General features: G+C 65.9%; 52 protein-coding genes, 5 tRNA genes, 1 other RNA gene and 1 pseudogene (1 of these 59 running past the window's edge). 23 read left to right on the top strand and 36 right to left on the bottom strand.

The window, feature by feature from the left end:
• A protein-coding gene (ileS, locus tag U7114_RS07905) for an isoleucine--tRNA ligase (RefSeq protein ID WP_323057038.1) crosses the window boundary here: on the bottom strand, positions 1-1,792 show its 5' portion. The gene continues 1,541 nt to the left of window position 1, outside the view; 1,792 of the gene's 3,333 nt are visible here — the first part of the coding sequence; the start codon lies at positions 1,790-1,792; its stop codon lies beyond the left edge, outside the window.
• Between the two features lie 382 nt (positions 1,793-2,174).
• Here ileS and U7114_RS07900 point away from each other — a divergent pair, with 382 nt between their 5' ends.
• Entirely contained in the window at positions 2,175-3,179 is a 1,005-nt protein-coding gene (locus U7114_RS07900) for an endonuclease/exonuclease/phosphatase family protein (protein ID WP_157241965.1), read from the top strand.
• A 48-nt stretch (positions 3,180-3,227) separates the two neighbouring features.
• Here the strand turns inward: U7114_RS07900 and U7114_RS07895 are convergent, their stop codons facing one another.
• On the bottom strand, positions 3,228-3,986 hold the full coding sequence (locus U7114_RS07895) for an SDR family oxidoreductase (RefSeq protein ID WP_323057037.1): 759 nt from the start codon (positions 3,984-3,986) through the stop codon (positions 3,228-3,230).
• Between the two features lie 125 nt (positions 3,987-4,111).
• On the opposite strand from U7114_RS07895, the gene valS reads away from it, so the two are divergent.
• A complete protein-coding gene (gene valS / locus U7114_RS07890) occupies positions 4,112-6,733 on the top strand; it encodes a valine--tRNA ligase (protein ID WP_323057036.1) in 2,622 nt (873 codons plus the stop codon).
• A gap of 350 nt (positions 6,734-7,083) precedes the next feature.
• On the opposite strand, the gene U7114_RS07885 is transcribed toward valS, so the two are convergent.
• The 6 genes from U7114_RS07885 to U7114_RS07860 all read right to left on the bottom strand — a co-directional run bounded on the left by U7114_RS07885 (position 7,084) and on the right by U7114_RS07860 (position 12,334).
• The gene (locus tag U7114_RS07885; protein ID WP_323057035.1) at positions 7,084-7,698 is read right to left on the bottom strand and encodes a DsbA family protein; all 615 of its coding nucleotides are present in this window, start codon (positions 7,696-7,698) and stop codon (positions 7,084-7,086) included.
• Between the two features lie 84 nt (positions 7,699-7,782).
• Positions 7,783-9,063, bottom strand: coding sequence for an ATP-dependent Clp protease ATP-binding subunit ClpX (clpX, locus tag U7114_RS07880; RefSeq protein ID WP_157241961.1), 1,281 nt, complete (start codon positions 9,061-9,063; stop codon positions 7,783-7,785).
• Between the two features lie 176 nt (positions 9,064-9,239).
• Entirely contained in the window at positions 9,240-9,899 is a 660-nt protein-coding gene (locus tag U7114_RS07875) for an ATP-dependent Clp protease proteolytic subunit (protein ID WP_157241960.1), read from the bottom strand.
• Positions 9,900-9,936: 37 nt separating this feature from the next.
• Entirely contained in the window at positions 9,937-10,560 is a 624-nt protein-coding gene (locus U7114_RS07870) for an ATP-dependent Clp protease proteolytic subunit (protein WP_157243122.1), read from the bottom strand.
• Between the two features lie 226 nt (positions 10,561-10,786).
• On the bottom strand, positions 10,787-12,178 hold the full coding sequence (tig, locus tag U7114_RS07865) for a trigger factor (RefSeq protein WP_323057034.1): 1,392 nt from the start codon (positions 12,176-12,178) through the stop codon (positions 10,787-10,789).
• Positions 12,179-12,259: 81 nt separating this feature from the next.
• Positions 12,260-12,334 (bottom strand) — tRNA-Pro (locus U7114_RS07860).
• Between the two features lie 141 nt (positions 12,335-12,475).
• Between U7114_RS07860 and U7114_RS07855 the strand changes: the two genes are divergently transcribed.
• Positions 12,476-12,549, top strand: a tRNA-Gly gene (locus U7114_RS07855).
• A 95-nt stretch (positions 12,550-12,644) separates the two neighbouring features.
• Here U7114_RS07855 and U7114_RS07850 read toward each other — a convergent pair.
• The 3 genes from U7114_RS07850 to U7114_RS07840 all read right to left on the bottom strand — a co-directional run bounded on the left by U7114_RS07850 (position 12,645) and on the right by U7114_RS07840 (position 15,190).
• A complete protein-coding gene (locus tag U7114_RS07850) occupies positions 12,645-13,595 on the bottom strand; it encodes an Fpg/Nei family DNA glycosylase (protein ID WP_323057033.1) in 951 nt (316 codons plus the stop codon).
• Positions 13,595-14,089, bottom strand: a complete 495-nt coding sequence (locus U7114_RS07845; RefSeq protein ID WP_321213754.1) for a ribose-5-phosphate isomerase — start codon at positions 14,087-14,089, stop codon at positions 13,595-13,597. Before U7114_RS07845 ends, U7114_RS07850 begins: the two co-directional genes overlap by 1 nt.
• A gap of 81 nt (positions 14,090-14,170) precedes the next feature.
• The gene (locus tag U7114_RS07840; protein WP_321213755.1) at positions 14,171-15,190 is read right to left on the bottom strand and encodes a hypothetical protein; all 1,020 of its coding nucleotides are present in this window, start codon (positions 15,188-15,190) and stop codon (positions 14,171-14,173) included.
• Between the two features lie 166 nt (positions 15,191-15,356).
• Between U7114_RS07840 and pepN the strand changes: the two genes are divergently transcribed.
• The gene (gene pepN, locus U7114_RS07835) at positions 15,357-17,936 is read left to right on the top strand and encodes an aminopeptidase N (protein ID WP_323057032.1); all 2,580 of its coding nucleotides are present in this window, start codon (positions 15,357-15,359) and stop codon (positions 17,934-17,936) included.
• Positions 17,933-18,406 (top strand): OsmC family protein, encoded by a 474-nt coding sequence (locus U7114_RS07830; protein WP_157241957.1) that lies wholly within the window; start codon positions 17,933-17,935, stop codon positions 18,404-18,406. The genes pepN and U7114_RS07830 overlap by 4 nt, the downstream gene beginning before the upstream one ends.
• Here the strand turns inward: U7114_RS07830 and U7114_RS07825 are convergent.
• Positions 18,403-19,386: an NAD-dependent epimerase/dehydratase family protein gene (locus U7114_RS07825; RefSeq protein ID WP_323057031.1), complete on the bottom strand. Its 984-nt coding sequence runs from the start codon at positions 19,384-19,386 to the stop codon at positions 18,403-18,405. The genes U7114_RS07830 and U7114_RS07825 overlap by 4 nt on opposite strands.
• Before the next feature lie 117 nt (positions 19,387-19,503).
• Here U7114_RS07825 and U7114_RS07820 point away from each other — a divergent pair, with 117 nt between their 5' ends.
• Positions 19,504-20,187 carry a mechanosensitive ion channel family protein gene (locus tag U7114_RS07820; protein ID WP_157241955.1) on the top strand — a complete coding sequence of 228 codons (684 nt, stop codon included), beginning with the start codon at positions 19,504-19,506 and terminating at the stop codon, positions 20,185-20,187.
• A gap of 2 nt (positions 20,188-20,189) precedes the next feature.
• Positions 20,190-20,633, top strand: coding sequence for a globin (locus tag U7114_RS07815; RefSeq protein WP_157241954.1), 444 nt, complete (start codon positions 20,190-20,192; stop codon positions 20,631-20,633).
• A gap of 17 nt (positions 20,634-20,650) precedes the next feature.
• Here the strand turns inward: U7114_RS07815 and U7114_RS07810 are convergent, their stop codons facing one another.
• The gene (locus U7114_RS07810) at positions 20,651-21,310 is read right to left on the bottom strand and encodes a hypothetical protein (protein WP_321213760.1); all 660 of its coding nucleotides are present in this window, start codon (positions 21,308-21,310) and stop codon (positions 20,651-20,653) included.
• Positions 21,311-21,373: 63 nt separating this feature from the next.
• Between U7114_RS07810 and U7114_RS07805 the strand changes: the two genes are divergently transcribed.
• On the top strand, positions 21,374-22,354 hold the full coding sequence (locus U7114_RS07805; RefSeq protein ID WP_157241952.1) for an acyl-CoA thioesterase: 981 nt from the start codon (positions 21,374-21,376) through the stop codon (positions 22,352-22,354).
• 95 nt (positions 22,355-22,449) lie between these two features.
• Here the strand turns inward: U7114_RS07805 and ettA are convergent, their stop codons facing one another.
• From ettA to U7114_RS07790, 3 genes are all read right to left on the bottom strand, one after another.
• The gene (gene ettA / locus U7114_RS07800) at positions 22,450-24,132 is read right to left on the bottom strand and encodes an energy-dependent translational throttle protein EttA (RefSeq protein ID WP_157241951.1); all 1,683 of its coding nucleotides are present in this window, start codon (positions 24,130-24,132) and stop codon (positions 22,450-22,452) included.
• 52 nt (positions 24,133-24,184) lie between these two features.
• Positions 24,185-24,838 carry a DUF6993 domain-containing protein gene (locus U7114_RS07795; protein ID WP_323057030.1) on the bottom strand — a complete coding sequence of 218 codons (654 nt, stop codon included), beginning with the start codon at positions 24,836-24,838 and terminating at the stop codon, positions 24,185-24,187.
• 131 nt (positions 24,839-24,969) lie between these two features.
• Positions 24,970-25,530: a single-stranded DNA-binding protein gene (locus U7114_RS07790; RefSeq protein WP_321213762.1), complete on the bottom strand. Its 561-nt coding sequence runs from the start codon at positions 25,528-25,530 to the stop codon at positions 24,970-24,972.
• Positions 25,531-25,744: 214 nt separating this feature from the next.
• Here U7114_RS07790 and U7114_RS07785 point away from each other — a divergent pair.
• Positions 25,745-25,817, top strand: a tRNA-Arg gene (locus U7114_RS07785).
• Between the two features lie 63 nt (positions 25,818-25,880).
• Here the strand turns inward: U7114_RS07785 and U7114_RS07780 are convergent.
• Entirely contained in the window at positions 25,881-27,110 is a 1,230-nt protein-coding gene (locus U7114_RS07780; protein ID WP_323057029.1) for an ROK family protein, read from the bottom strand.
• 138 nt (positions 27,111-27,248) lie between these two features.
• On the opposite strand from U7114_RS07780, the gene xylA reads away from it, so the two are divergent.
• Positions 27,249-28,436: a xylose isomerase gene (gene xylA, locus U7114_RS07775; protein ID WP_323057028.1), complete on the top strand. Its 1,188-nt coding sequence runs from the start codon at positions 27,249-27,251 to the stop codon at positions 28,434-28,436.
• Between the two features lie 3 nt (positions 28,437-28,439).
• Positions 28,440-29,858, top strand: a complete 1,419-nt coding sequence (gene xylB / locus U7114_RS07770) for a xylulokinase (protein ID WP_323057027.1) — start codon at positions 28,440-28,442, stop codon at positions 29,856-29,858.
• Positions 29,859-30,017: 159 nt separating this feature from the next.
• On the opposite strand, the gene U7114_RS07765 is transcribed toward xylB, so the two are convergent.
• From U7114_RS07765 to U7114_RS07755, 3 genes are read right to left on the bottom strand one after another with little or no spacing between them, the layout of a single operon-like run.
• Positions 30,018-30,857, bottom strand: coding sequence for a sugar phosphate isomerase/epimerase family protein (locus U7114_RS07765; RefSeq protein WP_323057026.1), 840 nt, complete (start codon positions 30,855-30,857; stop codon positions 30,018-30,020).
• A complete protein-coding gene (locus U7114_RS07760; protein WP_323057025.1) occupies positions 30,854-32,068 on the bottom strand; it encodes a dihydrodipicolinate synthase family protein in 1,215 nt (404 codons plus the stop codon). The genes U7114_RS07765 and U7114_RS07760 overlap by 4 nt, the downstream gene beginning before the upstream one ends.
• Positions 32,068-33,237: a Gfo/Idh/MocA family oxidoreductase gene (locus U7114_RS07755; RefSeq protein ID WP_321213765.1), complete on the bottom strand. Its 1,170-nt coding sequence runs from the start codon at positions 33,235-33,237 to the stop codon at positions 32,068-32,070. The genes U7114_RS07760 and U7114_RS07755 overlap by 1 nt, the downstream gene beginning before the upstream one ends.
• A gap of 190 nt (positions 33,238-33,427) precedes the next feature.
• On the opposite strand from U7114_RS07755, the gene U7114_RS07750 reads away from it, so the two are divergent.
• Both U7114_RS07750 and U7114_RS07745 read left to right on the top strand, forming a co-directional pair.
• Complete coding sequence (locus U7114_RS07750) at positions 33,428-34,519, top strand: LacI family DNA-binding transcriptional regulator (RefSeq protein WP_323057024.1); 1,092 nt, start codon at positions 33,428-33,430, stop codon at positions 34,517-34,519.
• Positions 34,520-34,521: 2 nt separating this feature from the next.
• On the top strand, positions 34,522-35,289 hold the full coding sequence (locus tag U7114_RS07745) for an alpha/beta hydrolase (protein WP_323057023.1): 768 nt from the start codon (positions 34,522-34,524) through the stop codon (positions 35,287-35,289).
• On the opposite strand, the gene U7114_RS07740 is transcribed toward U7114_RS07745, so the two are convergent.
• The gene (locus tag U7114_RS07740) at positions 35,286-36,188 is read right to left on the bottom strand and encodes an aldose 1-epimerase family protein (protein WP_323057022.1); all 903 of its coding nucleotides are present in this window, start codon (positions 36,186-36,188) and stop codon (positions 35,286-35,288) included. The two genes, U7114_RS07745 and U7114_RS07740, sit on opposite strands and share 4 nt — an antisense overlap.
• 101 nt (positions 36,189-36,289) lie before the next feature.
• Here U7114_RS07740 and U7114_RS07735 point away from each other — a divergent pair, with 101 nt between their 5' ends.
• On the top strand, positions 36,290-37,003 hold the full coding sequence (locus tag U7114_RS07735) for a DNA alkylation repair protein (protein WP_323057021.1): 714 nt from the start codon (positions 36,290-36,292) through the stop codon (positions 37,001-37,003).
• 27 nt (positions 37,004-37,030) lie between these two features.
• Here U7114_RS07735 and U7114_RS07730 read toward each other — a convergent pair whose 3' ends face one another.
• Complete coding sequence (locus U7114_RS07730; RefSeq protein ID WP_323057020.1) at positions 37,031-37,708, bottom strand: hypothetical protein; 678 nt, start codon at positions 37,706-37,708, stop codon at positions 37,031-37,033.
• 178 nt (positions 37,709-37,886) lie between these two features.
• The gene (mptB, locus tag U7114_RS07725; RefSeq protein WP_323057019.1) at positions 37,887-39,443 is read right to left on the bottom strand and encodes a polyprenol phosphomannose-dependent alpha 1,6 mannosyltransferase MptB; all 1,557 of its coding nucleotides are present in this window, start codon (positions 39,441-39,443) and stop codon (positions 37,887-37,889) included.
• 151 nt (positions 39,444-39,594) lie between these two features.
• Here mptB and orn point away from each other — a divergent pair, with 151 nt between their 5' ends.
• The 3 genes from orn to def all read left to right on the top strand — a co-directional run bounded on the left by orn (position 39,595) and on the right by def (position 41,124).
• Positions 39,595-40,224, top strand: coding sequence for an oligoribonuclease (gene orn / locus U7114_RS07720; protein WP_323057018.1), 630 nt, complete (start codon positions 39,595-39,597; stop codon positions 40,222-40,224).
• A 128-nt stretch (positions 40,225-40,352) separates the two neighbouring features.
• A tRNA-His gene (locus tag U7114_RS07715) sits at positions 40,353-40,425 on the top strand.
• 126 nt (positions 40,426-40,551) lie between these two features.
• Positions 40,552-41,124, top strand: a complete 573-nt coding sequence (gene def / locus U7114_RS07710; RefSeq protein ID WP_157241937.1) for a peptide deformylase — start codon at positions 40,552-40,554, stop codon at positions 41,122-41,124.
• A 9-nt stretch (positions 41,125-41,133) separates the two neighbouring features.
• Here def and U7114_RS07705 read toward each other — a convergent pair whose 3' ends face one another.
• The 5 genes from U7114_RS07705 to rnpB all read right to left on the bottom strand — a co-directional run bounded on the left by U7114_RS07705 (position 41,134) and on the right by rnpB (position 45,056).
• The gene (locus U7114_RS07705) at positions 41,134-41,931 is read right to left on the bottom strand and encodes an HNH endonuclease family protein (RefSeq protein ID WP_157241936.1); all 798 of its coding nucleotides are present in this window, start codon (positions 41,929-41,931) and stop codon (positions 41,134-41,136) included.
• A 124-nt stretch (positions 41,932-42,055) separates the two neighbouring features.
• A complete protein-coding gene (locus U7114_RS07700) occupies positions 42,056-42,265 on the bottom strand; it encodes a hypothetical protein (RefSeq protein WP_157241935.1) in 210 nt (69 codons plus the stop codon).
• Positions 42,266-42,340: 75 nt separating this feature from the next.
• Positions 42,341-43,819 carry a glyceraldehyde-3-phosphate dehydrogenase gene (locus U7114_RS07695; RefSeq protein WP_323057017.1) on the bottom strand — a complete coding sequence of 493 codons (1,479 nt, stop codon included), beginning with the start codon at positions 43,817-43,819 and terminating at the stop codon, positions 42,341-42,343.
• A 257-nt stretch (positions 43,820-44,076) separates the two neighbouring features.
• Positions 44,077-44,619, bottom strand: coding sequence for a TspO/MBR family protein (locus U7114_RS07690; RefSeq protein WP_321213772.1), 543 nt, complete (start codon positions 44,617-44,619; stop codon positions 44,077-44,079).
• Positions 44,620-44,664: 45 nt separating this feature from the next.
• An RNA gene (gene rnpB, locus U7114_RS07685) (RNase P RNA component class A) lies at positions 44,665-45,056 on the bottom strand.
• A 56-nt stretch (positions 45,057-45,112) separates the two neighbouring features.
• Here rnpB and U7114_RS07680 point away from each other — a divergent pair.
• Complete coding sequence (locus U7114_RS07680; protein WP_323057016.1) at positions 45,113-45,877, top strand: peroxide stress protein YaaA; 765 nt, start codon at positions 45,113-45,115, stop codon at positions 45,875-45,877.
• A gap of 80 nt (positions 45,878-45,957) precedes the next feature.
• On the opposite strand, the gene U7114_RS07675 is transcribed toward U7114_RS07680, so the two are convergent.
• Complete coding sequence (locus U7114_RS07675) at positions 45,958-46,695, bottom strand: zinc ribbon domain-containing protein (RefSeq protein ID WP_323057015.1); 738 nt, start codon at positions 46,693-46,695, stop codon at positions 45,958-45,960.
• A 120-nt stretch (positions 46,696-46,815) separates the two neighbouring features.
• Positions 46,816-47,754: a Nif3-like dinuclear metal center hexameric protein gene (locus U7114_RS07670; RefSeq protein WP_321213775.1), complete on the bottom strand. Its 939-nt coding sequence runs from the start codon at positions 47,752-47,754 to the stop codon at positions 46,816-46,818.
• Positions 47,755-47,856: 102 nt separating this feature from the next.
• Between U7114_RS07670 and msrA the strand changes: the two genes are divergently transcribed.
• The 3 genes from msrA (at position 47,857) to epsC (ending at position 50,005) form a co-directional block, all read left to right on the top strand.
• Positions 47,857-48,381: a peptide-methionine (S)-S-oxide reductase MsrA gene (msrA, locus tag U7114_RS07665; RefSeq protein WP_323057014.1), complete on the top strand. Its 525-nt coding sequence runs from the start codon at positions 47,857-47,859 to the stop codon at positions 48,379-48,381.
• A 64-nt stretch (positions 48,382-48,445) separates the two neighbouring features.
• A complete protein-coding gene (cysK, locus tag U7114_RS07660) occupies positions 48,446-49,381 on the top strand; it encodes a cysteine synthase A (protein ID WP_157241932.1) in 936 nt (311 codons plus the stop codon).
• A gap of 39 nt (positions 49,382-49,420) precedes the next feature.
• Positions 49,421-50,005 carry a serine O-acetyltransferase EpsC gene (epsC, locus tag U7114_RS07655; protein ID WP_321213777.1) on the top strand — a complete coding sequence of 195 codons (585 nt, stop codon included), beginning with the start codon at positions 49,421-49,423 and terminating at the stop codon, positions 50,003-50,005.
• A gap of 112 nt (positions 50,006-50,117) precedes the next feature.
• On the opposite strand, the gene gndA is transcribed toward epsC, so the two are convergent.
• The gene (gene gndA, locus U7114_RS07650; RefSeq protein WP_157241931.1) at positions 50,118-51,554 is read right to left on the bottom strand and encodes an NADP-dependent phosphogluconate dehydrogenase; all 1,437 of its coding nucleotides are present in this window, start codon (positions 51,552-51,554) and stop codon (positions 50,118-50,120) included.
• Between the two features lie 199 nt (positions 51,555-51,753).
• Here gndA and U7114_RS07645 point away from each other — a divergent pair, with 199 nt between their 5' ends.
• The gene (locus tag U7114_RS07645; RefSeq protein WP_323057013.1) at positions 51,754-52,479 is read left to right on the top strand and encodes a FadR/GntR family transcriptional regulator; all 726 of its coding nucleotides are present in this window, start codon (positions 51,754-51,756) and stop codon (positions 52,477-52,479) included.
• 134 nt (positions 52,480-52,613) lie between these two features.
• Here the strand turns inward: U7114_RS07645 and U7114_RS07640 are convergent, their stop codons facing one another.
• From U7114_RS07640 to U7114_RS07620, 5 genes are all read right to left on the bottom strand, one after another.
• Positions 52,614-52,904, bottom strand: coding sequence for a hypothetical protein (locus U7114_RS07640; RefSeq protein WP_157241929.1), 291 nt, complete (start codon positions 52,902-52,904; stop codon positions 52,614-52,616).
• A gap of 118 nt (positions 52,905-53,022) precedes the next feature.
• Positions 53,023-53,095: transfer RNA gene (locus tag U7114_RS07635), tRNA-Val, on the bottom strand.
• A gap of 107 nt (positions 53,096-53,202) precedes the next feature.
• Positions 53,203-54,123: an NAD-dependent protein deacetylase gene (locus U7114_RS07630; protein ID WP_321213778.1), complete on the bottom strand. Its 921-nt coding sequence runs from the start codon at positions 54,121-54,123 to the stop codon at positions 53,203-53,205.
• A 6-nt stretch (positions 54,124-54,129) separates the two neighbouring features.
• On the bottom strand, positions 54,130-54,624 hold the full coding sequence (locus U7114_RS07625; protein WP_321213779.1) for a peroxiredoxin: 495 nt from the start codon (positions 54,622-54,624) through the stop codon (positions 54,130-54,132).
• A complete protein-coding gene (locus U7114_RS07620) occupies positions 54,621-55,040 on the bottom strand; it encodes a DUF3052 domain-containing protein (protein WP_321213780.1) in 420 nt (139 codons plus the stop codon). The genes U7114_RS07625 and U7114_RS07620 overlap by 4 nt, the downstream gene beginning before the upstream one ends.
• Positions 55,041-55,468: 428 nt before the next feature.
• Here U7114_RS07620 and U7114_RS07615 point away from each other — a divergent pair.
• Positions 55,469-55,829 (top strand): annotated as a pseudogene (locus U7114_RS07615) (pyruvate dehydrogenase (acetyl-transferring), homodimeric type); the annotation flags it as partial.

The following is a 55,829-nucleotide window of genomic DNA, read 5'->3' as shown; positions in this document are numbered from 1 at the left end:
CCAGGACGTCCTCCACGCGGCGCATCACGGACTGGCCTTCTTCGGGAGTTCGGGGATCGTCCGGGTTGGGCCTGGTCAGTTCGTCGATGAACGGGCGGTGCAGGTCCACCTGGCCGTCTTTGTTCAGCGGCAGGCGGCCGAAGTCCGCCTCGATCTCGGCGAGCGAGCCGTAAACGTCCGTGCGGGGGTATTCGGGATCGGTGGACTGCCACACGGGGATGGGGCTGCCCCAGTAGCGGTTGCGGCTGATGGACCAGTCGCGGGCGTTCTCCAGCCACTTGCCGAACTGGCCGTCCTTGACGTTGCCCGGGATCCAGTTGATCTCCTGGTTCAGCTCGGACATGCGGTCCTTGAACTTGGTGACTTCCACGTACCAGGAGGAGACGGCACGGTAGATCAGCGGGTTGCGGCAGCGCCAGCAGTGCGGGTAACTGTGCTCGTAGCTGGCCTGCTTGACCAGCCGGCCCTGGGCACGCAGCACCTGCGTGATGGGCTTGTTGGCCTCGAACACCTGCAGGCCCGCGATGTCGTGCAGGTCCCCGTGCTTGAACAGCGGCAGGAACCTGGCGCCTTCGTCCACGGAAAGGATCACCGGAATGCCGGCCTCCTCGCACACCTTCTGGTCATCCTCGCCGTAGGCAGGCGACTGGTGGACGATGCCGGTGCCGTCACTGGTGGTGACGTAGTCGGCAACCAGGATCCGCCAGGCGTTCTCCATGCCGTACTTTTCGTTGTCTGCGAAGTCCTGCCACAGCGGCTGGTACGCAAGCCCTTCGAGTTCCGTGCCGGTGTGGGTGGAAACCACTGCGGCCTGGGCGGCCTCGAAATCCTCATAGCCCAGGTCCTTGGCGTAGTTGCCCACCAGGTCGGCCGCCAACAGGAAGCTTCCCGTGACGGGCGCCTCCGCGGAGGCAGCCTTGATGCCGTTCGGGCCGGCAGGCAGCACAGCGTAAGTGATGGAAGGGCCGACGGCGAGCGCCGCGTTGGTGGGCAGCGTCCAGGGCGTGGTGGTCCAGGCGAGGGCCTGGACGCCGGCAAGCTGCCGGGACAGCTCCGAATCCCCCGCGGTGATGGGGAAGGTCACCGTGACCGTCTGGTCCTGCCGGTTCTTGTAGACGTCGTCGTCCATCCGCAGCTCATGGTTGGACAGCGGCGTCTCGTCCTTCCAGCAGTACGGAAGAACCCGGTAGCCGTTGTAGGTCAGGCCCTTTTCGTGCAGCTGCTTGAAGGCCCAGAGGACGGACTCCATGTACTCCACGTTGAGGGTCTTGTAGTCGTTGTCGAAGTCCACCCAGCGAGCCTGGCGGGTGACGTAATTGCGCCACTCGTCGGCGTACTTCATCACGGAGGCGCGGCAGGCGTCATTGAACTTGTCGATGCCCATAGCTTCGATCTGGGTCTTGTCCGTCATGCCCAACTGCTTCATGGCCTCAAGCTCGGCGGGCAGGCCGTGGGTGTCCCAGCCGAAACGGCGCTCCACGCGCTTGCCGCGCTGGGTCTGGTAGCGGCCCACCAGGTCTTTGGCGTAGCCGGTCAGCAGGTGCCCGTAGTGCGGCAGGCCGTTGGCGAAGGGCGGGCCGTCGTAGAAGACGAACTCGTTGCTGCCGGGCTCGCCGCCGGGAGCGTCCGCGCTGCGCTGGTCGATGCTGGCCTGGAAGGTGCCGTCCTGGTCCCAGTACTTCAGGATGCGCTCTTCGATCTCCGGAAACTTCACGGAGGCGGAAACAGCGGCACCGCCGCTGGACGACGCGCTGGCAGAAGTGGAGGCTGAGGCCTTGGGGTAATACGTCATGTCGACATCCTGGGTTGAGCTTGGCGAACTGCCGGCCTGCGCCGTGCTGTTCCGTTCAGGATGCGAGGACGGCTTGCCGTGTTGTCCGCCGGACCCCACGCTCACCGCGGTACCACCTCACTTACCGTCGCTGCGTGTTCCCCGAAGGGAACTGGCGCCGCGACGGCCGCTCATTGACTGCTGTGACGGGCTTACCCGTCCGGTTCTACTGGCGCGTACCCCGTAACGGCAGTATGCGTGTTCTTCCGGAAGCTCACCGGTGATTGCCGGGTCATAGCCATCTCTGAGTCTACTATCGCCGCCGGTCCATCGCCATTCCGGCACCTTGGGCCGGTGCACTTCCCTGCTGCGCAAGTGCGGCCCGATGCCTAGACTCAAGCACATGGCCAACTCTGCACGGCTTCGGCCGGCATTGCGTCCGGGCAGGGCATACGCATGGCTCTGGTTCCTCCTTATGGTGCCGATGGTGGGCCTGTCCATTTTTCGCGCCGTCCCTGCCGCGTGGCCGTTGCGCGCAATCCAACTGCTTGCTTTCACCCCGTGGCTGGCGGCACCGGCCGGAGCGGCACTCCTGCTGGCCCTGTTGGGCCGAAACCGCTGGCAGGCTGCCGTCAGTTCGGCGCTGCTGGCCTGCATCGCCTTCTGGCTCTTCCCGCTCCCGGCCGGCAAGCGGGTGCCCAGCAACGGACCAACAGTGGAGTTAAGGGTGATGAGTTTCAACTCGAAGCTCGGCCGGGCCGATGCCCGCACGGTTGTGCGCCTGGTGCAGGAGAACCGGATAGATGTGCTCGCCGTGCAGGAGCATTCCCAGGCTTTCCAGGAGCGCCTTGCCGCCGAAGGCCTGGACGCGCTCCTGCAGCATAGGGTGACGGATCCCGCCAATAATGCAGGTGGCAGCGCTGTGTACTCGCGGTTCCCCCTTGAAAAAGCCGGGCAGGTTCCCGGCACTGCGTTCCGGATGCCCATCGTGCGGATTACCGTTACGTCCCAGGGCCGGGCCGGGGTGCTGGAGGTGACCAATGTCCACACCCGGGCACCGGTTGAACACAAGGCAGGGGAATGGCGCAGTGACCTGGCCGCCGTCAAAAAGGTGGCCGCCGGCGGCGGGAGCAGGCTCCTCATGGGAGACTTCAACGCCACGTACGATCACGCCGATTTCCGCAACCTCCTGGGCGGCGGGGACGGTCCTGGCCTTGTGGACGTGGGCGTCGCGGCCGGCGCACGGCTGGTGCCCACCTGGCCCATGGACGGACAACTGCTGCCCGGCATCACCATCGACCACGTCGTGACAAGCCCGGACATCGGAAGCTCCGGCTACGTAGTGCACCGGGTAGCCGGAAGCGACCATGCGGCGGTCACGGCGGTCCTTGACGTCCCCGCGGGCTGATCCCCGAAGCCCCGGCCGCCCACGGGGATGCCGGCCGGGTTGCTGCGGTCAGTTCTTCCGGATCAGTTTGTAGTTTGCTGCCTGCGCCACCGGGCGGACCACAATCTGGTCGAGGTTGACGTGGTGCGGAACGCTCACTGCGTACCGCACCACTCCGGCCACGTCACCTGCAGTGAGCGGCTTCTCCACCCCTTGGTAGACCTTGTCCGCGGCCTGCCGGTCACCGAGCCGGTTCAAAGCGAACTCCTCCGTCTGGACCAGCCCCGGTGCCACCTCGATGACCCGGACGTTGTGCTCGGCTTCCTCCAGCCGAAGGGCCACGGTCAGGGCGTGCTGGGCGAATTTCGCCGCGTTGTACCCGCCGCCGCCCTCATAGGCTGCCAACCCCGCCGTGGAGGTCAGGTTGAGCACCGTCCCTTCGCCGTTGGCGCGCAGCATCGGCAGGAACGCCCGGATGAGTTTCATGGTGCCCAGCACGTTGACACGGTACATCCACTCCCAGTCCTCCGTGTCGGCTGCTGCGATGGTGTCGGCGCCCCTGGCACCGCCGGCGATGTTGATCAGCGTGTCGATGCCGCCCGCTTCGGCCACCTCCGCCACAAGCCTGGACACGTCGTCGTCCTCGGAAATGTCGGCGGGGACTGCGACGGCGCCGGTCTCCTGCGCCAGGGCGGCGAGGCGATCCGCGCGGCGGGCGACCGCAAACACGGTCCAACCCTCCGCCGCGAGGGCACGGACGGTGGCCTCTCCGATTCCGCTGCTTGCGCCGGTCACCAATGCTGCTTTTTTCTGCGAAATGTCAGTCATGGCACCACCCTAACCGGGGCTGCCGAACGGGCGCCTCCCGATGAGTCGGCGGATGAACCGCAGCTCACGGGGTGCCTCATGGACGCAGGGCGGGCGGAAGCGGCGGGACATGAAACAATTGGCAGATGGCTGAAGACAAACAGGGTACAGACACGCCCACCACCACCCCCATCAACGTTCCGGACAAGCCGGCCCTCGAGGGACTCGAAGCTGCGCTCACGCAGCGCTGGCTGGCCGAGGGGACCTACAAGTTCAATCGGGAGACCACCCGGGACCAGGTCTATTCGATTGACACTCCCCCGCCCACCGCCTCCGGTTCACTGCACGTGGGGCACATGTTCTCCTACACGCAGACTGACGTGCTGGCGCGCTACCAGCGCATGACCGGAAAGAACGTCTTTTACCCGATGGGCTGGGACGACAACGGCCTGCCCACCGAGCGCCGGGTCCAGAACTTCTACGGCGTCCGCTGCGACCCCTCCATCCCGTACAACCCTGACTACCGGCCGCCGGCGCAGCCGGCGAAGAACCAGCGGGACTTCGACGTCGTCTCCCGAAGGAACTTCATCGAGCTCTGCGAAGAGCTGGCGGTTGAGGACGAGAAGGTCTTCGAAAACCTCTTCCAGACACTGGGCCTGTCCGTCGACTGGGAGCTGACATACCGGACCATCGACGACAACTCGCGGGCGGTCTCGCAGCGCGCGTTCCTGGCCAATCTGGCGGCGGGCGACGCCTACATGGCCGAGGCACCCACCCTCTGGGACGTAACCTTCCGTACCGCAGTGGCCCAGGCCGAACTCGAAGACCGCGAGGTCCCCGGAGCCTACTACCGCTACCCGTTCTTCACCGAGGACGGACAGAAGATCCACATCGAGACCACCCGTCCCGAACTGCTGGCCGCCTGCGCCGCACTGGTGGCAAATCCCGACGACGAACGGTACCAGCCGCTGTTCGGCAAGAAGGTCACATCGCCCGTCTTCGGCGTCGAGGTTGAGGTGAAGGCGCACCCGCTCGCCAAGGCGGACAAGGGCTCCGGCATCGCCATGGTGTGTACGTTCGGTGACCTGACCGACGTCACCTGGTGGCGCGAACTGCAGCTGCCCACCCGCGCCATCGTTGGCCGGGACGGCCGGATCGTCAGCGAGGCTCCCGAGTGGATCACCACCGCTGCCGGCCGCGAGGCCTTCGCCGCGATTGCCGGCAAGACAGTCTTCAGCGCCAAGGAAGAAGTGGTGAAGCTCCTCACCGCCGCAGACCTGCTTGAGGGCGAGCCCAAGAAGATCATGCATCCCGTGAACTTCTACGAAAAGGGCGACAAGCCCCTGGAAGTGGTCACGTCCCGGCAGTGGTACATCCGCAACGGTGGACGCGACGAGGACCGCAGGGAGCGGCTCATCGCACGGGGCCGGGAGATCGACTTCCATCCTGCCTTCATGCGTTCCCGCTACGAGAACTGGATTTCCGGCCTGAACGGTGACTGGCTGGTTTCCCGCCAGCGCTTCTTCGGCGTGCCCATCCCCGTCTGGTACCCCCTGGACGCCGACGGCAACCCGGACTACGACTCCCCCATCGTGCCCTCCGACGGGCAGCTGCCGGTGGACCCGGCAGCGGACGCCGCTCCCGGCTTCGACGAAAGCCAGCGCGATGTTCCCGGCGGCTTCACCGGGGACGCGGACATCCTGGACACCTGGGCCACTTCCTCCCTGACTCCAAAGATCGTGGGCGGCTGGAAGCGCGACGAAGACCTCTTCGCCAAGGTCTTCCCCTTTGACGTCCGGCCCCAGGGCCACGACATCATCCGGACCTGGCTGTTCTCCTCGGTGGTGCGCGCGGACGCCTTGGAAAACAGCGCGCCGTGGAAGCACGCCGCCATCTCCGGTTGGATCCTGGACCCGGACCGCAAGAAGATGTCCAAGTCCAAGGGCAACGTGGTGGTACCCACCGATGTGCTGGAGGAATACGGCTCGGACGCTGTCCGGTACTGGGCCGCTTCGGCCAAGCTCGGTGCGGACACAGCCTACGAGATCGCCCAGATGAAGATCGGCCGGCGCCTGGCCATCAAGCTGCTCAATGCGTCCAAGTTCGTCCTGAACCTGGGCGCCACGGAGGACTCGGTGCTGTCCGCTGACCTCTCCGTCCTCACCAATCCGCTCGATCGCGCGGTCCTGGCACAGCTCGCCGACGTTGTGGCCCAGTCCACGAAGGCCTTCGAGAACTACGACTACGCACGGGCGCTGCAGATCACGGAAAGCTTCTTCTGGCAGTTCACCGACGACTACGTGGAGCTCATCAAGGACAGGGCCTACGGGGCTGCGGGCGAAGCCGAACAGGCCTCGGTGCTGGCAGCCCTCGCCACCACCCTGGACGCCCTGCTGCGGCTCTTCGCGCCGTTCCTGCCGTTCGCCACTGAAGAGGTGTGGAGCTGGTGGCGCAAGGGCTCGGTCCACCGCGCCGCGTGGCCGGCCGCCCTGGCGGTGCCGGGCGGCGACACCACCATGCTCGCAACGGTTGGTGTTGCCCTCAGCGGTGTCCGCAAGGCCAAATCCGAGGCGAAGGTGAAGCAGCGCACGGAAGTCCTGACTGCGACCATCACGGCTCCAGCTGGACTCGCAGGGCAACTGAATGCCGGCCTGGCCGACCTGAAGGCAGCCTCCAACGCCCGCGAAATTTCAATAGTGGTGGGCGAGGGCGAGCTGGCTGTCACCGGTGTGGAACTGGCCGTCACGGAGGAGCCGGCGAAAGCATAGCCGCAGCCTTGGGCCCTGTTTTCGGGCAAAGGGGAAGCCCCATCAGCGTTTTGCCGTTGGTGGGGCTTCGACTTTTCGGCCATCCGGTGACGTCTTGATGGTCTGGCAGAATCCGCCGATCTTCAGGTCTTCCTACGTTCGTCACTTGTAGCTTGCATCCTGACTTTGCCGATGGCTGCGTCGAATGCATATCACTGAATCTTTGGTTTCTGCGTCCCACTTCTTTCGAAGTGGGTAAGAACTATTGTTGTCCCGGCTACCGCGATGCGCAAGAGCCCCGGCTGAACTACAAACGAGTAGTTCAGCCGGGTCTCCGGGCACTCCCGCCGGGGCTTCCGGAGGGGCCGGGCCTAGTTGAATTCCGGACGTTCGGTCCTGCTCCGCTTCAATTCGAAGAAATGCGGGTAGGAAGCAATCGCGGTGGTGGCGTCCCACAGCTTGCCGGCTTCCTCGCCCCGCGGGATCCGGGTAAGCACGGGACCGAAGAATGCCGTCCCGTTGAAGGCCACAACCGGCGTTCCAACGTCCTGGCCCACCCGCGAGATGCCTTCCTCGTGGCTGGCCCGGAGCTGGCGGTCGTAGGCGTCGGTGGCGGCGGCTCCGGCCAGTGAAGCGGGAAGGCCGCATTCAGCAAGTGCTTTGGCGATCACCAGGTCGCGGTCCTTTTCGCCCTGTTCATGGATCAACGAGCCCATGGCGTCGTAGAGTGGCTTGACCGTGCCCTTGCCGTGTTCCTCCTGGGCCGCGATGATCACCCGGACCATACCCCAGGCGTTGTCCATCGATTCGCGGTAGGCAGGTTCCAGGTCCCGGCCTTCGTTAAGGACGGCCAGGCTCATCACGTGCCACTCCGTCCCGATGTCGCGGACGCCCTCCACTTCGCCTATCCAGCGCGAGGTGATCCAGGCGAACGGGCACAGCGGATCGAACCAGAAGTCGGCCGTGTTCTTAGCGGGCTCAGTCATAGGGAATTCCTTCGCTGGTCTCAGTGGCGCGGGGCAGCCACGACGTGTAAGGGCTACTGCGGGTAACGGCGCTGTGCCGGGAAGTCAGGCAGACTTACGGCGCTTGGCGACGTGGGGAACGATGGTCGGTTCCGCACCCCTCAGCACGACGTCCTCGGTGATGATCACGCTGGCAACGTCTTCGCGGCTGGGGAGATCGAACATGACAGGAAGCAGCACTTCCTCCATGATGGCCCGCAGCCCCCGGGCGCCGGTGCCGCGCTCCAGCGCCTGCTCCGCAATGGCGTCAAGGGCTGTGTCGTCAAACACCAGTTCCACGCCGTCTATCTGGAACATCTTCTGGTACTGCTTCACAAGGGCGTTCTTGGGTGTGGACAGGATCTGGATCAGGGCATCGCGGTCCAGGTTGGAGACGGTGGTGATCACGGGAAGCCGGCCGATGAACTCGGGGATCAGGCCGAATTTCAGCAGGTCCTCGGGCATCACTTCACCGTAGGAATCCACCTTCTTGCTGGCCTCGTTCAGGGGGGCGCCGAAGCCTATGCCCTTCCGTCCGGACCGCGACCCGATGATCTCTTCCAGGCCGGCAAAGGCGCCCGCCACGATAAAGAGGACGTTTGTGGTGTCAATCTGGATGAATTCCTGGTGCGGGTGCTTCCGGCCGCCCTGCGGCGGGACGGAGGCAACCGTGCCTTCCAGGATCTTCAGGAGCGCCTGCTGGACGCCTTCGCCGGATACGTCGCGGGTGATGGAGGGGTTTTCGCTCTTGCGGGAAATCTTGTCGATCTCATCGATGTAGATGATGCCCTGCTCAGCCTTCTTCACGTCGTAGTCGGCGGCCTGGATGAGCTTGAGGAGGATGTTCTCCACGTCTTCACCGACGTACCCGGCCTCGGTCAGGGCCGTGGCGTCAGCTACGGCGAAGGGAACGTTCAGGCGGCGGGCGAGGGTCTGGGCGAGGTAGGTCTTGCCACAGCCGGTGGGGCCGATGAGCAGGATGTTGGACTTGGCAATCTCGACGTCGTCGTGGTGGCCGCCGTCGGCAAGGCTTCCGGATTTAGGGGCGTGGCCGGCCTGGATGCGCTTGTAGTGGTTGTAGACGGCGACGGCGAGGGAACGCTTGGCAGGCTCCTGGCCAATGACGTACTCCTGCAGGAAATCGAAGATCTCGCGCGGTTTGGGAAGTTCGAAGCTTCCCAGGTCAGCAACTTCCGCGAGCTCCTCTTCAATGATCTCGTTGCAGAGCTCAATGCATTCATCGCAGATGTAGACACCGGGCCCGGCTATGAGCTTGCGCACCTGCTTTTGGCTCTTTCCGCAGAAAGAGCACTTCAGCAGATCCGTGCTCTCGCCAATCCGAGCCATATGTGAACCCCTTAGTATCCTGCTGCCAGGCAGCCTTGCTCCGTTGCTGGAATCTCCACCGGGCCTGCACGGACCGGTTGTGACACCATCCACTCTAGGTCACATTCGCTTCCCAGGGTGGAAGGAAAAGGCCGGTGGAGCCAAATGATTGGCCCCACCGGCCCATTACTTTACCGTTACCGGCTGATCGCCTGCGGTTTGATCTTCCGTGAATCCAGGACCTGGTCGATCAGGCCGTACGTCTGCGCTTCTGCCGCGGTGAGGATCTTGTCGCGCTCGATGTCGTTGTTGACCTGCTCTGACGTCCGTCCCGAGTGGTGGGCGAGCGTGTCTTCCAGCCAGGAGCGCATCCGCATGACTTCGGCTGCCTGGATCTCCAGGTCTGAGGCCTGTCCGCCCTGGCCGCCGGACAGCGCCGGCTGGTGGATCAGGACGCGGGCGTTCGGGAGGGCCAGGCGCTTTCCGGGAGTACCTGCCGCCAGCAGTACGGCAGCGGCGCTTGCGGCCTGGCCGAGGCAGACCGTCTGGATCTCGGGGCGGATGTACTGCATGGTGTCGTAGATGGCCGTCATGGCGGTAAAAGAGCCGCCGGGCGAGTTGATGTAGAGGGTGATGTCGCGGTCCGGGTCAGTGGACTCGAGGACCAGCAGCTGGGCCATGACGTCATCGGCAGAGGCGTCATCCACCTGCACACCAAGGAAGATAATGCGGTCTTCGAAGAGCTTGGTGTAGGGGTCCTGGCGCTTGAAGCCGTACGGAGTGCGTTCCTCGAACTGGGGCAGGACATAACGGCTGGTCGGAAGGTTACCGGCAGTCGATCCGAAGTTGTAGGTCATTTTTGTTGCTCCTGATCTAAGTTTTCTCTGTGCCGGATTACTGTTCGGACGCTGACTCGCCGGAAGACCCGTTGGCCGTTCCGCCGCCACCGGATACAGAGCCGGCGTGGGCGGCGATCTTGTCGAAGAAGCCGTACTCCAGGGCCTCGGTTGCCGTGAACCACTTGTCCCGGTCGTTGTCCTTGAGGATGGTCTCGACGGTCTGGCCGGTCTGCTCGGCCGTCAGTTCCGCCATGACCTTCTTCATGTGCAGGATGAGCTCGGCCTGGATCTTGATGTCCGAGGCGGTGCCGCCGATGCCGCCGGAGGGCTGGTGCATCAGGACGCGGGCGTTGGGGGTCGCGTAGCGCTTGCCCTTGGTGCCGGAAGACAGCAGGAACTGTCCCATCGAGGCGGCCAGGCCGGTGGCTACCGTGACGACGTCGTTGGGGATGAACTGCATGGTGTCGTAGATGGCCATGCCTGCCGTCACCGAGCCGCCCGGGGAGTTGATGTAGAGGTAGATGTCCTTGTCCGGGTTCTCGGCGGACAGCAGGAGCAGCTGCGAGCAGATGGCGTTGGCGTTGTCGTCACGCACCTCTGAGCCCAGCCAGATGATCCGCTCTTTCAGGAGACGGTTGTAGATGTAGTTGTCCTGGGCTGCGGGATCGACAGTAGCCATCCGGGGGGACTCTGCGTGCTGTGACATGTGTACTTACCTCTCGCTGGTGACGGTGACATCACTGAAAATCACTACTTGGACACTAACCGGTTTCAGCGGTGTTTTGTTCGCGCATCCGCGGCTGTTCGCTGACGGCGCACGATCGGCAGGGCCGGTGCGAAGCAGCAGGATCCAACGCAAACGGCCCCCGGATCCAATGATCCGGGGGCCGTCCACTCAGTGACTCTTAGGCCTGGGCCTTGGCCTCTGCCGTGTCTTCCTCGACGGCTGCCTCGGCGGTCTCAGCCTCGGCCTCGACAGCTTCGGCTGCGGGAACTTCCTCTTCGCCGCCGGGACGGACGAAGTCGCTCAGGTCCACGGCCTTGCCCTCGGTGTCGGTGACCTCAGCCTGGCCCAGGACGACGGCCAGCGCCTTGCGGCGGCGGACCTCGGAAACCATCATGGGAACCTGGCCGCTCTGGTCGATGATCTGGGCGAACTGGTTCGGGTCCATGCCGTACTGGCTGGCGGTGGTCACGATGTAGTCGATCAGCTCGTTCTGGCTGACGTTGACTTCTTCCTTCTCGGCAATGGCGTCGAGGATGATTTCGTTCTGGAAGGCGCGGGCCGTGTTGGCACGAACCTCTTCGCGGTGCTCCTCGGTGTCGTGCTCGCCTTCACCGTGCCCGCTGCCCTCCTTGAAGTGGGCCTCGAGCTGCTCTTCAACGACGGAGTCCGGAACGGGAACCTCAACGAGCTCAACGAGCTTGTCCAGGACCTTGTCGCGGGCCTCGACGCCCTGCTCCACAACCTTGGAGTCTGCGGCCTGCTTGGCCAGGTCTTCGCGCAGTTCGGCGAGGGTGTCGAACTCGGAAGCCAGCTGGGCGAAGTCATCGTTTGCCTCGGGGAGTTCGCGCTCCTTGACGGCCTTGACGACGACCTTGACCTGGGCGGCTTCGCCGGCGTGGTCGCCGCCCACCAGAGTGGTGTCGAAGATGGCGTCTTCCTCGGCGCTGAGCCCGGTGACGGCTTCGTCGAGCCCGTCGAGCATGGTGCCGGCACCCACCTGGTAGGACAGGCCGGAAGCGGAGTCAACCTCTTCGCCGTCGATGCTGGCGGTGATGTCGATGGTGAGGAAATCGCCGTCCGCGGCGGGGCGGTCCACGGACTTGAGCGTGCCGAAGCGGCCGCGCAGTTCGTCGAGGGCCTTGTCCACGTCCTCGTCGGAGGACTCGGCCGCAGCAACTTCAACCTTGATGCCGGAGTAGTCCGGGAGCTCGATCTCCGGGCGGACGTCCACCTCGGCAGCGAACTTCAGTCCGCCGTCCGTTGCGGAGGGGTCCGGGACCTCGGTGATCTCAACCTCGGGGCGGCTCAGGGGGCGGATGCCGGATTCCTGCACAGCGGCCTGGTACCAGCCGTTGAGGCCTTCGTTGATGGCAGTCTCCAGGACGTAGCCGCGGCCGACGCGCTGGTCGATGAGCTTGGCGGGGACTTTGCCCTTACGGAAGCCCGGGACCTGGATCTGCGAAGCAACGGTCTTGTAGGCCGAGTCGATGCTGGGCTTCAATTCCTCAAAGGGGACCTCAACATTGAGCTTGACCCGCGTGGGGGTGAGGTTCTCGACAGCGCTCTTCACGGTCTAAGTACTCCTGGGATTGTGGGATGGGTTTCTGCAAACGCAATGTTTTGTCCAGGCCGAGTGGTCCGGGCCGCAGAGTCGGGGTGACAGGATTTGAACCTGCGACTTCCTGCTCCCAAAGCAGGCGCTCTAGCCAAGCTGAGCTACACCCCGTTAGTGCACAGGCAAGTCTACGGTGATCCGCGCCCAGTTTGCACATTTGACACGTAGCCCATGGATTAGGTTTAGTTGTATCCGGCTTGAACAGCCAGCCCGGAGTTGCAGGCCTGCTAATATTGCAGATGCAGTTCTTCCGGGGACGTAGCTTAATGGTAAAGCCTCAGTCTTCCAAACTGATTACGCGGGTTCGATTCCCGTCGTCCCCTCCAAACAGACAGGCCCCTCCGAAGAGGGGCCTTTCTTTTTAATCCGTTGGGCCCCGGTGCCGGCAAGCCATCGTGGGGACTTTGCCGGCAGCCCCCGTTCACGCCTGCTGCTGGCAGAAGGGGCACCAATAGAGTTTGCGCCCCGCCAGTTCAGCAATCAGCACCGTGGTGCCGCAGACCCGGCACGGCATCCCGTCCCGCTTGTAGACGTAATGGGCATTGTCCCGCGCCGGGAAGGTCCCGCTTTTCAAGGCGGCGGCGGTTGCCTTGCCGCTTTCCGACCAGTACCTGGGCGTTGTGGTGATGATGCGGCCGTCGGCAACGCCGTCGTTCATGACGGTCACGACGTCGCGCCACAACTTGCGTGCCTCGGCGTCGGGCAGTGCGGTTCCCGGCAGCCAGGGATCGATACGCCGGCGGAAAAGGACCTCGGCGCGGTAGACGTTGCCGACGCCGGCGATGATCTTTTGGTCCATCAGGAGTGCAGCCACCGGAGTTTTCCGGCCCTGCAAATTGGCCGCGAACCGTCCGGCGTCGCCCCGCAGGTTCCGCAGCGGGTCCGGCCCCAGCCGGGCGAGGACGGCGTCAGCCTCTGCCGCGGTAATCGCCTCGCAGGTGGTGGCACCCCTCAGGTCGGCCCACCCGTTGCTGCTGGCCAGCCTGACCCGCACGGCCCCCACGGGGTCCGGCGGACCGGCATAGGCGCTGCCTCCGTTCGTGCCGGCGCCGTCGCCGTCGTTCGCGTCCGGGAACGTCTCCCGCTCCCCCACCCGGCGCGGGGCACCGATGCTGGAGGAGCCGGCGAACGTGCTGTCGCCGCCAAAACTCCAGGCACCGTACAGGCCCAGATGCACATGCAGCACCAAGGTGTTGTCGAAGTGCAGGAACAGGTGCTTGCCGTGCGCCTCGGCCACGAGCAGGGTGCGCCCATCCAGGAGCGCGGCGCCTCCGCTGAACCGGCCCTGCGGGCTGGACACAGTGAGCCGCCGGCCGCCGAATACGTCCCCGAACTGCCGCGCCAGGCGGCGGACGGAATGCCCTTCGGGCACTACTCGATGACCTCGCCGGTTGCTTCGTAGGCGGCGATCTTGCCGATGCGGCGGACGTGGCGCTCGTCATTGCTGAAGGGCTCGGTCAGGAAGGCCTCGACCAGCCGGGTCGCTTCCTCCACCGTGTGCTGGCGGCCGCCGACAGCCACGACATTGGCGTCATTGTGCTCGCGGGCGAGTGTGGCGGTCGAGTGGTTCCAGGCCAGGGCAGCCCTGACGCCCTTGACCTTGTTGGCGGCGATCTGCTCCCCGTTGCCCGAGCCGCCCAACACGATGCCCAGGGCGTGGATGCCTGCCTGCTGGTCGGCAACCACGGCAAGGGCGGCATTGATGCAGAAAGAGGGGTAGTCGTCCTGGGCGTCGTAGGCCTTGGGGCCGTGGTCCACCACCTCATAGCCCTTGGCTGTCAGGTGGGACACCAGGTGGGCGCTCAGTTCCATGCCCGCATGGTCGGTGGCGATGTGGACCCGCGGGAAGGCAGGGGATGATGTCACGAGCAGAATCCGTTCGGTTGGGGGCGCAGGCAGCCGGCCGGGACGGCGCAGGCCAGGGTCAGGACAACACGGTCAAGAATACTAGGACTCCGGCTGGCCGGGAGTCGGCGCCGCCCCGCCGCCGGGCCGGGCCCTTTCAGCAACCCGCGTCAGTACCTCGGCCAGCCTCGCCGCCGAGGCAGTACTGCCCCCGCTCACCGCGAGGCGCTGGCCGTCGGTTTTGCTGACGACGACGGCGGGACCGCTGCTGACGAGCATGGCGGCAGTGCCGCCGTGGTGCCGGTAGCCCCACCCCCCATAGTCTGCGGCCTTCACCTCGGCGGCGGTAGCGCCCGAGATGGCTCCGGCCGGGACGTTCATGACCGGAACGATGCCGGCCAGCAGGACTTTCAGGCCGCGGCGGTCGGCTTTGATGCGCGCGAACAGGAACGCCGCGCCCGTCGCCGCGAGGAGCACGAGGAGCGCGCCGAGCCAGGGCACGGCAACGGCGATAAGGGCAGACGGAAGCAGCGATGCGATGGCGATCATGACGAATACCGAACTGCGGGCATGGACCCAGAGCCGGATGTCGTCCCGTGTCAGGTCGGGGTCAGCCTCCCTCGCGATGGCCAGTTGAAGGGCCCGGTCGTCGTCCGGTGACCACTGCTGGTCCGCTTTGAAGGTAAAGGCAACAATCACGCCGAGCGACAGGGCCGCCCCGCTTCCGAGTGCCAGGACGGTCATGTCCACATGGGATTCACGGGCGTCCGCCAGCCCTGCCTGTCCCACGATGCCGGCAGCGAGGGCGCTGGTGACGAAGAGCGTGAAGAACATCCCGGCGCCCATCATGATCCGGCGCATCAGCACGGGCCTGCTGACGGGCACGGCCTGGAAGAGGACCAGCCAGCCGCCGGCCAGGATCATTAAGGCTCCTGCCGTGACGTAGGCGCCGAAGGGCGCGAAGGAGGCGCCGCCGTCGTCCGTCCACCGGATGGCGAGCGGCTCCGGAAGGTCCGGCCGGATCAGGAAGGCGCACACCACGAAGGCCGCCGCCACCAGCAGCGGGAACCCCACCACAAACCGAAGGGCTTTCGTGTCCATCGACTCCATGAACTTTCCCATGATTTAACGCTACTCCCACGGCCGGCCGGCGGCTTTCCGCCTCACGCGGCAGCCATCCCGGGCCGTGCTACTTGCCAAGGCTGGCGGAATGCAAGAATGAACAATGCCGCCGCTGGGCACGCCAGCAGGCAGACGCAACCTTTCTGGAGGCCCCACTTTGCCAGGTATGAATCTGACGCGAGCTGAAGCCAGCGAACGTGCCGAACTGATCGCCGTCGAATCCTATGACGTCAGCCTGGACCTGACCCGGGGCGGAGAGGTCTTTGGCAGCACCACCACGGTGAAGTTCAGCGCGACGCCAGGGTCCTCAACATTCATAGACGCAATCACACGCGCGGTGCACAGCGTCACCCTGAACGGCAAGAGCCTTGATCCGGCCACAGTGGCGGACGGCGTCAGGATCCAGCTCCCGGACCTCGAGGAACACAACGAACTCACGGTGGTGGCCGATGCCCCGTATATGAACACCGGCGAGGGACTCCACCGCTTCGTGGATCCGGTGGACAACGAGGTCTACCTCTACACGCAGTTCGAGGTTCCTGATTCGCGCAGGATGTTCGCCGTCTTCGAGCAGCCGGACCTGAAGGCAACCTTCACGTTCACCGTCACGGCCCCCTCCCACTGGGACGTCATCTCGAACTCGCCCACGCCGGCGCCCGTGGAAACCACCGCAGCGGACGACGGCGGTGCCCGCTCCGTGTGGGCCTTCTCCCCCACTCCCCGGCTCTCCTCTTACGTCACTGCGCTGGTTGCCGGCCCCTACCAGTCGGTGCGCAGCGAGGTGGCCAGCTCGGACGGCCGCGTCATCCCGCTCGGCGTCTTCGCCCGGAAGTCCCTGATGCAGTACCTGGACGCGGACAACATCTTCGAACTCACCCGGCAGGGCTTTGAGTTCTTCGAGGCGCAGTTCGGCTGCCCCTACCCGTTCGAGAAGTACGACCAGCTCTTTGTGCCCGAGTTCAACGCCGGCGCCATGGAAAACGCCGGCGCGGTGACCATCCTGGAGGGCTACGTCTTCCGGGGCAAAGTCACCGACGCGCAGGTGGAACGCCGGGCCATCACCGTCCTCCACGAACTCGCGCATATGTGGTTCGGCGACCTGGTGACAATGCGCTGGTGGAACGACCTGTGGCTCAACGAGTCCTTCGCCGAGTACATGTCCCACCTGGCAGCCGTCGAGGCGACGAAGTTCACCAGCGCCTGGACCACGTTCGCCTCCGTTGAGAAGTCCTGGGCCTACCGCCAGGACCAGCTGCCCACGACGCACCCCATCTTCGCCGAGATCAACGACCTGCAGGACGTGGAGGTCAACTTCGACGGCATCACCTACGCCAAGGGCGCTTCGGTGCTCCGCCAGCTGGTGGCGTGGGTGGGCCCGGACCAGTTCATGGCCGGCGTGCGCGAGTACTTCGCCAAGCATTCCTGGCAGAACACCGAGCTGGGCGACCTGCTGGTGGAACTGGAGAAGGCCAGCGGCCGCGACCTGGATGACTGGGGGCGGCAGTGGCTGGAAACCGCCGGCGTCAACACCCTGAAGCCGGAGCTCGAGGTTGACGGCGACGGCCGGCTCACGTCCTTCGCCATCGTGCAGTCCGCCGTGGACGATTGGCCCACCATCCGCCCGCACCGGCTCGCCGTGGGCTTCTACAACCTTAACGACGCCGGCAAGCTGGAGCGGGTGCACCGCGAGGAACTGGATGTCGACGGCGGGCGGACCGAAGTTCCGGCGCTGGTGGGGCTGGTCCGGCCGGACCTGGTCCTGGTCAATGACGACGACCTCGCCTACGCCAAGGTGCGGCTGGACGAAAAATCGCTTGCGACCGCGACCGCCCACCTGAAGGACTTCAGCCAGAGCCTGCCGCGGACGCTCGTGTGGAACTCGGCCTGGGACGCTGCCCGGGACGGCGAAACCCCGGCACGGCGGTACGTGGAGCTGATCCTGGCCAACGTGGCCGCCGAATCCGATTCCTCGGTGATCCTGGTCCAGCTCCGCCAGCTTGCCACCACCCTGAACTTCTACGTGGCCGAGGAACACCGCGAGGCGACTGCGGTGGCTGCGGCGGACCGGCTGTGGGACCTGGCGTCCCAGGTGCCGGGCGGCTCGGACGCGCAGCTGCAGTTCGTGAAGTCGTTTGCGCTGCTGGCCGGCAGCGCCCCCCAGCTGGACAAGGTGGCGGGCCTCCTGGACGGCTCCCTGGTCCTGGACGGGCTGGGTGTTGACCAGGACCTGCGCTGGGAGCTGGTCGCGTCACTTGTGGTGGGCGGACGCCTCGGCCAGGACGGCATCGACGCGGAACTTGCGCGGGACAATACCTCCAGCGGCCAGAATGCCGCTGCCCTTGCCAAGGCCGCCATCCCCACGGCGGAGGCGAAGGCAGCCGCCTGGGATTCCATTGTGGTCAAGGGCGAGCTCTCCAATGCACTGCAGGGCTCCGCGGTCACCGGCTTCATGCGCGTGCTGGACCGGTCCCTGCTGGAGCCCTACGCCGAAAAGTACTTCGAAGCAGTGCCGCGGATCGTCGAAACCCGCACCCACGCACTGGCCCAGCAGATCGTCGTCGGACTCTACCCTGCGCTGCTGACCAGCCAGGCAACCGTGGACCGGACTGACGGCTTCCTGGCGGCGCTTCCGCCCGCAAGCGCCGCGCTGCGGCGCATGATGCTGGAAAACCGCGACGGCGTTGCCCGGGCACTGCGGGCGCGCGCTGCGGATGTCCTTCCCGGCGAAGCTGTGCCTGCATCATGAGCCTGCACGAGCACCGCTATGAGCTGACGGTCCGGTGGACGGGCAACTCGGGCAGCGGGACGGCGTCCTACCGCGGCTACTCACGCGACCACGACATCCTTATTCCGGGGCTCCCTGTCCTCAAGGGCTCCGCGGACCCCACCTTCCACGGAGACCGGGAGCGGTACAACCCGGAGCAGCTGCTCCTGGCGGCACTTGCCCAGTGCCATATGCTCTCTTTCCTGCACGTGGCGGTAAAGCACGGCGTGGTGGTCACGGACTACCGGGACGAGGCCTTCGGGCTGATGACCCTGAACCGGGACGGCAGCGGCCAGTTTGAACGCGTGACGCTTCGGCCGCACGTGACCGTGGCCGATGCGGCGCAGGTGGAGCTGGCCGGCCAGCTTCACCACGAGGCGAACCAGCTGTGCTTCATCGCCCGCAGCGTGAACTTCCCGGTGGAGCATGAACCGGTGACAGTGGCGGCTTAGGACGGCAGCCTGGCGGCGAGGCGCGCCTCGGTTCCGGGGGACAGCCCGGCCTTCCGGGGCCTGTCCAGCCCTCGCGCCCGCTCGTCCCGCAAGGTGTCCTGCAGCGTCTCCCGCCACGGCCGCAGCTGCAGCCCGGCAGCGACGGCTGCCCGGTTGCTCCGCGCCATGAAGCCCTCATGCCCGGGCGGGAGCCAAAGCGGCAGCGAGTCCGGGCCTGCCCAGTAGTTGACGCCCTGGTTCGCAAGCCACTCTTCTTCCGCCGGAAGAACCTCGCCGTCGTGGCCGGCGGTTTCCCTGGCGGCGGCAAGATACGTTCCGAAGGCCACCTGCCCGCCCAGGGCGTTCAACGCTCCGGCCACGCCCTTCCCGGCCGCCCGGAGGATCCAGGCAGCAAGGTCGCGGACGTCGATGACCTGGGTCGGATGGTCGACGGCGGGAACCACCACCGGCTTGTTGTTCCTGGCGAAGCGGGCCGGCCAGTAGCCGTAGCGGTCCGAGCTGTCCCCCGGGCCGCCGATCAGGCCGGCACGGCAGAGGTGGGCTTTTCCGCCTGCCGCTTTGAGGGTGGCGGCCTCGATGGCCGCCTTCGACTCGCCGTAGTTCTCCGGAGTGGAGGGAGTTCCCGGCGCCAGGGGCTGCAGGAGCGCTGCATCCTCAGTTTCGTTTGCATGAGAGGCGTCGGCGTAGACGGAGCAACTGGAGACGAACGTCCAGTGCGCTGCCCGGTGTGCGAGGGCGTCCAGGGCTTCGGCGGCGGGGACGGGATCCCGGGCCACGTCCACCACCTCGTCCCACTCCCCCTCGGCGCCCGCGTAGGCGTCCGCGCCCAGTGAACGGTCCTCCCTCAGCCACGTGGTTCCCGCTGGCGGGGCCGCCGCGGAACCTCGGGCAAGGCAGGTGACGTCGTGTCCCGCCGCCACCGCCTGGCGGGCAATTTCTGCGGACAGGAAGGCTGTTCCGCCGAGGACAAGAATGCGCATGTTCAGACGCTACGGCGATAGTGTTGAAGAAGAACAGAGCCTTCCGCGCCGGGCGTAACCGGCGCTGCGGCATCCCTTCCCGGCGCAGCCGAAGAACAGCAGGAGTACTTCCCCCTTATGGTCAGCACGTTGTCGATCCTTCCGTCCACCGCCAGCCAGCCGGACGGCATCAGCGTCACGGGCATCGTGATCAGCCTCGGCGTCGGCGTCGCCATCTGGCTGGTGGCCACGTTCGTGATTTCCCGGATCACCAGGCGCGTGGCGGCAGGCAGCAACTTCTTCAAGAAACCCACCTTCAAATGGGCCGCCCCGGCGTTTAGGGCCCTGGACCACGAGCGGCGCGTCCAGCGCGCGGAGACCATCGGCTCGCTGCTGAACAGCGTGGTTGGCGTGCTCGTGGTGATCATCACGGGCATGTACGTCCTGCAGAACCTGGACATCAACATCGCGCCGCTCCTGACGAGCGTCGGCATCCTGGGTGTGGCCATCGGCTTCGGTGCCCAGCAGCTGATCCGCGACTTCCTGGCCGGGATCTTTATTACCATTGAAGACCAGTACGGCATCGGCGACGTGATCGAAACCAGCGAGGTTGTTGGCGTGGTGGAGTCCATGGGCCTGCGCATCACGCGCGTCCGCTCGGACGACGGCGCTATCTGGTACCTGCGCAACGGCGAGATCCTGCGCGTCGGCAACCGTTCGCAAGGCAACTATGTGCCGCTGCACGAGTCGGAGGACGGCACCACGGACCAGGGCACGGATCATGCCGAACCCAAGAAGACTGACCAGAAGGCCGGAGACTAGGAATGACAATCCCGAGCGATCCCCAGCGGCCGCAGCTGATGCAGAACGATCCGTTCAGCAAGCCCGGCTACACCGACAACTTCTACGATGCCGTGGGCGGGCATGAAACCTTCGTGAAGCTGATCGACGTCTTCTACGACGGAGTGGCAACCGATCCGCTCCTCCGCCCCATGTATCCGGAAGAGGACCTGGCGCCGGCGAAGCGCAGGTTCCTGATGTTCCTGGAACAGTACTGGGGCGGGCCCACCACCTACGGCGAGGAGCGCGGCCATCCCCGGCTCCGCATGCGGCACATGCCGTTCAAGGTGACGCCCGAGGCCAAGGACCGCTGGCTCTTCCACATGCGTGCCGCTGTGGATGCCCTGGAACTGCCGCCGCTCTACGAGGGAACGCTGTGGGACTACATGGAGCGTGCCGCGCTGTCCATGGTGAATAGCCCCGGCTGATGTTGCCCTAACCGCCGTTAGAGCAGCGCGCTTCCGGTCCGCGCGAGCACGTGGCCGCGGGTGCCTGTAAGCCGGAACCAGCGCCCTGCCCGGTAGAGCTTCTGGTCGCCGTCGGCCAGGAACCCCAGGGCCAGGGCGGCGAAAGCGGCTCCGGCCGGCAGGCCGGAGTCGTCCAGTTCCCTGCCCCAGACGGCGGCACGGGCGTTGTTGACGATCAGCGCCCCCGGCTTGTCAGGGACGATTCCCGCCACTTCCGCGATTCCTGCTTCTGCGGCTTTCCGCAGCGCGGCATCGCTGCGTGAACCCATCAGCTCCCACCCGCTCCGCGGGGCGCCCACCCCGGTCCAGGACTCGGTGACGGTGGACGGCGGAACCGGCAGCTCGACGTCGTCCGCCCCCGCCCGCGCCAGGCGGTCCAGGACGGCGGACAAGGACACTGTCACATCCGTCGCCGAAGGTTCCGCGAGGGCCATGGTCCGCAGTCCCAGAATGGTGGGAGTCGATTCACCCAGCAGCCTCGGCCGCAGCACGCAGACGTACGCGGCGAGGACGGAACCTGCAGCCTGAAGCCTGATGGCGCCGTCGTCAATTGATTTGGCCCGCGTAGCGAAAGTCTTCAGGTCAGCGAGATCCTGGGGATCGGCGAAGCGGAAGGACGAGGTGAGTAGATCAGACACACCAAGAACACTACCCGCTGGACCTTTGTTGAGCAGTGCCGGGGGGCCGTCTAGAGTCAAACCATGACTGAAGCCGACGCCGAAATCCTGGCGCTCCCCAGCGGGGACCCCACCTCATCGCTCATCTCCCTCCTTGACCTTGGTGAGCTGGAGGGTGCCCGGACGGACGAGGACATCTTCCTGGGTCCGTCCCAGCAGCAGCCCCACCACCGCGTGTTCGGCGGCCAGGTGCTGGCACAGTCGCTCATCGCGTCCATCAGGACGGTGGACCCGGAACGTTTTGTCCATTCCATGCATGGCTACTTCCTGCGCCCGGGGGACGCGAACAAGCCCATCACCTTCGGCGTCCAGCGCCTGCGGGACGGCCGGTCCTTTTCCGCCCGGCGGGTCCATGCGTACCAGGAGGGCGTGCCCATCCTGTCGATGATCGCGTCCTTCCAGGGCGAGGACGAAGGCGTGGAGCACGAGTCCACGATGCCCGGCGGCATCCCGGACCCGGAGTCACTGCCAAGCACCGCCGACCTGCTCGGCAAGTTCGACCATCCGGTGGCACGGCACTGGGCCTACGAACGGCCGTTCGATATCCGGCACGTCGATCCCCCCTTGTACGTGTCGGCTAAGGGCAAGAGGGAAGCGCGGAATGCGGTGTGGATGAAGACCTTCGGGCCGATGCCGGACAACCCCAACCTGCACCGGGCAGCCCTGGCGTACGCCAGCGACTACACCCTCCTTGAGTCCATCCTGCGGCGCCACGGGCTGAGCTGGATCACGCCAGGGATGAACGTGGCAAGCCTGGACCATGCCATGTGGTGGCACCGGCCTGCCCGCGTGGACGAATGGCTCCTGTATGTCCAGGAGTCACCCAGCGCCCAAGGGGCCCGTGGACTCGCGACCGGCAAGATCTTCAACCAGGCGGGGCAGCACGTTGCCTCCGTCGCGCAGGAGGGAATGATCCGCGTGCCTACCGACCTGAAGAACAAAGTGGTGGGCGCTTTCCAGTCGAAGCTGATGGAGCACCAGATCCGCAAGGCCGGGCGGGACTAGTACCACCCGGAACTCCGCCTTCAGCGGGAAGACGAACAGGCCGGCACCCAGTGGGGGTGCCGGCCTGTTCGTCTTTGTGCGCTCTGCGCCTGGTGTCAGTCGCGGGTGAGGCGGCGGTGCGTGACGCGGTGCGGCTTGGCGGCGTCCGGGCCGAGGCGCTCCACCTTGTTCTCCTCGTAGGATTCGAAGTTGCCCTCGAACCAGTACCACTTGGAGGGGTTTTCCTCGTCGCCTTCATAGGCCAGGATGTGCGTGGCCACCCGGTCCAGGAACCAGCGGTCGTGGGAGACCACCACGGCGCAGCCGGGGAACTCGAGCAGTGCGTTTTCGAGGCTGCTGAGCGTTTCGACGTCGAGGTCGTTGGTGGGCTCATCGAGGAGCAGCAGGTTGCCGCCCTGTTTGAGGGTCAGCGCCAGGTTCAGGCGATTGCGCTCACCGCCGGAGAGCACACCGGCCTTCTTCTGCTGGTCCGGGCCCTTGAAGCCGAAGGCGGCAACGTAGGCGCGGGACGGCATTTCGACGTGGCCCACCTGGATGAAGTCCAGGCCGTCGGAGACAACTTCCCACAAGGTCTTGTTGGGGTCGATGCCGCCGCGGCTCTGGTCCGCGTAGGAGATCTTGACGGAGTCGCCGATCTTCAGGTCACCGCCGTCAAGCGGTTCCAGCCCCACGATGGTCTTGAACAGCGTGGTCTTGCCGACGCCGTTGGGGCCGATGACGCCCACGATGCCGTTGCGGGGCAGGCTGAAGGACAGGCCGTCGATGAGGGTGCGGTCCTCGAAGCCCTTCTGGAGGTTCTTCGCTTCCAGCACCAGGCCGCCCAAGCGGGGTCCCGGCGGGATCTGGATCTCTTCGAAGTCCAGCTTGCGCGTGCGGTCCGCCTCCGCGGCCATCTCCTCGTAGCGGGCCAGACGGGCCTTGGACTTGGTCTGGCGGCCCTTGGCGTTGGACCGGACCCACTCAAGTTCCTCGCTGAGGCGCTTGGCCTGCTTGGCGTCCTTCTTGCCCTGGATCTCCAGGCGGGCACGCTTCTTCTCCAGGTAAGTGGAGTAGTTGCCCTCGTAGGGGTAGAGGTGGCCGCGGTCCACTTCGGCGATCCATTCCGCGACGTGGTCCAGGAAGTACCGGTCGTGGGTGACGGCGAGGACTGCACCCGCGTAGGTGGACAGGTGCTGTTCGAGCCACAGCACGCTTTCGGCGTCCAGGTGGTTGGTGGGCTCGTCCAGGAGCAGCAGGTCCGGCTTCTGCAGCAGGAGTTTGCACAGGGCTACGCGGCGGCGTTCACCACCGGAGAGGTTGGTGACGTCGGCGTCCGCGGGCGGGCAGCGGAGGGCGTCCATGGCCTGCTCCAGCTGCGAGTCCAGGTCCCAGGCGTCCGCGGCATCGATGGCTTCCTGCAGGTGGCCCATTTCCTCGAGGAGGGTGTCGTAGTCAGCGTCGGGGCTGGCCATTTCCTCGGAGATTTCGTTGAAGCGCTGGATCTTGCCGTAGATCTCGCCCACACCCTCCTGGACGTTGCCCAGGACGGTCTTTTCCTCGTTGAGCGGGGGCTCCTGGAGCAGGATGCCCACGGTGTAGCCGGGGCTTAACCGGGCCTCACCGTTGGAGGGAGTGTCCAGTCCGGCCATGATTTTGAGGATGGTGGACTTACCGGCACCGTTCGGGCCCACAACACCGATCTTGGCGCCGGGGAAGAAGGACATGCTTACGTCGTCAAGAATGAGTTTTTCGCCAACGGCTTTGCGGGCCTTGGTCATTGTGTAGATAAATTCCGCCATGGTTCCAAATCTAGTGGGTGGGCAGGCATATCTCACATTCCGCGCAACAGGCTTACGAGCCTACAAAGCACTTCCCGCTCGCCAGGACGGGCAACACTGTCACTGTCACGGCGCCGTCGCGGACCTGGCCGATCACGCAGTCCTGTCCCTGGAGCACGGCCGCCTCGATGGCATCCGCTTCAAGGCCGGTGGGGGTGCGGCTCTGCGAAACCTCCAACGCCGCGGGGGCGATTCCCGCGCCCGTGAGGGCTTCCGTGACTTGTGCGGTGGCGGGTTTGGGCGATCCCGCGGCCAGCCTGGCCAGCGCCTCTGTCACGGTCCTCTTGGCCGTTTCAGTGGCAGCCGCCGCTGCCGCGGCGGATGCGGTCCCGGATGTGTCCGCCAGCGGTCCGGCGGCATTTGTCTGTGTTGCTGCAGCCCGTGTTTCCGTTGCTGCGGGGCCGGCGGAGGCTGCAGCAGTGGATGTTGCACCCGACAAGGTTCCGCTGACGCAGCCCGATAAACCTGCCGCCAGCACTGTGGCGGTTACGGCCGCCAGCAACCGGCGCGCGGCGCTGGGCGGGGCAACTCCAGGAACGGCAGCTCCAGGAACGGCAGCTCCAGGAATGGCAGCTCCGGGAACGGTGGCTCCGGGAACGGTGGCTGAGGGGCTGGCCGATGAGGCACCGGCTGTTGAGTTCTGCCGGTGGTCAGGGGTATGCCGCATGGTGTCATTCTGCCATGCGGCCTGGTCCCGGCTCCGCAACCTGGGCGGACAGTGCACGGCCGGGGGGTGCCGCGGCACTGCCCGCCAAGGAACCGGGGGAACCGTTGATAGGGGACGCTGATATGGAAAACCTAGACTCCGGATTCGGCGAGTTCCCCCGTCTCCAGGTCCAGTGACACGAGGCTGCCGTTACTGTCCTCGATGTACGCTGCGGCAGGATCGCCGCCGTCGGGATCGTCGTCGCCGTCCTCCGGTTCGTCGAACGTTCCCTCAGCGCCGGCCCGGTGCTCGGCGTCGAGGGGCGGCGCCGGCTCCACGAGCGAGAGGAGCGGTTTTGTGGAGGACCGGATGAAGTTGGCCGTACCCCACGTCAGGTCGTGACCCACGGCGTCGGCGTCAATGGTGTGTGAGTAGAAGACCCTGCCGTCCCTTTCCCAACTGCGGATCTTCAGCTTGCCAACCACGATGACCGGCTGGCCTTTCCTGATGCTGCAGCCCATGCTTCCCGCGAGGTGGCGATAGCCCTGGACCAGGAACCAGTTCGTGTGGCCATCCGTCCAGGTGCCGGATTCCTTGTCGAACCGGCGCGAGGTGGAACCGATACGGAAGGAGGCTGTGGCAACTCCCCCTGGAGTTGTGGCGCTCTTGATCTCGGTAGCAACGAAGCCCCGAATGGTTATTGTGTCGCTCATCTTCACGTCCTGTCGTCAATGGTGGTGCCCTAGCAGGCAAGACCAGCATGGCGCCGGCGCTGGCCACCGGGGAGGCAGGGGTTCGCCTATGTGCATAACCTGCGGCTGCGGCCGCCTGTGGAGGATTAGTGAGCCGCCGCAGGTCACTGACGACGCCGGGACTTCGGGCAATGTAAACTTTTTGAGGCGCCGGACTTCAGCTCCGGAATCCATTGCCTCAGTAGCTCAGGGGATAGAGCAGCGGCCTTCTAATCCGCCGGTCGGGGGTTCGATTCCCTCCTGGGGCACCCATGGGCAAACGCCCCGGTTCACGGACCGGGGCGTTTGGGGCCACACATGCCGTCAGGGTTTCAGGATTGCAGCCGGTGCGGCGCTTCCACCAGAGAGCGAACCACGCTGCCGGCAGCGCCCAGCAGGGCCCCCGCATCCCCTACCGCGGAGATGGTGACGTGCGCCGGGGACAGCGCACCCGGCGCGTACTTGGCAAGGCTGTCCAAAAGCGGCCCGCGGAGCCACTGGTCCAGGACGGCAAAGTGTCCGCCAAGCACCACAGCCCTGATGTCCACCACGCGGGACGTCGACGCCACCGCCACGCCCAGCGCAGTCCCGGCCCGTTGGACGGCGAGCAGGGCAGCGGGGTCCTCAGCGCCGAGGGCGCCCAGCAGACGGGCCATGCTCTCAGACCTTGACCACCCCTTCGCGGCGATACCGGCAGCAGAAAAAATTGCATCCTGCCCGGCTATCGTCTCCAGGCACCCCGTCCCGCCGCAGGAGCAGCGGACCCCCTCCGGCTGCACAACGATGTGGCCGACCTCCCCGGCGTTGCCTTCAGGGCCGGTGAAAAGCTCCGAATTGATCACCAGGCCGCCGCCGACGCCCACCTCGCCGGAGACGAACAGGAAGTCCCGCCTTCCGTGGGAGCCGTGGGCCAGTTCCGCGAGCGCGGCAGCATTGGCCTCGTTGAAGAGGGAGACCCCCAGCGGCACGTCGGGAAGCAGCCGCCCCATGTCCAGCTTCGTCCCCAGCCAGCCCAGGTTCGGGGCGGCGGTCACGGTTGAACTGCCGGCGTCAACGAGGCCGGGTACGGCGAGCCCTCCGCCCAGGACCTCAACACCCGTAGACGCTGCCGCCTTCCGGACGTCGGCGGCGAGCGCGGCGAGTGCGGACAGCACGGGGGCGCTGTCGCTGTCGCGGTTGTCCCGTTCCCGGATTTCTTGCACCACCAGGGTTCCGGAAAGGTCGGTCACTCCGGCCGCAATGTAATCGACGTTGATTTCCATACCCATGACACCCCGCGCCGGATTCAGTTCCAGCCCGACCCCCGGCCGGCCCCGCTCCCCCTGCCGGCTCAGGCCGACCTCGCGCAGGAGGCCGGCGCCCAAAAGGTCCAGGACGATGCTCGAAACAGAAGCTTTGGTCAGCCCTGTGGCCGCGGCCACCTGTGCGCGGGTCGGATGGGTGCCGGCCGGTGCCTGCGCCACCCTGGCAAGGACCAGGGCGAGGTTGTTCCGCCGAACGTCCGCCATGTTCCCCGGGCCGGCGGCGTCGGACAGTGCAGTGGCAGGTGCGGTACTGGCCATGGCCGTTCTCCTCGGGCTGGAAGCGGGGCCGTCCCTCACGGGCCCTTCGCTATTGACCCTAGCGTAGACTCGCTTATATAGTTCAAGCACTAAACTAATAGTGCCGCAACCGGCGACCATCGAGTGCAAGGACGCATCATGACTCTCTCCCCCACCCCCGCTGACAAGTTCACCTTCGGCCTCTGGACCGTGGGCTGGACGGGCGCCGATCCGTTCGGTGTGGCCACCCGCGCCGCCCTGGATCCCGTGGAGGCGGTCCACCGGCTGGCCGAACTGGGCGCCTACGGCATCACCTTCCACGACAACGACCTGGTCCCCTTCGACGCCAGCGCCTCGGAACGTGACCTGATCCTCAAGAACTTCAAGGCAGCCCTGGCCGAGACCGGCCTGAAGGTCCCGATGGTGACCACCAACCTGTTCAGCCACCCGGTGTTCAAGGACGGCGGCTTCACCTCCAACGACCGCTCCATCCGCCGCTTCGCCCTGTCCAAGGTGCTGCGCAACATCGACTCCGCCGCAGAGTTCGGCGCCGAAACGTTCGTGATGTGGGGCGGGCGCGAAGGCAGCGAATACGACGGCTCGAAGGACCTCTCCGCGGCCCTGGACCGGATGAAGGAAGGCGTGGACACCGCCGCCGCCTACATCAAGGACAAGGGCTACAACCTGCGCATCGCACTGGAGCCCAAGCCCAACGAACCCCGCGGCGACATATTCCTGCCCACCGTCGGCCACGGCCTGGCGTTCATCGCCCAACTCGAGCACGGCGACATCGTGGGCCTCAACCCGGAAACCGGGCACGAGCAGATGGCAGGGCTCAACTTCACCCACGGCATCGCCCAGGCCCTGTGGGCCGGCAAGCTCTTCCACATCGACCTCAACGGCCAGCGCGGCATCAAGTACGACCAGGACCTCGTCTTCGGCCACGGCGACCTCACCAGCGCGTTCTTCACCGTAGACCTGCTCGAAAACGGCTTCCCGGGCGGCGGGCCCCGCTACGAAGGCCCGCGCCACTTCGACTACAAGCCCTCCCGCACCGACGGCTACGACGGCGTCTGGGAATCGGCCAAGTCCAACATGGCCATGTACCTGCTCCTCAAGGAGCGCGCCCTTGCGTTCCGCGCAGACCCCGAAGTCCAGGAAGCCCTCACGACCTCCGGGGTCTTCGAACTCGGCGAGAGCACCCTCGCGGCCGGCGAAACCGCCGCGGACCTGCTCGCGGACACCACCGTCTTCGAGGACTTCGACGCCGACAAGGCCGGCGAACGCTCCTTCGCCTTCGTCCGCCTCAACCAGCTCGCCATCGAACACCTCCTGGGCGCCCGGTAAATCATGGCACTCGTAGCAGGGATCGACAGCTCCACCCAGTCCTGCAAAGTGGTGATCCGCGATGCGGACACGGGAGCATTGGTCCGGCAGGGCAGGGCGGGCCACCCGGACGGGACCGAGATCCACCCGGATCACTGGTGGGCCGCCCTGCAGGACGCACTACACCAGGCCGGCGGCCTGGACGATGTGGCAGCAGTCTCGGTGGGCGGGCAGCAGCACGGCATGGTCTGCCTGGACAGCGAGGGCCAGGTGGTCCGGCCGGCACTGCTGTGGAATGACACCCGCAGTGCCGGCGCGGCACTGCAACTGATCAGCAATGCGGGCGACGGCGACACTGCCGCCGGCGCCCGCTACTGGGCCGGCGCAACCGGCACCGTCCCGGTCGCCTCGCTGACGCTGACCAAACTTCACTGGCTGGCCGCCAACGAGCCGGAGAACGCCGCCAAAGTTGCGGCAGTCTGCCTGCCGCATGACTGGCTGACCTGGCGGCTGGCGGACCACGGGCCAGGCAGCGGTCCGGGAAACCTCGAGGCCCTCGCCACTGACCGTTCCGACGCCTCCGGTACGGGCTACTACGCGACGGCGACCGGCGAGTACCTGCCAGGGCTCCTGGAGTCCTCGCTGGGGCACGTTCCGCTGCTGCCCGGCGTCGTGGGCCCGCTGGAGGTCGTGGGCAAGACACCGGAGGGCGCCCTCCTGGCCGCCGGCGCCGGGGACAACGCGGCGGCGGCACTGGGAGTGGGCGCCGGCGTGGGTGACGTGGTGATGTCGCTGGGCACCTCGGGGACGGTCTTCGCCGTGTCCGATACACCGGCCGCCGACCCGTCCGGGCTGGTGGCCGGGTTCGCCGATGCTTCCGGGAACTACCTGCCGCTGGTGTGCACCCTGAACGCCACCCGCGTTTTTGAGGCCACTGCAGCCCTGCTGGACGTCAGCATTGCGGAGTTCAATGAGCTGGCGCTGTCCGCCGGACCAGGCGCCGGGGGCCTCACCCTCGTTCCCTATTTCGACGGCGAGCGCACGCCGAACCTGCCCGACGCCACCGGTTCCCTGCACGGCATCACCCGCGGGAACTACACGCCGGCCAACCTGGCCCGGGCCGCCGTCGAAGGCGTGGTCTGTTCGCTCGCGGACGGCCTGGCCGCCCTGCAGCAACAAGGCGTGCAGGCGCGGCGCATCATCCTGGTGGGCGGCGGAGCGCAGTCCGCGGCAGTACAAGAGGCGGCAGCGCAACTGCTGGGAATCAGCATCACCGTGCCGCGCCCGGGTGAGTATGTGGCCGACGGCGCCGCCCGCCAGGCCGCAGCGGCACTCACCGGGGAATTTCCGCAGTGGGCGCTGGACGCCGTCGACCTCCCTGCCGGGCAGGACGACGGCGGGGTGCTGGCACGGTACCGCCGCTGCGCCTCCCTATATACCTGACACCGGGATACCTGACGCCGGGCCCGCCTGGCGTTTCCACGCGAAAGGCCCGGACCGCACTGTGATGAATTCACTGCGCGGTCCGGGTCTTTTTGGTGGGGCGCAGGCTCCTGCCAGTTGTGTCGGGAAACGTGGCAGGAGCCCGCGGTCTGGATCAGGTCAGGCGTACGGGAGGACAAGCTCCGCGTAGCGCTCCTTCACCGTGGCCAGGACGGCGTCGCCGTCCGTGTCCCAGATGTCCTGATTGAAGATTTCCACTTCGATGTCACCGGTGTACCCGGCATCGCGCACCCAGGCGCCAATGGTGGCGAAGTCCACCACGCCGTCGCCCATGTAGCCGCGGGACAGCAGCGGATCCGCGGCGATGGGCATGTTGAAGTCGCACACCTGGTAGGAGGCAAGGCGCCCCTCCCGGCCGGCGCGCTCGATCTGCGACTTCAGTTCCGGGTCCCACCACACGTGGAAGGTGTCGACGGCGACGCCCACCGTTGACGCGTCGAAGGGCGCTGCGAGGTCCAGCGCCTGGCCCAGGGTGGAGATGAGCGCGCGGTCAGCCGCATACATCGGGTGCAGCGGTTCCAGGACCAGGCGTACGCCGTTTTCCTGCGCAAACGGAACCAGGTCGGCGAGCCGGTCGGCGACGCGCTGGCGGGCTGCCACCACGTCCTTCTCCCCCGGGGCCAGGCCGCCGACCACCAGGAAGAGCTCCCTGGTGTCCAGTGCCACGGCTTCCAGGATGGCTGCCTTGTTGTCCGCGAGCGCGGCCGCCTGGCCCTCTGGATCGGGGGCGGTGAGGAATCCGCCGCGGCACAACGAGGAGACACGCAGCCCGGCGTCCTTGATCAGGCGGGCGGCCTTGTCCAGGCCGGCCTCCTCCACCCGGTCCCGCCACGGTCCGATGGCGGGGATCCCGGCGTTGACGCAGCCCTCGACGACCTGGGCGAGCGTCCACTTCTTGGTGGTGGCACTGTTGATGGAGAGGCGGGAGAGGTCGCTCATATTCCCACCCCGTTGATCCGCAGGTAGTCGGACATCCGGAAAGCGGCCAGAGCCGGATCCCGCAGCAGGCCCGCCTTGTCCGCCAGTTCAAAGGTCCTTGCCAGGTGGCATACCGAGCGGCCGGAGTGCAGGCCTCCAACCATCTGGAAGCCGGGCTGCCTGCCGTTGAGCCAGGACATAAACGCGATCCCGGTCTTGTAGTAGAACGTGGGTGCGCTGAAGATGTGCTTCCCCAGTTCCCTCGTGGAGTCGAGGATTTCGCGCGCCTTCGCGGCGTTGCCGGCATCGTAGTTCTGCAGCGCCACCGAGGCGGCGGGGTAGATGGCCGCGAAGATGCCCAGCAGGGCGTCCGAGTGGCGGCTGCCGTCGCCGTCGATCAGTTCGGGGTAGTTGAAGTCGTCGCCGGTGTAGAGGCGGACGCCTTCCGGCAGGGCCGCCCGAAGGGCAACCTCATGGCCAGCGTCGAGCAGCGAGACCTTGACGCCATCCACCTTGGCCGCGTTGTCCCTGATAAGGCCGAGGAAGGTTCCGGTTGCCGTTGCGACATCGTCCGAACCCCAGTAACCGGCCAGGGCGGGATCGAACATGGTGCCGAGCCAGTGCAGGATGACCGGCTGGTCCACCTCCTCCAGCAGCGTCGAGTACACCTGCAGGTAATCCTCGGGACCGCGGGCAACTTTGGCCAGGGCGCGGGAGGCCATGAGGATCACCTTGGGCCCGGCCTCGCTGACCACCGCGATCTGCTCGCGGTAGGCCTCAAGGACGGCCTTGATGCCGGCCTCCCCGGCCGGCAGGGTGGCGCTGTCCAGCTGGTCGGTGCCGGCACCGCAGGAAACAAGGTCCCGCACCGACTTGCCGGCCGTTGCCGGGTTGCCGGCGGAGACCACCGAGGCTGCCTCGACGCCCGTGCGCTTGATGAGCTGCTGGGTTGCTGCCCAGTCAAGGCCCATGCCGCGCTGGGCAGTGTCCATGGCGTCGGCTACACCGAGTCCGTAGGACCACAGCTCGTGCCGGTAGGCCATGGTGGCGTCCCAGTCGAGCCGGGCGGGCGCGCCGGGCGTGTTGTCCGCCAGGACTTCGGGGATCACATGCGCTGCGGCATAGGCGCGGCGGGCGATGAGCGGCGCCGCTGGCCGGGCCCAGGACGTGCCGCCCTGGAGGCGGTATTCCCGGGTGCCGCCGTCGTGGGAGGGCAGGATGAGTGAGGTCATTAGAGGGTAATCTCCGGAATGTCGAGGGTGCGGCGTTCGTCGTTGGACTTCAGGCCGAGCTCGGCGAGCTGGACACCGCGGGCGGCGGAGAGCAGGCCGAAGCGGTGTTCGCGGCCGGCGACGACGTCGCGGAGGAACTCTTCCCACTGCAGCTTGAAGCCGTTGTCCAGGTCAGCATTGGCAGGGACTTCCTGCCACTGGTCACGGAAGGATTCCGTGACGGGCAGGTCCGGGTTCCAGACGGGCTTCGGCGTGTGGGCGCGCTGCTGCGCAACGCACTTGTTCAGGCCTGCGACGGCGGAGCCGTGCGTGCCGTCCACCTGGAACTCCACCAGTTCGTCGCGATAGACGCGGACGGCCCACGACGAGTTGATCTGGCCGATGACCTCGTCGCCGCCCGGGGTTTCCAGCTCGAAAATGCCGTAGGAGGCGTCGTCGGCGGTGGCCTTGTATTCCTTGCCTGCCTCGTCCCACCGGGTGGGGATGTGGGTGGCGGTCTTGGCGCTGACGCTCTTGACCTTGCCGATGATGCCTTCGAGGACGTAGTTCCAGTGGCAGAACATGTCCGTAGTCATTCCACCGCCGTCTTCCTTGCGGTAATTCCAGGACGGGCGCTGGGCGGCCTGGATGTCCCCTTCGAAGACCCAGTATCCGAACTCGCCGCGGATGGAGAGGATTCGGCCGAAGAAGCCCTCGTCCACCAGGCGGCGGAGCTTGACCAGGCCGGGGAGGTACAGCTTGTCGTGGACCACACCCGCGGTGACGCCGGATTCCTTGCCGATCCGGGCGAGCTCGATGGCCTCGTCAAGCGTCTCGGCGGTGGGCTTCTCTGTGAAGATGTGCTTGCCGGCCTGCATGGCCTTCTTGAGGGTGGCTGCGCGGAGGCTGGTCATGGAGGCATCAAAAACGACGTCGACGGTGGGGTCGTTGATGACGGCGTCCAGGTCGGTGCTCCACTCGGAGACCTTGTGCTTTTCGGCGAGCTCCCGGATCTTGGCTTCGTTGCGGCCCACCAGGATGGGCTCAACCTGGACGCGGGTGCCGTCTTCCAGCGTGAATCCACCGGCGTCCCGGATGGGAAGGATGGAGCGCAGCAGGTGCTGGCGGTACCCCATCCGGCCGGTGATGCCGTTCATGGCAATGCGGATTGTTTTTGTCTCGAAGCCCATTTGTCCTCCACGGTGAGCGAGCAGTTCTACTGAAGTTGAAGCCCTACTGAAGCTGAATCGGGAAAGCGCATTCCCGCTAGGTCAATGATGCACGTCCGCAGACTTCTTGGCAAGCGCTTTCCAGTAGCGGTCCGGAACTGCCATAATGTGGTAATGCCTATTGACCCAACAAAGCCGATCAGGAGACGCTGTGGCTGCAAGTACCCTTACCGAGGTGGCGCGGCTGGCCGGGGTATCTCCCGCCACTGCCAGCCGCGTCCTCAACGGTTCCGCACGCAAGCCGGGGCAGGACATCGCGGACCGTGTCCGGCAGGCCGCGGCCTCGCTTGGATACATTCCCAACGCCCAGGCCCAGGGCCTGGCGAAGTCCAGTTCGGGCCTGATCGGCCTGATCGTGCACGACATTGCGGACCCCTATTTCGCCGCCATCGCACGGGGGGTCCAGGAGGCCGCCCGTGAACAGCGCAAGATGGTGCTGCTGGCGACCACCGGCGGGGCGCCGGCGGAGGAGCGCGAGGCCGTGGCTGCCTTCGCTGCACGGCGTGCCGATTCGATCGTGATTGCGGGATCCCGCTCGTCGCGGGAGGAGGACCGGGACGACAACGCGGACCTTGCAGCGGAGCTTGACCGGTACTGCCGCAACGGCGGCCGGGTGGCGGTGGTGGGACATCCGGTAGTGGGTGCCAGCGCTCCTGAGGGCTACCACGTTGTTGCCGTGCCGAACCAGGAACTCGCCGGCGCCCTCGCAGCTGAACTTGCTGCCGGCTGGACTGGCGATTTCGTCATCATAGGAGGCCCCGAGGGCCTCTTCACGTCGGACGACCGCATCCGGGGCTTCCAGGAAGGCCTGGCTAGGGCCGGCCGGGGCCCGGCGGAGATCCTGCGCACCTCGTTCAACCGTGCCGGAGGCTACGACGCGGGCCTCAAGCTGGCTGCCAGGATCAAGGCCCAGCGGACAGCGGACGGCGATGCCCCTGCCACAGCGAAGATGTGCATCTTCGCAGTCAACGACGTCATGGCCATCGGGGCCTCGGCAGCGCTGCGGGCTGAAGGGCTCCGGGTTCCGCGGGACGCCAGGATTGCCGGATTTGACGATATCGAGACGCTGCGGGATTTCCGCCCCGCCCTCTCCACGGTCCGCCTGCCGCTGGAAGACATCGGCCGGCTTGCTACCCGGGCGACGGCCAGCGGCCCCGGCCGCAGCGATGGCCAGGAGGACGCCGACCTGCAGCCCGTGAGGGGCGAAGTCACGCTGCGCCGCAGCACGGAGACAGTGGCCTGACCATGGTGTCCGTGCTGACCGCTGTTCCTGCACGTGCCGGCACGGACGGCGCCGGAGGCCCGGGGCCCGCCGTCCTGGTCCTGCCCGGCGGCGGCTACGGCCGCCAGGCGGACCACGAAGCGGAGCCGGTGGCCGAATGGCTCGCCGCGCTTGGCATCCACGCCTTCGTGCTGAGATACCGCGTGGCCCCGGACCGGCATCCGGCCCCGCTGGAGGACGCCAAGGACGCCATGCTGCATATCCGTGGCGGGTCCCATGGTTTGGCCGTCGATCCGCAGCGGGTCGGCGTCCTCGGATTTTCGGCCGGTGGACACCTGGCCGCCACGCTCTCTACCGCCGTGGCAACGGGCTGCGAGCGCTTCGACGTTCCCGGCGCGGTCCCGGACCTCACCGTGTTGTGCTACCCCGTGGTGTCCTACACCACGTCAGTGCACCAGGGCTCGGTGGACAACCTCCTTGGCGGCGCGCCGTCGTCGGACGTCCTTGAGGAACTTTCCGCGGAACGGCAGGTGACTGCCGCCACCCCTCCCGCATTCATCTGGCACACCGCGGATGACGACGCCGTCCACGTCAGCCACAGCCTGGGCTACGCCGGGGCGCTTATGGGCGCAGGCGTGCCTGCCGAACTGCATGTCTTTCCCCATGGCCGCCACGGATTGGGCCTCGCCGCGGAGGAGCCGGGGCCTGACCAGTGGACGCGGCTGTGCGCAGCCTGGCTCGCGCGAGCCGGCTGGACCTCCCCGCGTTTGCGGGCCGGCAGTCCGGACTAGGCCAGGGCCCGGATGGTCCAGGACGCTGAGTGCGTCTCCCCCGGTTTGAGGTGAAGAAGGTCCGCCCCCGAGTTGAAGGCGTCAGGCGGGCAGGTCATGGGTTCAACCGCCAGCCCCAGCCTGTCCGGGCCAACCGGCTTGTCTGCAGTGTGGATCTGGACCCAGGGCCACTCCGCGCCCCATTCCAGTTCCACGCCCGTTCCCGCCGGATCCTTTACGCGGACCCGGGCCAGCCCGGCGGCGTCGCGGGTGATTCCAGTGAAGGCATGGTCAATCCTTACCGGCCCCAGCCGACGGGGACTGCGGAAGTCGAAGCCGCCTTCCTCCACGGTCTTCATGCGGACGGGGAGCAGCCGGTCAGGCGTCACGTCGAGGAATTCGCGCGCCGGCACTTCCAGCGTCCATTCGTCCAGCGTCCCCGGGCCGGCCACCAGGTAGGGGTGGGGGCACACGCCGTAAGGGGCGCTGGCAAACCCGGCGTTCACAGCACTCACCGTGCTGCGCAATCCGCCGGGACCCAGCGCGTAGGAAACGGAGACCTCGAGATCCGATGGGTAGTGCGGGCCTGCGCCGATCGTGCACACCAGCACCACGCGGTCCTCAGCCGCCTCCCGCACCGCCCAGATCTGCTCCGTGGCAAGGCCGTGGAGCGCCGAACCCCGCTCGGGCTCGTTGACGGGAGCCTGGTAATCGGTTCCGGCGTAGGAATATCTGCCGTCCGCCAGGCGGTTCGGCCATGGGACGCAGATAACCCCGCGATAGTCAGGAACCCGGCCATCCGGACCAAAGCCAACCACCAGGTCCCGGCCGTTGTGCTGCAGTTCCCGGAGGGCGCCCCCGCGGGCTGTGACCACGGCGGTGTAGGGGCCACTGGCAATGCTGTGTTCCGTGGATGGCATGAAAATCCCCTTTGGGGCCGAGACGCTTGTGAGCGCTAACCAGCCTAGCGCATGTGTCCTGGCGCGGCACAAGGAAATCCTCCGCTGGATAGAGTTTCCCCATGGCCGAAGCGGATGCGCTGAACAGCGAGGTGCTTTCTGCCGTCCGTCGTGCGCTGCGTGAACGGGCAGATCCGGTACGGGGTGCCGGGGCGCAGGCATACATGAAGTCCGCCATGCCCTGCCTCGGTGTGCGCGTCCCCGAAGTCCGCCGGATCGCTGCCGAAGCTGCCGGCGGCAATCCCTTCGCGTCGGCCGGCCAGCTGCGCGCCACTGTCCTGGAGCTTTGGCGGAACGCCGCCGCCCGCGAGGAACGGTATGCAGCCATCGACCTGACCGCTGAGCCGCTGGCGGCGGGTGACATGCTGATGCTGCCCGTTTACGAGGAAATGATTCGCAGCGGCGCGTGGTGGGACTTCGTGGACCCGGTAGCGGCGCGCCTGTGCGGCCTGCTGCAAGCCAACCGTGAGGAGATGTCAGAAGTCCTGCTCGGCTGGAGCACCGACCCGGACTTCTGGATAAGGAGGGCTGCCATCCTCTCTCAGCTTAAGGCGAAGGCAGCCACTGACACCGTGCTCCTGGCCCAGGTCCTGGCAACAAACATGGCAGACCCGGAGTTCTTCATCCGGAAAGCGATCGGATGGGCCCTGCGCGAGTATTCAAAGTCGGCGCCGGAGTGGGTGGCGGCCTTCGTGGCAGAACATGAGGCAGCCCTCAGTCCGTTGTCCCGTAGGGAAGCGCTCCGGCGCCTCCCTGCCCCCGCACCTGACGCATAACGGCGGTGGCAGGCAAATAACCTGGAGTCAGGTTGACGTTCCGGACCGGGAGCGCGGGGATGGTGCGGCATGCCAGGCCTCCAGCCTGTTACTGGCCCGGGCTCCGGCCAGCGCGAGGAGCACACCGCCGAAGGCCATCGCCATGAGCCCGTACACCACGGATTCGGGTGGAGTTCCCCTCAGGGCGTGCATCACCAGCGTGCCCGGCACTAATCCCAGGTACCCTGCCGCACCGGCGCCCATCGCCCACGGCCATGCCTTCGCCATCACCCGTGCGGCCGGTCCCGGCGGCCGCGAAGGTACTGCGGGCCTGGATGCGCCGATGCCCAGGATGATTCCCAGCAGCGGCGGACCGAAACCGCCACCAACGGCGAACAGCAGCAGCGCGAGCCCGATCAGCACCAGGGGCCCCCGCCGGCGGTGTACGCCGGCCACCGCCCAGGCCCCGAACACTACCGCCACCGCCACGGTCACAACGCCCGAAACCAACAGATCGGGTAACACCGTGAAGGCCGGCTCCCCGTCCAGGATTTCGAACGCTTCGTTCCCGGGCCAGGAACGGAACACCGGACCGTCGGGCGCCACCGGGCCTTGGAGGATCTCGCCCAGCCCGTGCTCCATGCCGGCCAGGGCCGCCAGCAGCCCAAAGACGCCCGTCACGGTGCGCAGCGCCTTGCCGGTCGGCGCGTGGCCCGAATTCTGCATCCGGCGCCTCCTTGAAGTGGGGGATGCTTCGACCGTACGGGCAGCGCATCCCCGGCAGCAGGGTCCAAAGGCCCGTCAAGCGGGGCCGGACATCACCGCCGGAGATGGTGGAGGCCACTAAGCCCGGCGAGGGAGCGTCGAGCGTCGTTTCGAACGCGGGACCGACACGCGGCGCTGCCTAGATGATGGGGCGTTCGACGACGGCCTCGTGCGTTTTGCGGAACAGCCGGCGGGTGCGGGGGTCCCAGAAAACCAGGTACAGGCCAAAGAGCAGGCCGGTCACCGCGGCGGCCACTCGGGCGAGGGCCAGTGCGAAGCCGAGGTCCTCGGTCTGAAGGTACGGGAAGACTTCCAGCTGGTCTGAAATGGCATAGATCATGAAGAAGGAGACAACGAAGTAGAGCGCCTTGACCTGCCAGTCATTCCTGATCCCGGTGACTGCAAAAAGCGGTATCAGCCATACGACGTACCAGGCTTGGATGATTGGAGACAGGAGGACAATCGCGGCCAGAGCGAGGGTGAGGCGGCGCATCAGCCGGTCGTAGTCACCGCGGAAGATCTGCCAGGCGACAATGCCCACGGCAACAAGCTTGCCCACGTTATAGACAAAGCCGGCCAAGGTGGCGCCGTCGAGTCCAAACGAATTGGCCAGGGAGGCAACCACCATTCCGATGAGCCCCACGGGCGCGTACCAGATGGAGATGCTTCCGGGGGCAGAGAGCCCATTGACCCAGCCGAAGCCGAAACCATTGACCAGGCTCATCAAGGCCAGGATGCCGAGGCTCAATGCAGCGGTCAGGCCCCAGAACACGAATTTGCGGAGCCAGCCCGCGTCCCTGCCCGCCCACAGGAGCCCGATGAACGGCAGGAAGACGATGGTGATGGGCTTCACCGCAACGGAAAGGGTTACCAGCACAATGCCGCGGACCACCCGGTGCGTCGCGGAGTAGTAGAGTCCAGCCAGCGCCAGACCGATCATCAGTGCGTCATTGTGGACGCTGGCGATGAAGTTCGTCAGGAACAGCGGGTTCGCAGCGGTGAGCCAGAGGGCCCGGTGCGGATTGATGCCGTGCAGCTCGGCGAGCCGCGGAACATAGATCACGCAGAGGATGACTCCGGCCAAGGCAACCAGCCGGAACAGCATCACGCTTGCCTCCGGCTGGACGTTCGTGGACCACACAACGAACTGTTCAATCCACAGGAACAGCTGACCATAGGGAACGGGGGCTTCCGTCCACATTTTGTCCGCGCCCAGCTGGAAGTAGTTGGACAGAGCCGAGATGCCGTTCTCGTAGGGGTTGAACCCTTCAACCATCAGCCGGCCCTGGCCAATGTAGGCGTAGACGTCGCGGCTGAAGAGCGGCACGCTGAACATCATGGGCAGGCCCCATGCCACAACGGCCATCAGCGTAGCTTTACGGGCCTGCCCGCCCCACACCCTGACCCGCTGCCCCAGCCTGAGCCAGGCACGGACCAGGAGCATGCCTCCTATGGCCAGCAGGACAATCGAGAGGGCAACGCCAACTGCTTCGGCACGCATCCAAATGAACAGCGGCATCCGGCGGAGTTCGGAGACCGGGGCCAGCCAGCCCACGCCCAAGGATCCGATAAGCATGAGCATGGAGCCCACGAAGCCGGCAAGGAGCGGGGACCGGGGATTATCCACTTCCGCGCCGCCCGCTGCGACAGTGGCGGCGGGCGCCACCTCCCCCGCCGCAGGCACAGGCGCCGTCATTTCAGGATCGTCCAATCTATCTCGTCTGCGATTCTGCCCGGCGGGCCAACGGCCGGCCGAGGCGCATCCTCACGGGAGCGGGATGACCCGCCGCGTCTTCGAAATCCTAGCATCGGCCGGTGCCTTGAAGGTGAAACGGTAGGCTTGTCCGGTGCCTATATCTAACGAACGCATCGTCTGGATCGACTGCGAAATGACCGGCCTGGACATCAAGAACGACGCCCTGATCGAGGTGGCCGCCCTGGTCACCGACTCCGAACTGAACATCCTCGGCGACGGCGTCGACGTGGTCATCAAACCGGATGATGCCGCGGTGGCCCAGATGAACGATTTCGTCCGCGACATGCACACCAAATCGGGACTCCTCAAGGAACTGCCGAACGGCAAGACGATGGCCGAAGCGGAAGCCGCCGTCATGGAATACATCACCACATGGGTGCCGGACCCCCGCAAGGCGCCGCTGGGCGGTAATTCCGTGGGGACGGACCGGGTGTTCCTGTCCCGGGACATGCCCGCCGTGGTTGAACACCTGCACTACCGGGTGATCGACGTCAGCACCATCAAGGAACTCTCGCGCCGCTGGTTCGCGAGGGCGTACTTCCAGTCACCGGCCAAAAAGGGCGGACACCGCGCACTGGGGGACATCAAGGACTCCATCGACGAGCTCCGTTACTACCGTGAGGCCGTGTTCGTGCCTGCACCGGGACCGGACAGTGCCACCGCCCTGCAGATTGCCCGCCGCATCACATCCGCCGGGGACGCCGGGCAGCAGGAAGGGTAATCTGCGCCACCTTCGACGGAATTTTCCACAAAAACCCCAAAAGTGGACAAAGCACCCCTGAAGAGCAGGTAAGCTATATGAGTTGCCTTTCCAGAGGGCCGGTACGCCGGTAAATCTGCAGGCACATGGTGGGCTTAGCTCAGTTGGCAGAGCGCCTGGTTGTGGTCCAGGAGGTCGCGGGTTCAACCCCCGTAGCTCACCCTCACGGGACGGTATGTGCAGCCGTCCAAGAAGGAGGCCGCACCGGAGATCCGGTGCGGCCTCCTTCTTTTTTCGCCGTTTGCACACTTGCACCTGGCACGAGACACCGCTGAAGGACCGCTGAAGATGACCGTTCTGCCAATCACCATCTGGGGAGAACCCGTACTGCACCGCCGGGCTTCCGAGGTGGAAGTGTTCGACGACGAGCTGCGGACTTTGATAGCGGACATGTTTGAAACGAACGACGCCGCCAACGGCGTGGGTCTCGCGGCACCGCAGATAGGCGTGGGTAAGAGGATCTTTGTCTACAAATACGCCAACGACGACGGCGCTCCGCCCACGGGCGTGCTGGTCAACCCGGTGCTGACCCTGTCAAAGATTTCCGGCGCGGTACCGGACCCGGACGAGGAAGAAGAAGGCTGCCTGTCCTTCCCCGGCGGGCAGTATCCCCTGAAGCGCGCCGAGTGGGCACGTGTTGAAGGGTTTGACGGCTTTGGACAGCCGGTCAGGTTCGAAGCCACCGGCTGGTTTGCCAGGGTCATCCAGCACGAATATGACCACCTGGACGGAAAACTGTACGTCAACCGGCTGATTGACCGCTATGCGCGCAAAGCCATGAAACAGGCCAAGAAGAGCGGCTGGGGCGTTCCCGGACTGACCTGGATGCCGGGCGTCGACCCGGACCCGTTCGGCCACTAGGGCACCCGGTCACTTCGCCGCAATGGTGGGCTGGTCCGGGCAGGACCCCAGCACGCGCTTCATGGCGCCCTTCTCCGCCTCGGTGACCCATAGCCCGTAGGCTGCCTTGACCGATATCTGGCGGGCCACATAGTGGCAGCGGAAGGATTTATTCTTGGGAAGCCAAGTTGCGGCATCGCCGGCACCCTTCTGCACGTTTGCCGGGCCGTCCGCCGCGATCAGGTTCAGCGGATCGTTGGCCAGGCTCTGGCGCTGCTTGGCTGTCAATCCCTGGGCACCCTTCTGCCACGCGTCACCCAAGGCCACGACGTGGTCTATTTGGACTGCCCGGCTGCTGTCGGAGCCCCGCCGGAAGTCCAAGGGCTGCCCGGTATAGGGCTCGCGGAAGGAGCCCCCTGCCACCCGGCACGTGGAACCTTCCATGAACACCACGGCGGTAAGGTCACGCCTGAGCATGTCGTTGCGGGTGTCGCACCCGTTCCGGTCCACGTCCAGCCACGCCTGGCCGAACGCTTCGCGGTCGTACTTGTCCTTCGCGGCCCGGCCCTTGACGGGAAGCCGTTCCAGCGCGGTGACGGCAGTACCGGAGGGCACGGGGTGCACCGGCACAACGGGCTTCATCCAGGCAGGGTCGAACACTGGAGCTTCGGTGGGACCGGAGGCCGCGGGCTCCGCCAAGGCAAACTGGCCGGCAGTAAAGAACCAGGACAGTGCCGCCAGTGCACCGACGGCGGCCACTGCCAGGATGCCCCACGCCTGCCGCGAGCGACGGCGGGCACGCCGGTAGGCGGACCAGCTCACGGTCATGGGGACCCGGCCCCTTCTCGGACATCATGCACCAGAAGAGCCTAGGCCGCCTCCCGGGTCGCCCCGTTGTTTTCCACAGTGTGGAGGGCAAGTTGCGGCGCTGGTGGAAGTGTCCGCGCGGGGGTTACTGCTCGCGCATCACCCTCCGGAGGTCCTCCTCGGCGATTGCCAGCAGTCCTTCCAGCTGGCGCACCCGGTCCTCGCCGACGTCGCCCGTCTTGTAGGCGGCGCGGGCGCCCTCAAGCAGCCGGACGGCCTCCTTGTGGTTGGCTTTGGCGACGTCGAGGGCGTGCTCAAGGGTTGTTTCGTGCTGAAGTGTCGAATTTTTGTCCATGCCACCAGTGTGGTCCCGTTTCCCGGCTGATTCCAGCAGAATCAGCCGGGAACTCGCGGGACCGGCGGCCGCGGCCTAAACGGCGATCGCTGCGAGGGCCGCGGCGGATTCCTTTGCGGGGAAGGACGGCGGGTTGACCCCTGCCATTTCCTCCATCACGCGGACCACCTGGCAGCTGTAGCCGAACTCGTTGTCGTACCAGACATAGAGGACGACGTTTTTGTCTGTGGACACAGTGGCCAGGCCGTCCACGATGCCCGCGCGGCGGGAACCGACGAAGTCAGTGGAGACAACTTCGGGTGAGTCGATGTAGTCGATCTGCTTCCGCAGGTCCGAGTGCAGGGACATCTCGCGGAGGTAGTTGTTGATCTCGTCCTTGGTGGTCCCGTTCTCCAGGCGGAGGTTCAGAATCGCCAGGGAGACGTCAGGGGTGGGGACCCGGATGGAACTGCCTGTGAGCTTCCCGAGCAGCTCAGGCAGTGCCTTGGCCACGGCTTTGGCGGCACCGGTCTCGGTGATGACCATGTTCAGTGCGGCGGAGCGGCCGCGTCGGTCACCCTTGTGGAAGTTGTCGATCAGGTTCTGGTCGTTGGTGAAGGAGTGCACTGTCTCCACATGGCCGTGCACGACGCCGAACTTGTCGTTGACGGCCTTCAGCACCGGCGTGATGGCGTTGGTGGTGCACGACGCGGCGGACACGATCTGGTCAGTGTCCTCTATGGTGCCGTGGTTGATGCCGTGGACGATATTCTTCAGGTCGCCCTTGCCCGGCGCGGTCAGGAGAACCCGTGCCACGCCCTTGCTCTGCAGGTGCTGGGACAGCCCTTCCCGGTCACGCCAGCGGCCGGTGTTGTCCACCACCAGGGCATTGTTGATGCCGAAGGCGGTGTAGTCGATGGTGGCAGGGTTGTCCGAGTAGATGACCTGTACCTGCACGCCGTTGGCCGTGATGGTGTTGGCTTCCTCGTCGATCCTGATGGTCCCTTCGAAGGACCCGTGGACGGAGTCGCGGCGCAGGAGGCTGGCACGCTTGGAGAGATCGTTGTCAGCGCCCTTGCGGACCACGATGGCGCGCAGGCGGAGGCCATGGCCGCCGCCGGCCTTTTCGATGAGGAGGCGGGCCAGAAGCCGGCCGATCCGGCCAAAGCCGTAAAGCACCACGTCGGTGCTGGTGCGGTCGTCGCCGCCGCGCTTGCCCACAACGTCGGCAAGTTCCGCGCGGAGGAATTCTTCCAGCGTGGCGCCGCTGCCCTCTTCCTTGAACTTCTGGTTCAACCGTGCGATGTCGATCGCAGCAGCACCGAGCTCCAGGCAGGCCAGGGTGTTCAGCAGCGGCGCGGTCTCCTCCAGGAGCAGCTCGTCCTTGCTCATCCGGCGTGCAAAACGGTGCGCCTTGAGGATGTTCATGGTGGACTTGTTGATCAAACTCCGGCCATGGATGCTGGTGACCACGTTGTTTTCGCGGTACAGCCGGCCGATCACCGGAATCATGGCCTCGGCGAGGGCCTCCCGGCCCATCCACGTATCAAGACAAGAATCTGACGTCTGGCTCACAGAAATACCTTCCTCGGTTCAGCCGTGTACGTCCTCGTACACGGATGTCGGCCACCACATGTTGTGCAGGGGCACCCGCGCCTGCAGGGGTCGGCCCCCAGGCGCCTGGATCGCGTGCAAAGAAAAACCGCCGGCTGCGAACGCAACCCCGGCGGAAGAACTCCTGCGTCCGGTCTCCATTCTAAGTTGGCCGGCCCCCCTGAACCGGCCGGAACCACGTGAAATCACTCACAGGGAACGGCCTTGCGTCCGGGGCATCAGTTGTGGATGGCCGAATAGAGATTGAGGCTGGCCGAAAACACAACCCACGAAAAATAGGGCAGCATCAGGAGGCCGGCAGCCGGGCTCACCGGACCGAACCGCACAACGAGGAAGGCGAGGGACGCCGCCAGCCCGGCAATCACCAGGAAAGCAGCCCAGAGTGCAGCGGCTCCAAATACCGGAAAGAGCCCGAAGAAGGCCAGCGGCCACGCGGCGTTGAGCACCAGCTGGACAAGGTACCCGGCCAGGGCGCCTCCCCTCAGCTCCCCTTTCCGCCAGACGAGCCAGGCGGCAACCGCCACCCCCGCGTAGAGCAGCATCCACATGCTCCTGAACATCCAGCCCGGCGGCATCCAGGGAGCCTTGACCGACCCCGCGAACCAGCCGCCGGAATTCAGGATGATGGGGACCGACGCCAAGGCCCAGGCTGCAGCGGAGAGCGCAAGGAACCCGGCCAGGGCAACAGCCTGCCGTCCGCGGGCGGAACCCTGCGGTTGGGCGGCTCCATAGCCGGAGGGCGGGTCAATATTTGCGGGCACGGTTCAGGATCCCCAACACAACTCTCAAGGTCAAACCGGAATGGGTGGATGGGTTGACCGATACGCCGGGTTCTGTGCTCCCGCCACGTTGCCGGTGCGGGAGTAGCGGCCATCCATCTACGAGCGCCGTTGCCGGCGCCCTCCAGCGGCCTACCCGGACACTCGGGCGGGCAGCCCTCAAACGTGTCCTGTCTGGCCTTGCTCCGGGTGGGGTTTACCTAGCCTTCCCGGTCACCCGGGAAGCTGGTGGTCTCTTACACCACCGTTTCACCCTTACCTGGTTCGTGCCGCTTTCAAACCGGCGCGACCCAGGCGGTCTGTTCTCTGTGGCACTGGCCTGCGGGTTACCCCGAGTGGGCGTTACCCACCACCCTGCCCTGCGGAGCCCGGACGTTCCTCGAGCCACTTGCGTGACGCGCGGCCGCCTGGTCAACCCATCCAGGTCCAGTCTACCGGCGCGGTGCCGCATTCCCTGCGCCGGTAGGATCGGACGGTGCTGATTCTGCTCCCCCCTTCCGAAGGCAAGACGCCCGCGATCCGTGGTTCCGCCGTCGACTGGCCTTCCCTGAGCTTCCCGGACCTGAACTCCTGCCGCGCCAAGGTGCTCGACGCACTGGGGGCGGTGAGCGCGCACGAGGACGCCCTCGCGTTGCTGGGGGTCGGGGCCTCGCTGAAGGACGACGTCGACCGCAACACCCGGCTCCACGCTGAACCCGCGGCTCCCGCCCACCAGATCTACTCCGGCGTGCTGTACGACGCACTGGGCTACAAGACGCTCACCCCTGTGCAGCGGCGCAAGGCAGACGAGTCGGTGCTGGTGATCTCCGCCCTCTGGGGCGCCATCCGCTTCGGCGACAGCGTGCCCGCCTACCGGCTGTCAATGGGGACGGCGCTGCCCGACGTCGGCCGCCTCGCCTCGTTCTGGAAGCCGCACCTGTCCAGTGCGCTGGCGCCGCTCACCGAGGGGCAGCTGCTGGTTGACTGCCGGTCCAGCACCTACGCCGCAGCGTGGGCGCCGCCGCCGGCGCAGACCGTTACGGTCAACGTGTTCACCGAAGTGCAAGGCGTGCGGAAAGTGGTGAGCCATTTCGCCAAGCACACCCGCGGCGAACTGGCACGGCACCTGCTGGCCCGGCGGGGCAAGGCTCCAGCGACGCCGTCGGACCTTGCAAAGGCCGCCCGGGAAGTGTGGCAGGCAGAGCTCGTGGACGGGTCAGCGAGGAAACCCCACGCGCTAAACATCATCCTGCCGGGCTGATTCCCCCGCCCCTCCCCAACTAGGTAGCGCTAAGTGTCGTTATGAGCCGCCAAAACGACACTTAGCGCTACTTAGTTGGGTCAGGCCCACTCCTCCGAGCGGACCAGGATGGCGCCCGAGTCCGGGCAGAAGACGATGTCGTCAGCGGCGGCTGCCTTGATCTCGGCCAGGTCGCCGGGGCTCAGCTTCATGCCTGACGCTTCGGACGTGCCGTGGAACAGCCGGGCGGCACCCACACCCCGCTTGTCGAGCGTTTTTTCGTAGACGGCGAGCAGGCCGGCGTCGAGCCCCGCAGCGAATTCGGCGCGCCGGGTGCGGAGCCCGCTCGCTTCCGCCTCCACCTCAGCCAGTTCCGCATCCAGCTCGGCGCGGATGGTGCCGAAGGATCCCTGGATATCGTCCACAATCCCCTGCTGCGCCGCCTGCCTGGCGCGAAGGGAGTCCAGCCGCTCCATTACCTCGAGTTCGATGTCCTCAAGGTCCGAGCGACGCTTGTTGAGCGAGGCGATGTCCTTCTGGAGGGCCACCAGGTCCTTGGACAACCCGGTGCCGCTGTTCAGCCGCGCCTCGTCCCGCTGGATCCGCGAGGCGACCTGTTCCACGTCCGCCTCGGCCCGCTTCAGTTCGGCCTCGGCGTCATGGACAGCCACCTTCGCCGCACCAAGCTCGCCATTGGCAACAGACAGGGCCGCCTCAAGGTCCTTGATGCGGGGATCGTTTTCCAGGGAGCGGCGGCGGTTGGCGAGCGACTTAAGCTTGGCGTCCAGCCCCTGCAGCTCAAGCAACTTCAACTGTTCCGCCGGTGCTGCCTTCGCCACATTTACCTCCGCTTGATCCCTACCGGCCGGGGCCGGGCACCTGATCGGCGCTTCCTAGACTCTAGCGCGTGGCCTGCTCCCCCGCCTCGCTGCGTCGCCACCGGACCTCGCACTCAAGGCCTAGCCCGGGGTCAGGATGAAGTCCCAGGGGTCGCTGTTGGTAGTGCTGACCCGGATTTCAACGTCATGGCCCTGGTCGGCGAGGACATTGCCCAGCGCAGCCGCAGCGGCAGGCAGCCACAGCCACTCGCTGGCGAAATGGGACACATCCACCAGGTAGGGCCGGCCGTTCAGGGCGGCCTCCCGGGCTTCCGACGCCGGGTGGTGACGCAGGTCAGCGGTGACATAGACGTCCGCGTTGCTGGCTCTGACCTCATTGAAGAGGGAGTCCCCGGCACCACCGCAGACGGCGATGCGCCGGACCAGGCCGTCCTTGTCGCCGGAAACCCGCACTCCCCCGGCAACGGACGGGAGGATCCCGAACACGCGGGCCGCAAAGTCGCCGAGGGTCATGGCCTCCGCCAGGTCCCCCACCCGCCCGATGCCCTCTTCCGGGAGGCCGTTTGCGGCCACCGTGAGCGGGGCGGCGTCCTGGAGGCCGAGCGCGTCGGCGAGGACGTCGGATACGCCGCCGACGGCGGAATCACCGTTGGTGTGGACGGTCAGCAAAGCGGTGCCGGACTCGATCAACCGGTGCACTGCCCGGCCTTTGGGGGTGGTGGCGGCGACGCTGGTGACGCCCTTCAGGAGGAGGGGATGGTGTGTGATCAGGAGTTCCGCGCCCCACTCCACCGCCTCCTCAATGACTTCCAGGGTTGGGTCGACGGCGAACATCACCTTGGTGACGGGCGCGGAGGGATGGCCTGCCACCAGTCCCACTTCGTCCCAGTTCTCTGCCAGGGATTCGGGCCACAGCTCTTCCACGGCCAGGAGCAGTTCACCCAGGGTGGGCGCCTCCGCGGACTCCGCTGCCCCAGGCCCGCCGGAGGGTGCGCCGCCGTTGCCAGTGCCGCCGTCGATGTTGTCCGGGCCGGTAACGTCGGTGTCCGCAGGTTCCATAGTCTTAGTTTTACCCCATCGGGCCGTCCGGACCGCACGTTTACAGCCGCCGCCCCTGGACGGCCCGGGAATCTTCCCGCGCCCCCAACCATTGAAGAGGTCATGAAAACTTTTGTTTTAGGCGGAGGCTGCTTCTGGTGCCTCGACGCCGTTTACCAGAAGACCAAGGGCGTCAGCTCGGTGGTGTCCGGCTATACCGGGGGCCACGATCCGCAACCGGACTACTACTCGGTCTGCAACGGCACCACCGGCCATGCCGAGGTTGTTGCCGTGACGTTCGACGAGGAGACCATCCCGGCGGAGGTTATCCTGGACATGTTCTTCGCCCTGCACGATCCCACCACGCTGAACCGCCAGGGCTACGACGTCGGCACCCAGTACCGTTCTTCGATGTTCTATGAGACCACCGAAGAGAAGATCATCTTTGAGGAAGCGATCGACCGGAACCAGGCACTGTGGGCCCATCCGATTGTCACGGAGGTCAGCCGGTTGCCCCGCTTCCATGTCGCGGAGGAGTTCCACCAGAACTATTACGCCAAGCATCCCGAACAGGGGTACTGCCAGGTGATCATCAACCCCAAGCTCGCCAAGGCCAGGAAATATTACTCTGCATGGCTTAACGCTTAGCCACGCTTACGCGGCCTCGTTAGGCTGACCTCAGTATTCACCCCTCAGAGATAGGCGTATGTACATGGCACGGATCTATGACGATGTGACACAGCTGGTCGGCGGGACCCCGCTGGTTAAGCTCAACCGGCTCAGCGAGGGCCTGGATGCCACCGTCGCCGTCAAGCTTGAGTTCTACAACCCGGCCAACAGCGTCAAAGACCGTATCGGTGTTGCCATTGTCGATGCCGCCGAGAAGTCCGGTGCACTGAAGCCCGGCGGAACCATTGTTGAAGGCACGTCCGGAAACACCGGCATCGCCCTGGCAATGGTGGGTGCTGCCCGCGGCTACAAGGTCATCCTCACCATGCCGGAGACCATGTCCACGGAACGCCGCGTCATGCTGCGCGCCTTTGGCGCCGAGATCGTCCTGACTCCGGGTTCCGAGGGAATGCGCGGCGCGGTGGAGAAGGCCCAGGAAATCGTGGCCAACACCGAGAACTCCATCTGGGCACAGCAGTTTGCCAACGAAGCCAATCCCGAAATCCACCGCACCACCACGGCGGAGGAAATCTGGGCGGACACCGACGGCGCAGTGGACATCTTCGTCGCGGGCGTAGGCACCGGCGGAACCGTCACCGGCGTCGGCCAGGTCCTCAAGGAGCGCAAGCCCGGCGTCCAGATCGTCGCGATCGAGCCCAAGGACTCCGCCATCCTCAATGGCGGCGCACCCGGCCCGCACAAGATCCAGGGCATCGGCGCCAACTTCGTGCCTGAAATCCTGGACACCAACGTCTATGACGAGGTCCTGGACGCCACGCTTGAGGATTCCGTCCGGGTGGCCCGCGAGCTCGGCGTCAAGGAAGGCATCCTGGGCGGCATCTCCTCCGGCGCCATTGTCTGGGGTGCCCTGGAACTGGCCAAGCGTCCCGAAAACGCGGGGAAGCTGATCGTGGCTGTTGTCTGTGACTTCGGTGAGCGTTACATCTCCACCGTCCTCTATGACGACATCCGCGGCTGATCCAGCCGCCGTTCGCCCGTTTCCTGTAGAAAGAACTTTGTGGGCTTTTTCGCAAGACTAAAGGAAGACCTCGACGCCGCCCGGTCCCACGACCCGGCGGCTCGGGGTTCTTTTGAGAACTTTTTCGCATACTCCGGCCTGCATGCCATCTGGATCCACCGGCTGACGCACTGGCTGTGGCAGAACCCGGGGTTGCGTTTCCCTGCCCGGTTGATCTCGCAGCTGGGCCGGTTCCTCACCGGGATTGAGATCCATCCGGGTGCCACCATCGGCCGCCGCTTCTTCATCGACCATGGGATGGGCGTGGTGATCGGAGAGACTGCCGAGATCGGCGAGGATGTGATGATCTATCACGGAGTCACCCTGGGCGGCCGCTCCCTGGCCCGGATCAAACGCCACCCCACCATCGGTGACCGGGTAACCATTGGTGCCGGCGCCAAGATCCTGGGGCCAATCACCATTGGCCGGGACAGCGCCGTGGGCGCCAACGCGGTGGTGGTCAAGGACGCGCCGCCGGAATCGATTGTCACCGGCGTCCCCGCGAAGTGGCGCCACCGGGATGCCCAGCGTGAAACCAAGCCTGCGGTGGACCCGGCAGAGTACGACATCGAATACCGGATCTGACAACAGAAGCCGCCAACCCTGGCCGTGTCACCAGCGCCAGGCAAAAGCCAAAGGCCGGCAGTTCCTGAAACTTCAGGAACTGCCGGCCTTTGGCTTTAACCGATGGTGGAGGCTAGTGCGTGTCCACGGCTTCGATCTCGGACTTGTCCTCGCCCCAGAGGGTGTGGAAGGTGCCCTCGGAGTCGACGCGGCCATAGGTGTGGGCGCCGAACAGGTCTCGCTGGCCCTGGATCAGGGCGGCAGCAACGCGCTTGCGGCGCAGGCCGTCGTAGTAGGCCAGCGAGGAGGAGAACACCGGAACGGGGATCCCCAGCTGGACGGCGGTAGCGACGACCCGGCGCCATGCCGGCAGTGCCTCGGCGATGGCCTGCGTGAACGCCGGAGCGAACAGGAGGTTGGCCGGCTTCTCGTCCGCTGCGTAGGCCTTGGTGATGTCCTTGAGCAGCTCGGCGCGGATGATGCAGCCGGCCCGCCACAGGGAGGCGATCTCGTCCAGCTTGAGGTCCCAGCCGTACTCCTTCGCTGCCGACGTCAGCATGTCCAGGCCCTGGGCGTAGGAGACAAGCTTGGACGCGTACAGTGCCTGGCGGACGTCCTCGACGAACGTCTCCGGGATCTCCACGGATGCCTCGTTGCCGGCCAGCAGCTCCTGGCCCAGCTTGCGCTGCTCCGTCTGGGAGGACAGGGCGCGTGCGAAGACGGATTCGGCGATGCCGGAAACCGGGGAGCCGAGCTCCAGTGCCGAGATGACGGTCCATCGGCCGGTACCCTTCTGGCCGGCCGCGTCCACCACGACGTCGACGAACGGCTTGCCGGTCTTGGCGTCCACGTGACCCAAAACCTCGGCGGAGATCTCGATCAGGAAGGAGGAAAGCTCGCCCTTGTTCCAGTCCGCAAAGATCCTGGCCTGCTCGGCAGGCTCAATGCCGGCACCGGAACGCAGGAGGTCGAAGGCTTCGCCGATGACCTGCATGTCGGCGTATTCGATGCCGTTGTGGACCATCTTGACGAAGTGGCCGGCGCCGTCGGTTCCCACCCAGGCGCAGCACGGTTCGCCGTCCACCTTGGCGGAGATCTTTTCCAGCAGCGGGCCCAGGGCCTTGTAGGACTCCTTGGAACCGCCGGGCATGATGGAGGGGCCGTTGAGCGCGCCCTCTTCGCCGCCCGAGACACCGACGCCCACGAAGTGCAGGTCCTTCTTGGCAAGGGCAGCTTCGCGGCGGCGGGTGTCCTCGTAGTGGGAGTTACCGGCGTCGATGATGATGTCGCCCGGTTCCAGGAGCGGCTCCAGCTGTTCGATGACTGAGTCAACAGGCTTGCCGGCCTTGACCATGATCAGCACGCGGCGCGGCTTCTCCAGGGAATCGACCAGTTCCTGCAGGGTTTCCGTCCGGACAAAGTCGCCTTCCGAGCCGTACCTTTCCAGCAGGGCGTCGGTCTTCTCGACGGAACGGTTGTGCAGGGCAACCGTGAAGCCGTTCCTGGCGAGGTTGCGGGCGAGGTTGGCGCCCATCACCGCGAGGCCGGTGACACCGATGTGTGCAGACATCAAAACTCCAATTCGTACGTTGCGCGGATGTGCAGGGCTCCCGTTGCGTCGGAAGCACGATTGCAGACCAAGGGTCTTAATAAAGCATATATATTCGGGAGGTAACAGGAAAGTAACGCCCACCTTGTGGAAGCGTTTGTGTCGCTGCGGTCCCGGCCGGCCGCCTTCCGGCCAACCCGTTCACACTAGGCTTAGCTGCATGACCAGCAGCCTGCACCACCGTGCCATTGAGAATCTTGGCACCCGAATTGTTTCAGGGGAGCTGCCTGCCGGCCATATCATGCTCGCCGAAAACCTTGAGGATGAACTCGGGGTGTCCAGGTCGGTGATCCGCGAGGCCGTCCGCGTGCTGCAGTCCCTCGGCCTGGTGGAGACCACCAAGCGGGTGGGCATCCGGGTATTGCCCCCGAGCCGCTGGAATCCCTTCGATCCCCAGGTCATCCGGTGGCGCCTGGCCAGTGATGCCCGCGGCGCGCAGCTTCGGTCACTTGCTGAGCTGCGGTCCGCCGTGGAGCCGGCCGCGGCCGAGCTGGCCGCCCGGAACGCGCCGGCGCCGCTGCGGCTGGAGCTGGTGGACGTCGCCCGTGCAATGCTCGACGCCGGCCGCAAGGGTGACGTGCCCCGCTTCCTTGAGCTGGACATCCAGTTCCACTCGCTGCTGCTGTCCGGCTCGGGCAACGAAATGTTTGCGAACCTCATGGGCCAGGTGGCGGAGACCCTGACGGGCCGGACCGTGCACGGACTGATGCCCGACCATCCGCACGAGGCCGCGCTCCAGTGGCACATGGACGTGGCGGAGGCAATCGCCCGGGGCGATGCTGCCACCGCCCGGGAGTCGTCAGACAAAATCATGAGGCGGACCATGTCCCAGATGTCCGATACGTGGACCGAGCAACCCCGCGTCTTCATTCCGGTGCAGCGCTGACACCGCTGCGTCGACTTTTTGTTTCCAGAGGTTCACGGTATATTCAACTCAGGCCCTCCACCGCGGCATCCCCCAATAGTCGCGGTGGAGGGTTTTCCAATGCCCGGAGCCCGCCGCCGGCCGGCGCGATTCGCCTAGGCAGCGTCGGCAAGGGCTTCCCTGAGACGCCAGCCCCCACCCAGCCCGTCCCGCTCGAGGAGCATGGTGGTCAGGGCGGAGCCGGCGTTCCTTCCCAGCCTCACCTGAAGCTGCAGGACCTCGACATCCACACGGCTGAGGCCCTTCGGCATCCGGCGGCGCGTCTCCCACCATTTGACCCGCTCAAACCACCGGACCGGTTCCGCGCCCACAGCCCATTCCCTGCCATTGCAGAGCACCGCCGCGGGCCTGCCGTCCGTCCCCGTCCGCACAATCACGTGTTCCATTCCTGCAAGCTATGGCAGGGGTCGGACATTCGGGGAAGAGCCCGGATTCCTGGCGGGGCGGGGCAACGCAAAAGCCCCGCCACTTCCACCTGAGGGCGGAAACTGCGGGGCTTGCGTGTGGGTCCTACCGGGATCGAACCGATGACATCCACGGTGTAAACGTGGCGCTCTACCAGCTGAGCTAAAGACCCAAAGTGGCCGGACCGGGCACTGCTGCGCCCTGACCAACGAACATAGACTCTACCCGACATCGGCCCCCGAATGCGAATCGACCGCTGAAGGGCACTGCGGCCTGCCCTTAGACGGGCGGGAGCTCCGACGCCAGCCAGGTCAGCGATTCACTGACGCCCGCCTCAAGCTTGATGGTTGCTTTGTCATCCCCGCGGGTTGCTCCCCTGTTGATAATGACCACCGGCTTGCCCTCCTTGGCGGCGTGCCTGACAAAGCGCAGGCCGCTCATTACCGTCAGTGACGATCCCGCAACAACCAGGGCTGCGGCATCATCGACCATCCGGTAGGAGATTTCGACCCGGTCCTTGGGCACGTTCTCACCGAAGTACACGAAGTCGGGCTTCAGCATTCCTCCGCAGGCGGGGCAGGCCGCCACCACAAAACTGCTGATCAACGCCTGGTCTTCCACCGTGGAATCGGCGTCCGGTGCCATCTCCACCAGCCCCGTCTGTGCCGCCCGGTCCAGGAAATCCGGGTTCAGCTCCTCGAGGATTCCTGCCAGCAGACGCCGCGTATAGGTCCGGCGGCAATTCAGGCAGACAACCTGGTCATACCTGCCATGGAGGTCGACGACGTTAACGCTGCCGGCGTCCTGGTGCAGGCGGTCCACATTCTGGGTGATGAGGCCGGTGAGGTGTCCCCTGCGTTCAAGCTCCGCCGCGGCGAGGTGGCCCTGGTTCGGATCCGCGCGCCGCAGGTGGGACCAGCCGATGTGGTTCCTCGCCCAGTAGCGCTGGCGGTTGGCGGACGCCTTGACGAACTCCTGGTAGGTCATGGGCGAACGAGGGGGCGAACCGGGTCCCCGGTAGTCCGGGATCCCGGAGTCGGTACTGAGTCCGGCCCCGGTGAGCAGCGCGAAACGGTCCCCTGCCAGTACGTCCCGGATCCGGACCAGGACGTCAAGCTCTTCTGCGGACGGGGGTCCGGCAGGCACTGGCGGCATGCTCGCGAAGCCTGTGAGGCCCACACCATGCCGCTGCCCGCCCACGTGGAGTCAGGCCTTTTCGAGCCCGGCAAGTGCCGTGCGGTATTCCCCGAGGTCCCGGGCCTGGCCCCGCGGATTCACCACGCTGTACCGGATGGTTCCGCCCGCATCGATGATGAAGGTGCCCCGCCGTGCCATGCCGCTGTCGGCGTCGAACACCCCATACAGCCTGGCGACCTCGCCATGCGGCCAGAAGTCCGCGAGCAGGTCGAAGCTGTACCGTTCCTGGGCAGCATAGGCCCTGAGGCTGAATTTGCTGTCCACTGAGACGGCCAGGACGGTGGCGTTCGCATCCTGGAACAGCGCGAGGTTATCCCGCAGTTCGCAGAGCTCACCGGTGCAGATACCGGAGAATGCAAAGGGATAGAACACAAGGACCACGTTCTGGCCCCGGAAGGAGGACAACCTGACCGGCTCACCGTATTGGTTAACGAGTTCGAAGTCAGGTGCGGCCCCACCGACCGCGGGGACAGCTACGGCGGCAGCGGCAAGCGCTGCCGTCACTTGTTCTTCCTGCTCACCAGCCGCGTTGCGCTCCAGTCCTTGGACACGCCCGCTGAGGTGGTAACGTGCAGCCCGGCCGTCGGCGCTGCCTCCTGGATGTCTGCCGGGGAGACATATCCAGCCCGGCCGGACTTGGGTGTCAGCACCCACACCACGCCGTTTTCGCTCAGCGTGGTCAGCGAATCCATCAGGCTGTCAACGAGGTCTCCGTCGCCGTCGCGCCACCAGAAGATGACGGCGTCCGCCACTTCATGATCGTCCTCGTCCAGCAGCTCAGAACCGGTGAGGTCCTCAATATCGTCACGCAAGTCGAAATCGACGTCGTCGTCGTAACCGAACTCCTGAATCAGATCCCCGTTCTTGAAACCCAATTTTTCCGCCACATTTACCGAAGTGGCGGCGTCGGCCTCGCTCACGTGTACCTCCAATGCCTCATATATGCAGTGCGCATAGTGATTTCCATTACTCCCAAGCCAACACCCTTTGTGCCTGAGCTTCAAGCTGCCGCCCCCGCGATGCGCCATATTCTGCGTCACATCAGGTTCGTCCAGCCCGCTGCCCAGCGGCTTTTCGTCACACAACCAGTATGACGGCGAAATACAACTGGGCCGCCCAAGCCGCGGCTACGCATCGCGTAAGGGACAGAGTTAGAGTGGCAGGTGACAACTATGCCTGCGGGGCAACAACCCTGTAACTCCAATGCAGACGTAGGAAAACTTAGGACCCTGCCCGGCACACATGACCGGGCTGTTGTAACCGATACGTCGCACACGGCGTACGTACGCCGGGCGGTCACCCTGCCCGGCCTGAGTGCGCCACCAATGCGCGCAAAGAGAGGTTGGACGTGGCTGCAGGAGAAGATACCTCCCATATCCTCAGCGGGTTGACTAACCAGCTGCCTGATCGTGATCCCGAAGAGACCGCCGAGTGGGTTGAGTCCCTGGATGCATTGATCAGGGAACAGGGCACCGAGCGTGCCCAATTCATCATGCGGAGCCTGCTGCAGCGTGCCGGCGCGCAGAGCGTCGGGGTGCCGATGGTGACCACCACCGATTACGTGAACACCATCCCGGTGGACCAGGAAGCGGAATTCCCCGGCAACGAGGAATTCGAGCGCCGTTACCGGGCCTACATGCGCTGGAACGCTGCGGTGATGGTCCACCGGGCCCAGCGGGCGAACATCGGCGTGGGCGGACACATCTCCA

Source organism: Pseudarthrobacter sp. C1, assembly GCF_034720455.1.
Taxonomy (GTDB): Bacteria; Actinomycetota; Actinomycetes; order Actinomycetales; family Micrococcaceae; genus Arthrobacter.
This window is presented reverse-complemented; position numbering and strand designations above follow the sequence as displayed.

Bases quoted from the DNA above. Each gene is read 5' to 3' on its own strand.
- U7114_RS07900 (WP_157241965.1), top strand. From the start codon at position 2,175: ATGGCCAACTCTGCACGGCTTCGGCCGGCATTGCGTCCGGGCAGGGCA.
- U7114_RS07895 (WP_323057037.1), bottom strand. From the start codon at position 3,986: ATGACTGACATTTCGCAGAAAAAAGCAGCATTGGTGACCGGCGCAAGC.
- valS (WP_323057036.1), top strand. From the start codon at position 4,112: ATGGCTGAAGACAAACAGGGTACAGACACGCCCACCACCACCCCCATC.
- U7114_RS07885 (WP_323057035.1), bottom strand. From the start codon at position 7,698: ATGACTGAGCCCGCTAAGAACACGGCCGACTTCTGGTTCGATCCGCTG.
- clpX (WP_157241961.1), bottom strand. From the start codon at position 9,063: ATGGCTCGGATTGGCGAGAGCACGGATCTGCTGAAGTGCTCTTTCTGC.
- U7114_RS07875 (WP_157241960.1), bottom strand. From the start codon at position 9,899: ATGACCTACAACTTCGGATCGACTGCCGGTAACCTTCCGACCAGCCGT.
- U7114_RS07870 (WP_157243122.1), bottom strand. From the start codon at position 10,560: ATGGCTACTGTCGATCCCGCAGCCCAGGACAACTACATCTACAACCGT.
- U7114_RS07840 (WP_321213755.1), bottom strand. From the start codon at position 15,190: ATGGGAAAGTTCATGGAGTCGATGGACACGAAAGCCCTTCGGTTTGTG.
- pepN (WP_323057032.1), top strand. From the start codon at position 15,357: ATGAATCTGACGCGAGCTGAAGCCAGCGAACGTGCCGAACTGATCGCC.
- U7114_RS07830 (WP_157241957.1), top strand. From the start codon at position 17,933: ATGAGCCTGCACGAGCACCGCTATGAGCTGACGGTCCGGTGGACGGGC.
- U7114_RS07825 (WP_323057031.1), bottom strand. From the start codon at position 19,386: ATGCGCATTCTTGTCCTCGGCGGAACAGCCTTCCTGTCCGCAGAAATT.
- U7114_RS07820 (WP_157241955.1), top strand. From the start codon at position 19,504: ATGGTCAGCACGTTGTCGATCCTTCCGTCCACCGCCAGCCAGCCGGAC.
- U7114_RS07815 (WP_157241954.1), top strand. From the start codon at position 20,190: ATGACAATCCCGAGCGATCCCCAGCGGCCGCAGCTGATGCAGAACGAT.
- U7114_RS07805 (WP_157241952.1), top strand. From the start codon at position 21,374: ATGACTGAAGCCGACGCCGAAATCCTGGCGCTCCCCAGCGGGGACCCC.
- ettA (WP_157241951.1), bottom strand. From the start codon at position 24,132: ATGGCGGAATTTATCTACACAATGACCAAGGCCCGCAAAGCCGTTGGC.
- U7114_RS07795 (WP_323057030.1), bottom strand. From the start codon at position 24,838: ATGCGGCATACCCCTGACCACCGGCAGAACTCAACAGCCGGTGCCTCA.
- U7114_RS07790 (WP_321213762.1), bottom strand. From the start codon at position 25,530: ATGAGCGACACAATAACCATTCGGGGCTTCGTTGCTACCGAGATCAAG.
- U7114_RS07780 (WP_323057029.1), bottom strand. From the start codon at position 27,110: ATGGCCAGTACCGCACCTGCCACTGCACTGTCCGACGCCGCCGGCCCG.
- xylA (WP_323057028.1), top strand. From the start codon at position 27,249: ATGACTCTCTCCCCCACCCCCGCTGACAAGTTCACCTTCGGCCTCTGG.
- xylB (WP_323057027.1), top strand. From the start codon at position 28,440: ATGGCACTCGTAGCAGGGATCGACAGCTCCACCCAGTCCTGCAAAGTG.
- U7114_RS07765 (WP_323057026.1), bottom strand. From the start codon at position 30,857: ATGAGCGACCTCTCCCGCCTCTCCATCAACAGTGCCACCACCAAGAAG.
- U7114_RS07760 (WP_323057025.1), bottom strand. From the start codon at position 32,068: ATGACCTCACTCATCCTGCCCTCCCACGACGGCGGCACCCGGGAATAC.
- U7114_RS07755 (WP_321213765.1), bottom strand. From the start codon at position 33,237: ATGGGCTTCGAGACAAAAACAATCCGCATTGCCATGAACGGCATCACC.
- U7114_RS07745 (WP_323057023.1), top strand. From the start codon at position 34,522: ATGGTGTCCGTGCTGACCGCTGTTCCTGCACGTGCCGGCACGGACGGC.
- U7114_RS07740 (WP_323057022.1), bottom strand. From the start codon at position 36,188: ATGCCATCCACGGAACACAGCATTGCCAGTGGCCCCTACACCGCCGTG.
- U7114_RS07735 (WP_323057021.1), top strand. From the start codon at position 36,290: ATGGCCGAAGCGGATGCGCTGAACAGCGAGGTGCTTTCTGCCGTCCGT.
- U7114_RS07730 (WP_323057020.1), bottom strand. From the start codon at position 37,708: ATGCAGAATTCGGGCCACGCGCCGACCGGCAAGGCGCTGCGCACCGTG.
- mptB (WP_323057019.1), bottom strand. From the start codon at position 39,443: ATGACGGCGCCTGTGCCTGCGGCGGGGGAGGTGGCGCCCGCCGCCACT.
- def (WP_157241937.1), top strand. From the start codon at position 40,552: ATGACCGTTCTGCCAATCACCATCTGGGGAGAACCCGTACTGCACCGC.
- U7114_RS07705 (WP_157241936.1), bottom strand. From the start codon at position 41,931: ATGACCGTGAGCTGGTCCGCCTACCGGCGTGCCCGCCGTCGCTCGCGG.
- U7114_RS07700 (WP_157241935.1), bottom strand. From the start codon at position 42,265: ATGGACAAAAATTCGACACTTCAGCACGAAACAACCCTTGAGCACGCC.
- U7114_RS07670 (WP_321213775.1), bottom strand. From the start codon at position 47,754: ATGGAACCTGCGGACACCGACGTTACCGGCCCGGACAACATCGACGGC.
- msrA (WP_323057014.1), top strand. From the start codon at position 47,857: ATGAAAACTTTTGTTTTAGGCGGAGGCTGCTTCTGGTGCCTCGACGCC.
- cysK (WP_157241932.1), top strand. From the start codon at position 48,446: ATGGCACGGATCTATGACGATGTGACACAGCTGGTCGGCGGGACCCCG.
- gndA (WP_157241931.1), bottom strand. From the start codon at position 51,554: ATGTCTGCACACATCGGTGTCACCGGCCTCGCGGTGATGGGCGCCAAC.
- U7114_RS07645 (WP_323057013.1), top strand. From the start codon at position 51,754: ATGACCAGCAGCCTGCACCACCGTGCCATTGAGAATCTTGGCACCCGA.
- U7114_RS07640 (WP_157241929.1), bottom strand. From the start codon at position 52,904: ATGGAACACGTGATTGTGCGGACGGGGACGGACGGCAGGCCCGCGGCG.